A 57671-nucleotide genomic window follows, 5' to 3' on the forward strand; every position below is an offset into this window, starting at 1 on the left:
CCAGAGCCAGAGCCAGAGCCAGAGCCAGAGCCAGAGCCAGAGCCAGAGCCAGAGCCAGAGCCAGAGCCAGAGCCAGAGCCAGAGCCAGAGCCAGCAAAGAAAGTTGGATTTTTTGCTCGATTAAAACAAGGGCTAAGTAAAACACGACAAAACATCGGTGGAGGTTTGTTTGACCTTTTCCGCGGCAAAAAAATTGACGATGAATTATTTGAAGAACTCGAAACACATTTGTTAATGGCAGATGTTGGTGTTGAAACCACCATGAAGATCATTCAATCACTCACTGAATCAGCGTCAAGACGTCAGTTAAAAGATGCAGAAGCCCTGTATGATTTACTTAAAGTTGAATTAAATAAAGTTATTGAACCGGTGAATAAACCGTTAGAGATTGAGAAGAGTGATACGCCCTATGTTATTTTGATGGTGGGGGTGAACGGTGTAGGTAAAACGACAACCATCGGCAAACTGGCAAAACAATTTCAAGCACAAGGCAAGTCAGTTATGTTAGCAGCAGGTGATACTTTCCGTGCTGCTGCGGTAGAACAGTTACAAGTGTGGGGTGAACGCAACGATATACCCGTAATTGCACAACACACAGGTGCTGATAGTGCATCCGTAATTTTTGATGCGATTAGCGCAGCGAAATCACGTGGTGCTGATATATTAATTGCTGATACGGCAGGTCGATTACAAAATAAAGCACATTTAATGGAAGAACTTAAAAAAGTTGTTCGTGTCATGAAAAAACTTGATGAAAATGCTCCCCATGAAGTGATGTTAACGATTGATGCAGGTACAGGGCAAAATGCACTGAGTCAAACACAGTTGTTTGATGAAGCGGTAGGTTTAACAGGCCTGACGTTGACTAAATTAGACGGTACGGCTAAAGGTGGTGTTGTCTTTGCCGTTGCCGATAAATTTGATATTCCAATTCGTTACTTAGGAGTAGGTGAAGGTATTGATGATTTACGGCCATTTGATGGTGAAGATTTTATTAATGCTTTATTTAGCCAAGAACCAGAATAAATAAGAGCCACTATGATTCGCTTTAATCAGGTTAACAAAACTTACCCAGGCGGCTTTGTCGCACTTAATAATGTTAATTTTAGCTTAGCCGCTGGAGAAATGGCATTTCTAACTGGCCATTCAGGTGCCGGAAAAAGTACTTTGTTAAAGCTGATGTCGTTAATGGAAACACCTACAAGCGGCAGTGTTCATATCAATGGGGTTAATCTTTCCTCTGTATCGTATTCACAAGTACCCTTTGTGCGCCGTGGTATAGGCATGATTTTTCAAAATCACAATTTACTGATGGATCGCACTGTCTTTGATAATGTCGCTTTACCTTTAGTTATTGAAGGCTTTGGTCATAAAGAAACAAAAAAACGTGTTGAAGCTGCGCTAGAGAAAGTTCAATTAACCAGTAAAATACGTTGTTATCCTCATATGTTGTCGGGAGGGGAGCAACAGCGTGTCGGTATTGCTCGGGCTATTGTGAATAAGCCGCCAATTTTATTAGCGGATGAACCCACCGGAAATTTAGACCCCAAACTCTCATTAGAAATCATTAAATTATTTGAAGAGTTTAATGATTTAGGCGTTGCTGTGCTAATTGCCACTCATGATCTTGGCCTTATTGCACGATTAAAATATCGCACGTTAACGTTAAAACAAGGTGCAATGATTAACGATGGCCTTGTTGAAGGGTTGCAAGGTGGAAGTGATGAATAAACAACGCGACACAGCAAAGAACCATTCTAGTCAGCCACATACAAATGTTGCTGCCAAACTGTTGGCATATTTTATCCGTCATTTACAGCAAGGTATTGGTAGTTTAGGCGATTTATGGCGCACGCCTTTTACCTCAGTAATGACAATTCTTGTACTTGGCATTAGCTTAACTTTACCTGCAACGTTACATGTTTTTGTTAAAAACGCACAATCGATTTCACAGCAATGGGAATCAGCATCAGAAATAAGCTTATTTTTGAAACTCTCTACCAGCGAAAAAGCAGCAGAAAACTTAGTGAAGCGATTGTCGCTTTACCCTGAAGTGGCTAGCGTTAACTATATTTCTGCAAAAACTGCGATGGAAGAATTTAAATCGACATCTGGTTTTGGACAGGCACTAGATTACTTATCAACAAATCCATTACCGGCAACGGTACTTGTGATCCCAACAAAGCATTCAAGCCAGCCTCAAGCGGCTGAAGAATTACTGCAAAAATTAACCAATGAACGAGAAGTTGAACAAGGTAAACTTGATTTAGAATGGTTAACGCGATTAGCTGCGATCACTACTTTAATTGAAGATATTGTTGTTGGTATTGCAATATTATTATGTGCCTCAGTAGTACTTATTATTGGTAATACCATACGTTTAGCGATTTTAAATCAACGAGACGCTATTGCTGTAATGAAACTCGTTGGCGCAACAGATAGTTTTATTCAACGGCCATTTTTATATGCCGGTGCATGGTATGGTGTTTTAGGTGGTATGGTAGCGATACTTTGTGTCACTGCCCTGGTGCATTATTTTTCTTATTCATTGGTGGCGTTAACTGATCTTTACCAAAGCAACTTTAGCTTAATAGGGCTAAGTGGTGGAGAAATGCTATGGCTATTACTCTTTGCGATCGTGTTAGGGTTGTCTGGCAGTTATATCTCAGTAAGAAAACATATTCGCGCAATTGAACCAACAGCAGAATAAGTTGTCGTAAGTTATCTCAGATAGCTTAAAGCGTGTATGTTTTACGTCATAAAAAATTCATCGCATATTGTTTGAAAGATGCTAGTCTTATCTTCGGTCTTATTAATATAAATGACGATTTGTTTTAGCTATCGATCTATTAGATGCTTCGTGTTAACATCGCGAGCAAGGTTTTAAAAAAGGTGACTTTAAATGAGTGATACAATGCAATCGATGGCGCTAACTGTGCCACAAAGCGGCAGCATTGAAGCCTATGTGCAATCGGCCTATAGCATCCCTATGCTTACCGCTGAGCGGGAGCATGAGCTAGCGACTCGTTTACACAATGACAACGATTTACAGTCGGCACAAGAATTAATCATGTCGCACTTACGGTTCGTTATTCATGTTGCGAAGGGATATGCAGGATACGGTTTACCACAGGCTGATTTGATCCAAGAAGGTAATGTGGGCTTAATGAAAGCTGTTAAGCGTTTTAACCCAGAAGTAGGTGTACGCTTAGTATCATTTGCTGTTCATTGGATTAAAGCTGAAATTCACGAATTTGTATTACGCAACTGGCGTATCGTGAAAGTGGCAACAACAAAAGCACAACGTAAATTATTTTTTAATTTACGTAAAAATAAAAAGCGTTTGGGTTGGTTTAGCAATGACGAAGTAAGTCATGTGGCTGAATCACTTGGTGTGACTAAAAAAGACGTGTTAGAAATGGAATCACGTATGACAAGCCAAGATCAAACCTTTGAAATGTCGAATGACGACGATGACAATGCTGCCGGCAGTAATTTTTCACCTGCTCAATATTTAGAAGACGCTGCTTCAGATATTGCACAGCAAGTTGAAGAAAATAACTGGGAGCAACATGCGAATAAGCGTTTAGCAAATGCGTTAGTTGCACTTGATGATCGTAGTCAAGATATCATCAAAACTCGTTGGTTAGATGAAGATAAATCTACCTTGCAAGAGTTAGCTGATAAATATGAAATATCAGCAGAGCGTGTTCGTCAGTTAGAGAAAAACGCGTTAAATAAACTGAAAAATGGCATGGCTGCATAGTCATTAGCCATTGCGATAAAAACCGGCATTTGCCGGTTTTTTTGTGCTTAAAAAGATAATTATAGTTCGAAAGTTGGTTAAGATAATGGTTTTCGTTTACGTCATGTGAAAATAATGCTCATTTTTTGTGCTTTTGTACTAGTCAAAAGGCTAAATTTTGGTAGACTAGGTCGCAAAATAATAATACTAATAAAAAGATGGGTTAGCCTTAGATGGAAGTAAAGGCAAGTACAGATATTCAAGCAGCGCGCCAATTGCCTAAACTTAAGTCGCTGTTAAAGAAATATCGACAAGTAAAAACGATGCAATCAGGATTACTGCGTTTGTCTGAATTGGCAAGTACGGTAAATGATATGCCGTCGTTTTATAGTGCGCTTGAGTCAGTGATAAAATCATTATTAATTGCTGATAGTTTCCATATACTTCTTGTAAACAAATCTCGTCGTTTATCCCTCGCACATGCGCATAATGCCAAAGAAAAGCGTCTACTTGAATACTTAGAAAAAAATCATTGGCAACAAAGCTTAAGCAGTTTAGTTTTTGATGATTGTGAGGCTATTCATTGTAGTTCGGCAGAGCGTATGGCGTTAGCAAAAGCTGAGAAAATTTCCTTATACGGTTCTTCCTGCGTAGACTGGTTAGGTGTTCCTCTTAAACGTGGTCATCAAATTATTGGTGTTATTGCGTTACAAAGCTACGACAATAAGCTTTATTTTGATGACCGGGATTGTCAACTATTAGAATTTATCGCTGAGCATCTTGTTACCGCAATTGATCGTGTAAAAAGCAGGGAGTTGCTTGAGCAGAATATTCGTCAGCGTACGCAGAAACTAACAGATACCAATAGAAAACTACAGCAAGAAATAGGCGAACGGCAAAAAGCAGTAAAGCTTTATAAAGCGATGCTGTCCATTTCAGAGCTCACAGCAGCTAATCAAGATATTCAAGTATTTTATCAATCGTTACACCAAGAGATTAATGCACTTTTACCTGCGGAAAACTTTTATATTGCTTTAGTTAATGGTGAAGACAAGAAGCTGAGCTTTCCTTATTACATTGATGAAAAAGTTGCACAACCCCAACCAAGAAAAATGGGCAGTGGCTTAACGGAATTAGCCATTACAAGACGTTTACCGTTGCTTATCACAAATGGTAGTGTTTACGCGTTAACTGAACAGGGTGATATAGAACAGAAAGCCTTTACCTTGCAATATCCGGTTGAAAAATTGCCTAAGGCCTGGTTAGGTGCTCCATTAATCGATCAAGGCAATATTATCGGTGTGTTGGCGATTCAGCATTATCACCATCATCATGCCTATGGTCATCAAGACTTGGAACTTATTCGCTTTGTCAGTCAACATGTTGCCTCTGCAATTATGCGTAAAGAATCGCAAGAGGCGGCACAACGAAGCCGTGACGAACTTGAACGAATGGTGAATCAACGCACACAAGAGTTACAAGCAACTAATTTAAATTTGCGGATGCAAATAGAAGAACGTCGCAAAGCAGAGCAGCAGCTTTATTTTGAAGCACATCATGACGCGTTAACTAAATTACCTAATCGGGCAATGTTTTCTGATCGATTAAACTACGCGTTAAGTCATGTTAAACGTCATCCAAAACATAGGTTCGCGGTATTATTTATCGATTTAGATCGTTTTAAATTAATTAACGATACCTTAGGCCATCATGCAGGCGATGAGTTTTTAAAAGAAATCGCAAAACGTTTAACCATTTGTGTTCGCGATAATGATATTTTAGCGCGTTTAGGCGGCGATGAATTTGTTATTTTACTTGATTCATTGCAATCACAAGACGATGTTGAAGAAGTCGCTACTCGTATTATTTCAGCGATTGAGAAACCGTTTGATATCAATGGTCATACTTTATATTCGAATGCGAGTATTGGTATTGCTTTATGCAACCACCACTATAACGATGCTAATGAAATATTGCGCGATGCAGATGCTGCAATGTATCAAGCAAAAAGTATGGGACGTGGCCGGTACGTATTCTTTGATGACAGCATGCGTGAGCAATTAATTGCCAGTCTAACGCTAGAACAAGAACTACGTATTGCCATAAAGCAACAGCAGTTTGAATTACATTACCAACAAATTAGTGAGCTACAAAGTACTGATACCCTTGGGTTTGAAGTGTTACTTCGCTGGAAGCATCCAAGCAAAGGTTTATTAACACCAAGCGAGTTTTTATTTATGGCGGAAGAAACCGGCATGATCCTAGAAATTGAAACCTGGGTAATTGAACAAGTTTCTTTACGCTTGCGTCAATGGGAATCTCATGAAGAATATGCCAATGCGTTTATTGGCGTGAACCTTTCAGGGCGTCACTTAACACAAGCAAATCAGTTAAATTTACTCATAGAATTAATTAAACAAAATACCGTTCAGCCGGAGCGTTTAATTTTAGAATTTAATGAGTCTGCATTTACTCAACATACAGAGCTAGCATTGAAAGGGTTGCGTAAATTAAAAGACTTTGGCGTTAAGTTGGCGCTGGATGATTACGGGGCAGGCTTATCGTCGTTCAATTTCTTACATAGCTATCCTTTTGAATTTATTAAACTAGATCGTAGTTTAATTCGCTCTATTAGTTGTAATGAAGAAAATATTTCGCTTGTTAAAGCATTGCGTGACTTAGGAAGTAAGTTTGGCTACAGATTGGTGGCAGAAGGCATTGAGTCGCAAGATATGCTCGACAAGCTTAACAATGCTGGTTGTGATTTTGGCCAAGGTTACCATATTGCTAAACCAAAAAGGTTTGCTGATAACTGTGAGATCGAGGAAAGTACCTCCAAAGCGAGTGCATAGTAATATTAATCTCTAGAAAAATATCCTTCTACTCTCAAGGCAATACCAGGCGTTGTTGTGTAATGCTGTTCCTCAGGCCATTCTAAAAAAGGCTCAATTTCAAAAAACAACCAGCTTCGTAATGCGTTAAAGCGATAGCGGTGACTTAGTCGGTAGTTATCAATCATAAAGCCATTCTCGCCATTGCGCTCTCCTTCAACTTGTAATGCAGTGATAGAGGCTGAACTATGATCAATTTGTCGCAAGTAGTAGGCTCCGTGTTTCCAACGTAAACCGCTAAAGGCAGCCGAACCACGTACGCTATAATTGATTCGAAGTTGTGTTTTCGCATTAACTTGATAATCATATTCAAGCAATAACTTTGCACCTAAACCGTCACCAAGAAAGTAATACACAGAAGGATCTATTTTTATACTATTACGCTCATTCCATGTAATTCTGCGGTCATGCTTGATGCGAAAAAAAATATCCCCGCCCGAAATACCAATGCGTGATTCAAAAATACGACTTTTAGATTTTCGATGAGTATATCGTAAAGCAGCTGAGAAGCTTTCTTCATCAGTATGTGGTTTAGTGTTGATCGATTCTAACGGTAAGTGGCTTTGATCATTATCATCATCATCTGAAAAAATTAAATCAGCTTTATTTTTAAAATGAGGCAGTTTCACTTTAACACGAAATCGTGTATCAAATTTAGCCCAATCTCTTGCCTCTGGTTCCCATCCTAAACGAATACGGGCTGTTGTTTTAGGAGACTCTTGCTCCATTCCTTCTTCGAGAAAAAAATCATCAAACCAAAGCGCTGAATGATAGACGCTATCTGAAACCGCTTGATGTAAGCTTTCCATCCAATGTTGTTGCTTTTTATCCGAATACGATAGCTTTTTGCAGTCTTTTTGGGTTATATGTTGTTGTTTGCTTTGCTCTTCTTGAGTACATTTTTCTTGAACAACATTTGCCCTTACAGGACTGGTAAGCATGAATAAAACTGTGACTTTAGTGACGATGAATAGCTGCAATTTAGACAACGTTTTATTTTCTCCTTAAATTTAAAACAGTGAACAGATGCTTTTTTGAAATATAACTTTATAATGGCTGTAACTGAATTATAGGAGTTTTTTTAATGGGTGGAATAAGTATTTGGCAATTATTGATAATTGCCGCCATTGTTATTTTATTGTTTGGCACCAAAAAGTTACGTAATTTAGGCTCAGATCTAGGCTCTGCGGTTAAAGGTTTTAAAAAAGCCGTGACTGATGAAGAGAAAGAAGAGCAGTCTGCGGAAGCACTTGCAAATAAAAAGGCGACGGAAGAAAACACTGAAGCTAATAAAGAAAAAGATAAAGCGTAGCACATGTTTGATATCGGTTTTTGGGAACTATTAGTTATCTCGGTAATCGGGCTTGTCGTATTGGGGCCAGAGCGGCTACCTGTAGCTATTAGAACGGTAAGTGACTGGATTAAAGGCGTAAAGAGCTTTAGTCGAAATGTACAAAATGAAATTTCTCAGGAATTACGTATACAAGAATTACATGCGGATTTAAAAAAAGCTGAGCAAAGTAAATTTGAAGATATATCGCCTGAAGTCGCAAAATCACTTAAGTCGCTAAAAGAAGCTGCTGAGTCTGTGCAGCACCCGTACCCAAGCCAGAGTGATAATGCCCGAGTAACTGATACCACCTCAGGTGAAAATACATCAGATAAAACTACGGATAAAAAAGAAGTTGATCGTTAATGGATAATACACCGCAATATACCTTATTTGATCATTTGCTTGAGCTACGTGATCGACTGCTACGTATGGTATTGGCTGTTCTCATTGTTTTCTGTTCAATGGTGTACTTTGCAAATGATATTTATGAGTATGTTTCTAAGCCTTTACTTGCTGTAATGCCTGAAGGCGGTCAAATGATAGCAACAGATGTGGCATCATCCTTCTTTGCTCCGTTTAAATTGACTATTGTACTCGCGATATTCATTGCAATGCCTTACATTTTGTATCAAGTATGGGCGTTTATCGCACCGGGATTGTACCGTAAAGAAAAGCGATTAGTTGCGCCGTTACTGTTTGGTAGCAGCTTTTTATTTTATGCAGGCATTGTTTTTGTCTATTTCGTCGTTTTTCCAATTGTCTTTGCCTTTTTTACCTCAGTAGCGCCAGAAGGTGTCAATATTGCCACTGACATCAGCAGCTATTTAGACTTTGTATTAAAACTGTTCTTTGCTTTTGGTCTAACCTTTGAAATACCTGTGGTGATCTTGTTGTTATGTTGGACTGGATTTACTACACCAGAAAAGTTGAAAACGAAGCGCCCTTATATCGTCGTTGGTGCTTTTGTGCTTGGTATGTTGTTAACGCCTCCTGACGTTATATCGCAAACACTTCTAGCGATACCTATGCTATTGTTATTTGAAGCGGGGGTTTTTATTGCTGGTTTTTACCATGCAAATGATGATGAAGATGAGCAACAGCAAGCTGATGTAAATAGTGATAACACATAATAAATAAGCGGCGAATATATTGATCGATATTGGTGTTAACTTAACAAACGCTCGGTTTGATAAAGATCGAGCTGACATTATTTTACGGGCGAAGGCTAACAATGTTAGTGCAATGTTGGTGACCGGTACGAATGTGGCTGAAAGTCAACAAGCGTTAACCTTGTGTCAGCAATATCCTGAGTATTTATCTTGTACCGCGGGCGTTCATCCACATGATGCGGATCACGTGATAGACAATTATTTAGAACAACTACGTGAACTATCTACGCATGAATCAGTTAAAGCGATAGGAGAATGTGGATTAGATTTTAACCGTAATTTCTCTACACCTGAAAACCAACAAAGAGTGTTTAGTCAACAGTTAGCCCTAGCCGCTGATGTGCAATTACCGGTATTTTTACATCAGCGAGATGCTTTTGACAGTTGGCTGGCGATTATTAAGCCATTTATCAATAAAATTCCAGCATTCGTTACGCATTGTTTTACTGGTAATGAAACGGAAGTGAAACAGTGTTTAGCACATGATATGTATATAGGGATCACTGGCTGGCTATGTGATGAGCGAAGGGGCAGTGAGTTAAGAGCAGCTGTTAAGCATATTCCATTAGAGCGGCTAATGATTGAAACAGACGCTCCTTATTTAACACCTCGTACGATTCGGCCAAAGCCTAAAAGTAGCCGAAATGAACCGTCATATTTGCCATATGTAGTGAAAGCATTAGCAGAGATAACGGGTTACTCTGAGCAGACTATCATCGAATACAGTGTTGAAAATAGTCGTTATGTATTTAACTTGGAGCTCTAAATGAGATTACACATTATCTTATTGATTTTGTGCAGTCTATTACTCGTCAGTAATGCTAGTAATGCGGTTACTATGTCATCGTTTTCTTCGATGCCCGTTAATGATAGTGCGACAAAGCTAACACTCTATCTACCGCAGGAAGCCAACAAAGGCTTATCTATTAAACAAGTTAAAAATTTAGCGCCTGATCAATGGCAAAAAGTTTCGAGCCAAGATATAGCGATTAATGCTGGTAACAATTGGCTTAAAGTCGAATTATATAATGCATTAGATCAAACCGTTGATAATCACTTGGTGATTGATGGACGTCAATTTTTGTATCAACATATTATTTATCAAGATGAAGAAAGTCAGCAGTTAACGGATAAAAACCGATTAATATCGAGTACAAAACAAATCAATAATGTGGTGACCAGCCAAATAACCTTATCAGCCAATGAAACCGTTACTTTACTGGTAAAGCTTTCATCCCATGCAAATCGTGTCGTGCAAATCAGAACGTTAAATCAATATCGATTTACCCACTACATTGGCCAAGATAGTTTTATTTCTGGTTTGGCAATTGGGGGCTTAATTGCAATGGTCTTCATATTGTTATTTATTTTCTTATCAACAATAAATTATGCAATTTTATTATTGGCGAGTTATTTAGCGGCATTAACAGGGAGTTTAGCCGCAATGTACGGGGTAAATTTTTCTATTTTGCTACCACAATATACCAGTATTCATGGCCAAGAATTTCCTCTTTTTACTGCACTAAGTGCCATTTTGATTCTATGGTTTTGCAGTGAATTATTTAAACTGGCGGATAATCGCCGATATTTATATTGGGCCTATCATCTTATCGGGTGGAGTTTGTTGGTTTTCATTGGCGTTAGTTTCTTTTTGAGCTTTAATGATAATATTTTGATCAGTAATGTGATAAAAATTGTATCTACGCTATTTTTAGCGGCTTTAGCACTTCACTTAGCTCAACGAAAACACCAGTTGGCAGCACTTTTTAGTGCCTTTGTCATTGTGCAAGGCTTTATCGTTTTCACGAATGTTGGCTTATATGATTGGTACCATTTAAATACCGAGTTATATACCGTTGGTTACTGGATAACTGGCTTGCTTATCGTCTTTATTTTAGGACGTCAATCTCACCATGAAAAATACGAAAAATATGCCGCACGACAACAAGCATTAGCCAGTGCTGTAGAATCAAAAAAAGCCCAAGAAGAATTGTTGGTACTGCAAAATGAAAATCAAGAACAATTAGAATTAGCTGTGCAAGAACGAACATTAGAATTAAACATTGCGTTGCAAGAGTTGGAAGATGCCAACAGAGAGTTAGAACAAAAAAATACCCAAGATGAGCTTACGGGTCTATTTAATCGTCGACATTACGATCAAAAGTTATTGGCAGAATTTCGTCGTAGTCGTCGAAATTTAACGCCATTGAGTCTTGTTGTTATTGACATCGATCACTTTAAAGCAATCAATGACAAATATGGACATACCGCAGGTGATGTTTGTTTAGTTACGCTTGCACAGTTAATGAAAAACATATTACGTCGTAGTAGTGACCTTGGCTTTCGTTATGGTGGTGAAGAGTTTTGTTTGATCTTACCTGAAACAGACTCTGATGGGGCTATTGCTTTAGCAGAAGCGTTAAGAAGTAAAGTATTAGAAACGGCTTTTTCAATTGAAAGTGAGCAATTATCTTTAACGATTTCTTGTGGCGTAGCCACTTATCAACAACAAGCAGATGTTACACCTGTTGAGATCTTTAACATTGCAGACCAAGCGCTTTATCTCGCTAAAACACAAGGTCGTAACCGAGTCATTGCAAAAACAATAGAATCTGATACGAACAATACGTAGAGAGGAATATGATATGAATGGCCAATTTGGCAAATTTCCAGCCCGTCGCATGCGAAGAATGCGTAGAAATTCGTTTTCTCGACAATTGATGGCAGAGCATCAATTAACGGTGAATGATCTTATTTATCCGGTGTTCGTACTTGAGGGTGAGCAGCAGCGTGAAGCGGTCGCTTCGATGCCTGGCGTAGAACGTAAAAGCATTGATTTATTACTAGAAGAAGCGGCTGAGTTAGTTGAATTAGGGGTTCCCGCTATTGCCTTATTTCCGGTAACACCGGAAGATAAAAAATCATTAATGGCCGAAGAAGCTTATAATCCAGACGGCTTGGCTCAACGAGCAGTACGTGCGCTGAAAGCGAAATTTCCTTCACTTGGTGTTATCACCGATGTGGCGCTTGATCCATTCACTGTGCATGGTCAAGATGGCATTTTAGGTGAATCTGGCCTTGACGAAGGTTATGTATTAAATGATGTTACAACAGATATTCTAGTTAAGCAGGCATTATCGCACGCAGCGGCAGGTGCCGACGTGGTTGCTCCATCAGATATGATGGATGGAAGAGTTGGCGCAATTCGTGAGGCATTAGAATCTGAAGGTCATGTAAATACTCGTATTCTCGCTTATTCCGCTAAATATGCCTCGAATTATTATGGCCCCTTTAGAGATGCTGTCGGCTCAGCAGCTAATATTAAAGGAGGTAATAAGCACTCTTATCAAATGGACCCCGCTAATAGCGATGAAGCAATGCATGAAATTGCGCAAGACCTCGAAGAAGGAGCGGATATGGTGATGGTTAAGCCAGGTATGCCCTATCTTGATATAGTTCGTCGAGTGAAAGATGAATTTAAAGTGCCTACTTATGCCTATCAAGTGAGTGGTGAATATGCAATGCATATGGCGGCGATTCAAAACGGTTGGTTAGCTGAGAAACCATGTGTCATGGAAGGCTTACTAGCCTTCAAACGTGCCGGAGCAGATGGCATATTAACTTATTTTGCCAAACAAGTGGCTCTTTGGCTTAAAGAACAGGCATAGAAAAAGTGGTGCATTACCGACAAGCATTTATGGCGCTACACAGTGCAGTGCTATTATTTGCTTTGTCGGGACTGTTTGCGAAGTGGTTAACCTTATCGCCGATTGATATTGTTTTTGGACGTGCATTTTTTGCCTGTATTGCTTTGGGTTGCTTACTTGTTGTCTATCAAAAACATGAGTTATTTACTACAAAATCCAGGCTCTTTGGGCTTTTCATCACTGGCTCTATACTCGCTTTCCATTGGGTCAGCTTTTTTAGCGCTATTCAGGTATCTAGCGTAGCGATAGGATTACTCACGTTTGCTGCGTTTCCAGTATTTGTTGCAATGCTTGAGCCGTGGGTGTTCGCTGAACGGTATAAATTAGCGACCTTAATACAAGCAGCTATCACGGTAATAGGCATCTATCTATTATTGCCAAATGAAGCATATGCTAATAATGCGCTGTTAGGTATTTATTGGGGTTTAGCTTCGGCACTTTCTTTTGCGATCCTAACGCTATTAAACCGAAAATTTGTCGCTGAAGTGAAAGCTAAACAGGTAGCTTTTTATCAAAACGGTTTTGCGGCATTGGTGTTATTGCCGTTTATCGACCTTTTCACCGTATCTATGAATTTGTCTCAGTGGCAATTGCTCATGTTATTGGGGGTTGTATTTACGGCGTTGTCTCATTCCTTATTTAACTTCTCGTTAAAAAGATTAAGTGGTCAAACGGCAAGTATTGCTGTAAGTCTAGAGCCGCTATATGGCATTATTGCCGCGTATTTCTTACTAGGTGAACTTGTTAGTATTCAAATGATGGTGGGCGGGGGTTTTATTTTATTTGCTAATATTTGGGCTATGTACCTTAAGGGATAAACCAATAGCTTTTAAATGATCATTTTCCTGAATGAGTTCATCAGCAATTAAAGGGTGTAAAGTTAACCAAGCTTTAGGTAAGCATAAAGTGATTTCATTATTAGTAGCGCTGCTTTGATAAACCGGTAATACATCATCTTTTCTGCGGCGGCACAAAATAACCGCTATTCTTATAATCGCCAATAAATAACATGCTGTTTGGAAGTCGCAGGCTGATTGAAGTGTTAATAATTGTGGATCAATATCAGCGTTGTACATGGTTACAAGGGCGCAAAGTAATTGTTTATCAGCCTGATCAAATCCGGGAAGTTGGCTATGTTCGATAATATAGGCGCTGTGTTGTTGATGGTGTTTAAACGCTAACAAAAGCCCGATTTCATGTAATTGACATGCGGCAGTTAATAAAGCTAATCCGTTGTCATCGGTTAATGCCCATGACGAGGAAAAGCTCGCATAAAGCTGTTGTGCTTGTGCCAAGATATTATTCGCATGAGGTTGATCAACATGACACTTTTCCATCAAAGAATTGATTGTTCGTTGTCGTAAATCAACTTTCTGGTTGTCGGGTAGCATTTCATATAACAATCCTTCTCGTAACGCGCCACTTGAAAGTTGTAACTGAGTGATATTAAAGCATTCAAATAAGGCAATTAAAATGGCAACTCCGCTAGCAAAAACCGGTTTACGTTCGCTAGTTAGGCCGTCAATATCAATAGCATCGAATCGCTGGTATGTGATTAATTTTTGCTTTATATCGTGTAAAAAACTCGTGGTAATCAATGCAGGCTTACGTTGAAACATAAGCACCTCTGAAAGCGCTTGCATCGTACCTGAACCACCTAATACTTTTTGCCAACCGATTGACTTAAATTCTGAAACAAATGGTGTGATAAGTTGCTTAGCAGCATCAACGGCCTGTTGAAAGTTTTTATCGTTAAGTTGTTGATCTGAAAAATAGCGTTTATTAAAAATTACACAACCAATATTCAGACTAATGACTTTATTAGCGTTGGTATTTTGCCCGACGATTATTTCGGTGCTAGCACCTCCAATATCGAACACTAAGCGGTTTGATTCACCGTAGCTAGTATAGGCAACACCCTGATAAATATAACTAGCTTCTTCTATACCAGTGAGTACACGAATATTTTGGCCGAGTACTTTATTTGCTTGTTTGAGAAATTCGGCTTGATTTGTCGCAATGCGAACTGTAGCGGTTGCCACAATTCTGACGTTTTGTATTGGAATATCTTGTAAGCGCTCAGCAAAAAAACGTAAGCATTCTAAACCTCGCGCGATGGCATCTTCGCTCAAATGGTTATGTTTATCTAAGCCAGAAGCTAAGCGTACCTTGCGCTTTACCTTGTCAACAATTTGCACACTGTTTGCTAATTGGCGCGTAATTAACATATGGAAACTGTTAGATCCTAAATCAATTACGGCGTATAACGGTGAGTGAATTGTTGACATGGTTTTATGCACTTACAATAAGTTATCTTCTGTGGTTGCCCGCCCTGCCTCGGTTTTGACCACCTTGATGAGGCTTTTGACGTCTTTGCCGTGGCTTAGGTTTCGGGAAATCAGTGATAAGTGCTTCGTGATCGTATTTACTAACAGGCAATGAATGATCAATGTAAGTTTCTATGGCGGGTAAATTAAATACGTACTCTTCACACGCTAGGCTTATTGCATGACCTGTAGCACCTGCACGGCCAGTACGGCCAATACGGTGTACATAATCTTCACAATCATCTGGGAGATCATAATTGAACACGTGTGTTACCTGCGGAATATGTAACCCTCGTGCGGCAACATCTGTTGCAACTAATATATCTAAGTGCCCTTCAGTGAAATGTTCAAGAATTTTTAAACGTTTCTTTTGTGGAACATCACCCGTAAGTAAGCCAACACGTATATCATCTGCAATTAAATGATTGTAAATGTTTTCGCAGCTATGTTTAGTGTTTGCAAAAACAATGGCTTTATCAGGCCACTCTTCTTCAAGCAATGTTTGTAATAAGCGCATCTTATCTTCGTTTGAAGGATAAAATAATTCTTCAGAAATACGCGTATTGGTTTTTTGTTCGGGCGCTACTTCAACACTGACTGGGTCGTTCATATGCTCAAAAGCAAGTTCTTTAACGCGGAAAGACAAGGTTGCAGAAAACAGCATGCTTAATCGTTCTGTTGCTGGTGGCATACGCCTAAACATATAGCGAATGTCTTTAATAAAGCCTAAATCAAACATGCGATCGGCTTCATCTAACACGATTACGTCAAGGTTGTTTAAATGATAAGTACCTTGTTTAAAGTAATCGATAAGTCTACCGCAGGTGCCGATTAAAATATCAACACCTTGTTCTAAGGTTTGACGTTGGCTGTCATAGCCTTCACCGCCATAAACAACGCCTAAACGTAGCCCTGTAGATTTAGCCATTTCAATGGCATCACGATGAATTTGAATGGCTAATTCACGTGTCGGCGCCATAATCAAAGCACGAGGTTGATTATGCTCTGTTTTGCCCTTTGAAAGTATGTGGTGGAAAGTGGCAGCCAGAAAAGCGATAGTTTTACCTTCACCTGTTTGTGCTTGCCCTGCAATATCTTTACCTTCAAGTAATACGGGTAATGATTTTGCCTGAATATTTGTGCATTGCTCGAACCCCATCGCAGATAAACCTGCGGTAACTTTAGGGTCAAGGCCTAATTCGATAAATTTTTTATCTGATAAATGTGTTTTGTTCATAGCCGATAAGCTTAACAGGTAAATGTAGTAATAAATACAACCAAGGGTAATAAATCATCACAAAACTGTTAATTATTTCAAGCATTTTACATCCAAATTATGAAAATGACGGTGATTGAGTGTTTAAAATGAATATATGCTATTAATTTTTAGCTATGGTAATTACACTATATACGCGTATAATCTCGATCAATTTGGCGAAGGGCCAGCACAAACGGAGAAAATAATGAGCGATAAAATTGTTCAACTATCAGATGACAGTTTTGAAGCTGACGTCATCAATGCATCAGGTCTAGTATTAGTTGATTTCTGGGCTGAGTGGTGTGGACCTTGTAAAATGATTGCACCATTACTTAATGATATTGCAGATGAATATGCAGACAAAGTAACGGTTGCTAAATTAAATATTGATCAAAATGATGCGACACCGCCTAAGTATGGTATTCGTGGTATTCCAACACTATTGTTATTTAAAGATGGTGCGGTAGCAGACACGAAAGTAGGTGCATTATCAAAAACTCAACTTAAAGAGTTTATTGACGCAAACCTATAGAAGGTTAAGTTGATTTTAGGCTCGCCAATTGCGAGCCTTTTAATTTCTATCATTTGTAACTTTACGCTTTCAATATTTAATGCTAACTTTATAACTCGAAAGAAAATAACATTTCTTCAAATCAAACTCTATTCAAACAACAAGCCAGCAGGCCAACATAAACCGTTAAACAGCCTAAGAACTTCAATATGAATCTTACCGAACTTAAAGAAAAATCCGTCAATGAATTGGTTAAACTAGCTGAATCAATGCAGTTAGAAGACCTTGCTAGAACACGTAAACAAGATATTATTTTTGCAATACTCAAAAAGCATGCTGAAAATGACAATGACATTTTTGGTGGTGGTGTTTTAGAAATACTACAAGATGGCTTTGGCTTTTTACGTTCAGCTGATTCATCATATTTAGCTGGCCCAGATGATATTTACGTTTCTCCGAGCCAAATTCGACGCTTTAGTATGCGTACCGGTGATACCATTGCAGGTAAAATACGCGCACCTAAAAAAGGTGAACGTTACTTTGCATTATTAAAGGTCACAGAAGTCAACTTTGACCGCCCAGAGAATTCACGTAATAAAATCTTATTTGAAAATTTAACGCCGATTCATCCAAATCAGCGCATCACCATGGAACGTGGTAATGGCTCAACTGAAGATATTACGGCGCGAGTGCTTGATTTAGCCTCACCTATTGGTAAAGGCCAACGTGGTTTGATTGTTGCGCCGCCAAAAGCGGGTAAAACGCTATTACTGCAAAACATAGCGCAAAGTATTGCTTATAATCACCCAGAAGCTGAGCTTATGGTGCTATTGATTGACGAGCGCCCGGAAGAAGTAACAGAAATGCAACGCCTTGTGAAAGGCGAAGTTGTTGCATCAACCTTTGACGAGCCAGCCAACCGCCATGTACAAGTGGCAGAAATGGTGATTGAAAAAGCTAAGCGTTTAGTTGAACACAAAAAAGACGTGGTCATTCTGCTTGATTCCATTACCCGTTTAGCGCGTGCTTATAACACTGTTATCCCTTCATCAGGTAAAATTTTAACTGGTGGTGTTGATGCTAATGCCCTACACCGTCCGAAACGTTTCTTTGGTGCAGCACGAAATATCGAAGAAGGTGGTAGCTTAACCATTATCGCTACAGCGTTAATTGAAACAGGCTCTAAAATGGATGAAGTGATTTACGAGGAGTTTAAAGGTACGGGTAATATGGAATTACACCTTTCTCGTAAAATTGCGGAGAAGCGTGTATTCCCTGCTATTCATTTTAATCGTAGTGGTACACGTCGTGAAGAGTTACTGACTAAGCCTGATGAACTGCAAAAAATGTGGATATTACGCAAAATAGTGCATGAAATGGGTGAAATTGATGCCATGGAGTTTATGATAGATAAGCTGGCCATGACAAAAACGAATGACGAGTTTTTTGACTCGATGAAACGTAAATAAAACATTTCCTGTTTACATAAAAAACGCCAGTATTACTGGCGTTTTTTATGCCTAATAGTTTTACTATTGAATAATTTGTTGTGGTTTAAAACGACAAATAGCCAACAATAGTGTAGTATTCGCGCTTTCAAATATTAAACGTGCAACGAAAAAGTAGCCAATGAAATATAGCGACTTACGAGACTTTATTAACCAGCTTGAAAAATTAGGTCAGTTAAAACGGATCAGTATGCCGATTTCAACTGATTTGATGATGACAGAAATAAGTGACCGCACGCTAAGAGCAGGCGGCCCTGCATTGTTATTTGAAAATCCTGAAGGTTATGAAATTCCCGTACTTACCAATCTTTTTGGTACCCCAGAACGGGTTGCATTAGCAATGGGTCAACAAGATGTTGCTGCGTTGCGTGATGTAGGTAAACTACTTGCGATGTTAAAAGAGCCTGAACCACCAAAAGGCTTTAAAGATGCTTTAGCAAAAATACCTGTATATAAACAAGTTTTGAACATGCCGGCTAAGGTGGTGAAAAAAGCCCCCTGTCAAGAAATCGTAATAGCGGGTGATGATGTCGATTTAACTAAGCTACCTATTCAAAAATGCTGGCCAGGTGATGTTGCCCCTCTCATTACTTGGGGTTTAACCGTTACCAAAGGCCCGCATAAATCACGACAGAATTTAGGCATTTATCGTCAGCAATTACTGGGTAAAAATAAAGTGATCATGCGTTGGTTATCACACAGAGGCGGCGCATTAGATTTCCTAGAATGGAAACAAACAAATCCTGGGGAAAAATTTCCAGTATCTGTGGCTTTAGGTGCTGATCCTGCTACTATTTTAGGTGCTGTAACGCCAGTTCCAGATAGTTTGTCTGAGTATGCATTTGCCGGGCTATTACGTGGAAGTAAAACTGAAGTTGTTAGCTGTATTAGTAACGATTTAGAAGTGCCTGCTTCGGCAGAAATTGTCCTTGAAGGCTACATTGACCCAGAAGAAATGGCACCAGAAGGGCCATATGGCGATCATACTGGTTACTATAATGAAGTTGATGACTTCCCCTTATTTACCGTTACGCATATTACTCAGCGTAAATCACCCATTTATCACAGCACCTATACAGGTAGGCCACCAGATGAACCGGCAATTTTAGGTGTTGCTTTAAACGAAGTTTTTGTGCCGATATTACAAAAACAATTTCCAGAAATTGTTGACTTTTATTTGCCGCCTGAAGGTTGTTCGTATCGATTAGCCGTTGTTACGATGAAAAAGCAATACCCAGGTCATGCGAAACGCGTGATGATGGGGGTATGGTCATTCTTACGACAGTTTATGTACACCAAGTTTGTTATTGTCTGTGACGATGATGTAAATGCTCGAGATTGGAAGGATGTTATCTGGGCGATGACAACGCGTATGGATCCTGCTCGTGATACAACCTTGATAGAAAATACACCAATCGATTACTTAGATTTTGCCTCACCTGTTTCAGGCTTAGGCTCTAAGATGGGCATGGATGCAACGAACAAATGGCAAGGTGAAACAGACCGAGAATGGGGTGTACCCATCGTTATGGATGAAACGATTAAAACCGCAGTAGATGAAATTTGGTGTGAACTAGGCATCGAAGAAATAGACAAACAACGTAATGAACAGTAATAGTTACGTTCGATAAAGGTTAACAAATGAAGCAAGTACAGTGTAACGTTGAGTCAATTACCTCATTGACTGAGCATGTATATAAAGTGTTATTGCGACCTGAGCAAAAGGTCGACTTTCTGCCCGGGCAATATTTAAATTTCATCATGGATGAAAATGATAAGCGCCCGTTTTCAATTGCAAGTTCACCAAATAACGAACTAATCGAATTGCAAATAGGTGCCTTTGGTGCTGATAGTTATCCCATGCAAGTGATTGAGCGTATTAAAGCACATGACAATGTATTGGTTGAAATACCATTAGGCGGTGCAGAGCTGCGTCAAAGTAGTGATCGACCCATTATTTTGTTAGCGGGCGGCACAGGTTTTTCTTATATTAAATCTATGTTTGAATATCTTGCTGATACTGACAGCCAACGTGAAGTTTTAGTATATTGGGGCCTTAGAGAACCAAGCGCTTGTTATGAGCTTGAGCAAACAGCAAATACTGTTGAAGGCTTAGCACGCGGTAAATTTATACCTGTTATAGAAACGCCGCATGATGATTGGTCGGGGAGAACAGGTATGGTGCATAAAGTTGTCATGAGTGATATTAAAAATTTAGCAGATTATGACATTTATGTTGCCGGACGATTTGATATGGTGGGTGTGGTGCGAACTGATTTCGTCGCCAATGGTGCTAATATCAATCATATGTTTGCCGATGCATTTGCGTATATATAAATTTTTGTTAGTGACAGATAAAGCCCTTTAGCGGGCTTTTTTTATGTAATGTTCACTGCTTGTTTTACAGTCTCTGAGTAATGCTGCAAATTCGGTGAGTGAGCGATCAATATTACCATCAGTAATGAATAAATGTGCCCCAAGGGCTTGTTTTAATGTCTGACATTGATGTAAAAAGCCAGCAATTGGCCCTTTTATTTGTTCGCCATTATTACATTTGTAGGGTTCGAAGTTAATCACAGCCTGTTCAGGTTTAATTAACTCATTAGCGACACAGTAAGTGACTAACGGTCGTTGTTCATGGATCAAATGATTAGCAAGTCTAACTGATATTCTGTCTTTAAAAGTATCGATGTTATCAATTGCTAAGCCGATATAATTCAATTCATCTAGTACTATGCCACGATCATTAGTTAGCGGCCGTATTGCCAATATTTGCTGCCATTCAAGCTGCCAGTAGCCCTTTCTATGTTGAAATTTCAAGTATTGTGGCGACAAATAAAAGCTGGTTTTAGGCTCTAATAACTTTAATACACCTAAAGTAACGCCTGCGATACTAGCCAGTATCAAGAACATTAAGACAAACCTAGCTTGCTGCCAATAAAACTGGCTGATTAGAGTAATAATGAGCAGTGCAAGTAAGCTTGTTAAGGTGATAAATAACCCATGGCATTTAGCTTTCGGTTTAATGGTGATGATTGGTGATGTCATGTATTAAAAAAATGTATCTTTTTTATGCTTGATATTTTTATAATAGCCATCATTAACCAAAGAGGAAAACTGATGAGTAAAAAAGATAATAAAAATCATACCACTGAGCATGGTCGAGGTGAAATTAAGCATAATTATTTAGCGGCGCTGGTAACTTCAAAAGCGTTTAAAATACAAGTAGTCAAAGCTAAAAAAGGTAAAGGATCTTTTAGCCGTAAAGTTAAGTACCAAGGCCGAGAGTCTTATTTAATGGCAGCATAATTGCTGTTATTAAATAAGGCTCTCTTTTACTGTTGTCATGCTCATGTCATAGAACAAAAGTATAATAAAACGTTTATGTTTTTGGGGTGTTTAAACATTGTGGCAAATATTTAACTCTTTTCTAATACTTGGTTGTATGTCTTTTGGTGGGCCAATTGCTCATATTGGTTACTTTCATCGCACATTTGTTGATGAAAAAAAATGGTTAACTGAACAAGCCTATAGCAATATCGTTGCCTTATCACAAATATTACCTGGGCCAGGTTCAAGCCAAGTGTGTTTTGCTATTGGTTATCAGCGAGGAGGTATTATTGGCGCTATTTTGGCGTTTCTTGCTTTTACCTTGCCTTCTTTCTTACTGATGTGGTTATTTGCAACGACCTATTCTAACTATAGTGAGCATCCTTATTTAGTCACCTTAATTACTGCCTTTAAATTACTTGCTGTGGTGGTGGTGACTGATGCTGTGTACACCATGTTTACTCAGTTTTGTAAATCCAAAGCAACCCAGACTATTTGTTTGATCACAGCGATAAGTTTACTGCTTTTTCCTATTCCGATGAATCATTTACTGATTTTGACGCTATTTGCATTGATTGGGGCGCGATACTTATCATCAGAATCGTTGAGTAAAGCAGAGTTAATCGATAACAGCCGACCAAAAAATTATTACTGGTTGATAGTATTTATTGCGGTATTTTTACTGAGCTTGTTGACATACACACAACCCATATTGTCATTGTTTACTCGCTACTTTCAAGTGGGAAGTTTAGTTTTTGGTGGTGGTCATGTGGTTTTGCCGTTATTACAAACGGCGACTAATGACGTGGTACAAAATGATATTTTTATGGCTGGTTATGCTGCCGCTCAAGGTGTGCCTGGGCCAATGTTTACCTTTGCAAGTTTCTTAGGTGCTATAGAAATTTCATCTGCACCCATGCTCGGAGCATTAACAGCCACTCTTGCTATTTTTTTACCAGGCTTTTTATTAATGGCTGCTTTTTTACCTAATTGGCAACGTCTTGCGACACATAAAAAAGTTGCAGGCGCTATTATCGCGATTAATGCGGCAGTGGTTGGATTGCTCATCAGTGCGCTTTATCAACCACTCTTTGTTAGTGCAGTGAATTCGGCAACTGACTTTGCTTGGGTTGTTGCGGGAATATTGCTGTTAAAAGTATTGAAGTGGTCAATATTACGTTTGTTGTTCCTTGCTGTGGTTAGTGCGATATTAGGATCTGTTGATCTTTCGCGTGTATTTTTGCAGCCGTTTATTGGTATTTAGACAAGGCATTGCGATGAATATGTGGTTTTTCCACATGAAAAAACAATAACGACGTATAAATGACAAAAAACGCTGCTCTCTGGGTTCAGCTAAACGCTCTTTCTTCATCGTTGTTCGCACTTTACATGGAGTAACCATGCGTCATTGCTCACGCCTTGAACAAAAAGCGTTTAGTTCGAACAAAACTTAATCTCGAAAGAACAACAGACCCTAACCACTTATTTTTAAAGTGTTATCAACATCAGAAATAGAAATTGCTTTTTTTAATGCTGATATCGCTTGTTCAGGTCTATTAAGCTGTTCTAATACGTGAGCGAAAGTCGTGAGATCGAGTGTATCTACTGGTTGTTCAAGGTGTAGGCGGGCATTAAAGGCTTTTTCAGCCATTTCCCACTGTTGATCCATTGCTGATAAATGAGCGAGTGCTGTTAACCATTTTGCGTTTTTCGCATCATGGTGTAAATGTTTTTGCACCGCTTGAATTAATGCATCTACTTGCGTTAGCGGTAACTGCCTTATCGCATAAATGAACTTATCATTCGCGCCCTTTTTAACGGTTGGTAATAATATGTCGGTCAGTGGTTTATTGATGCGATTTGCAGCTAATACTTGGCAATAGGCAAGTAAAACAGTTTCTTCTTGTTTAACCTTACGAGGTAAGTTATTCCAATAATTATTTAATGCCTGCTGGTTTTCTTTGGTAATTTTTTGATGAAAAGCCCCTGAAAATGCAGCTTGTTGCCAACTGTTTATTTGCTGCTGTGTAAAGTGTTTACTTTTTTGTGCTTTATTTAATTGTTCAACCACGTAAAAAAAGCGTTGTTCGATCAAGCTTAAATCGAGTTCCAATGCCAATAAACGGTCATCGTGACCAATAAATTTATGATATTTGTCGATAAGTGTTCTTGCGCTGGAAAATTCTTGATGGTTTAACAATAATTTTATCGTGATTAAGACTGACTCTAATCCTGTTTCTTTAACGTCGAGTTGATCGCCATTTATTTGCTGTAAATAATGTTTTGTGTTGTCCGGTAATCCTTGTAAGTTAGCTGCATTTGCAGCCATTAAGTAGGCAGTTTCGGTAAAAGGGATGCTATCAGCAGATTTAACTAATAAATGTTCAGCCTGTTTATTATCGCCTAATACGTAAGCGGCAATGCCTTTTTGAAAGTTGCGTAACGCCCGTCGTTGACCAGAAAATCTAATTTTATGCCAAGCAGAAAAGCTTAATGATAAGCCGCCGCGCAATAACTTCAGAGTAATCAATAAGCTAATAAATAAAATTATGATAGCAATTAGGGCGGTAACAACCGTTGATTCAATAGTGTAGTCGCCCATGGCAACTAAAATGTACCCTTTTTCACCTATAAGAACAGGGCTGAGTGCAACTGCAGCAAAAAATAAAATAAGCGCTAAAATAAGGCGTTTCATATAACGTCTCCGTGTTGTTCGCTAATATCGTTTTGCTGTTCCTTTTGTTGTGTAGGTGAGTTTAGAGGTGTTTGTGGCTGAGGAAGCGTTTCAAGCTCAGGTTCACTCATGTGTTGCTTAATTGCTTCTAGTGATTGCAAACTACTTGGCAGCTCAAATTCGATGGTTTCATTTTTAAGCACCTGTAACGCTTGATTAAATTTTATTGTTTTTGATTCATTGGTGTCAAAGTATGTGAGTAACCACGATTGTGCTTTATTTAACGATGCCAAATATAGCGTGTTATTTTCTTTACTTGCTGCCCATTGAGCTTGTTGTAAAGTCAGCGATAAATTTTCTTTCAAGTTTTGTTGATGAGCAGGTGACATTAGCGGCTCTACTTGGCCACTACGTCGTCTAATAGTGATAAAATCTTGTTTAAAACGTTGCCAAGTTTTGGCTAGATTTTCACGCCAATCAGCAGTGTTGTTTGAAAGCGTTAAGTCTTCTTCGCTTTCAATTGGCTCCGGAATGTCAGCCATTGCTAAGGGTAATTGTGCAATTTGCTCCTCTAAGGCCATTAACGTTAATGTTACTTCTTCTGTGGTTAATTCAGGCACCAGTTTTAACGCTTCAATATCGGCTCTGATTAATTGTCTAATCGATAAGAACTCAGCAGAATCTAACGCTTTTAGGCGTTCATCGGCGTCTTTTAGTAAGTTAATTGCTGCTTGCGTATCTCGCTCAAACCAGATAGTTCTACTCGCAATACGAATTAAATAGTTTGCTTCATGTAAAAGCCAATCTTCTGGTGATGATTGTTCTAATCGAGAGATCTGAGCATTTAATTGTGCAATACGGGCGTCGTGTTGTGCCGTTATTTCTGCTAATGCGCTGGTAAGCTGCTGCTGAGAATCAACCTGCTGTTGACGCAGAAGCTGTGTGACTTGTTGGCCAAACTGCTCGTTGTTTTGTTGTATTTGCGTGTTTATTGCCGTTTTTTGCTCAGATGCATGTTGTTGATGCCAATAAAATAAGGCTGCTACACCTGCAATGGTGAATAAAGACAATAAAAGTGAGACAAGTGCTGTTTTTGAAATAGGCTGCTTAGGGGAAGCCAAGGAAGTACGTGCACTAGTTCTAACGGGATTGCTTGGCGAATCCGTAGGTTTATTAACGTGAGCGTTTTTTTTAGTAGGTTGCTCAGTGCTTTTAAGTGTGCTGTCAGGCGTATTTTTATCAGAAGATGATGAGTCAGTCATAGGGTTATTCCATGCCTTTTAATGTTGTCACAATGGCGTTATCACTGGCGCCGTTACTGATCAATATATTGCGTAAGCCTAATGCACTAGCTGTATTTGCTACGCGTTTACTGGGCACAATATACGTGCAATGCTGCGTCCAATAATCATCCATTGGTTTGAGAACATCAACCATGCGTATTAATTGTGATTCACTAGTGATGACCATAGCGTTAATTTGCTTATTTTTCCAGACTTTGTCTTGTTCTGCGGCAATATTAAGCCAATTTCGTTGATAACTTTCAAAATAATCTACGTTAGCCCCACGCTTAATTAATGATTGTGCTAAATGTTCTCTACCGCCGTCCCCGCGTATAATTAATACATGTTGATTCACAACCTTTTCTGCTGCAAGTTCAGGTAATGCTAGCATACCTTCACTGTTGTGTTGTGTTGGACATATTGCTTGGTAACCGAGGTTTTTCAGACATTGTTGAGTTTTTTCACCTACGGCAATAATAGAGGTAACTTGCATCAGCCAATGAGATAACGCATAGCTATTATGTGCAGACTCAACCGCTGCTTGGCTAATAAAAATAACAATATTGGGTTGAAACGTGTTGATTAACGACTCAAGCTGCGTGCCATCACCTTTATCTTGATATTCAAGTAATGGCTGACATAAATTATTGATACCCGCTGAATTAAGCGCCTGTTGTAATTGCCAACAGGCGGGTTCAGGGCGGGTATTTAGCACATACAGGTTACTGTTCATATACCTGTTTTAAAATGTTGTCAGCACCTTGCGCGAGTAATTTCTCGGCTAAAGTATTGCCTAATGATTCGGCTTGGTCGGCTTGTCCGGTAACTTCATCACTGATGATTTTACTGCCGTCTACCGCGCCGACCAATCCGCGTAAATAAATTGTTGAACCTTCAAGTGTCGCGTAGCTCCCAATAGGGACCTGACAACCACCCTCTAATTTAGCATTCATTGCACGTTCGGCTAACACTCTAGTACGTGTTTCTGCGCATTCTAAAGGCGCCAATAATGCCTTAACGTGTTCATCGTCTGTTCTACATTCAATGCCTACAGCACCTTGACCATTGGCGGGTAACATGACTTCTGGCGCAATGTATTGACGAATGCGGTCTAACATTTTTAATCGAATTAGACCTGCTGAGGCTAATACGATAGCGTCAAACTCTCCAGCATCGAGTTTAGCAAGACGGGTGTTAACATTGCCACGTAAGCTTCGAATAACGAGATCAGGACGCATCGCTCGTAATTGGCTTTCACGGCGTAAACTTGACGTACCTACAACAGCACCTTGTGGTAATTCTTCAACGCTATTGACAGTATTTGAAACGAACGCATCGCGAGGATCTTCACGCGGACAAATAACTTCCAGACCTAGCCCCTCAGGAAACTCAACGGGCACGTCTTTCATTGAGTGAACGGCAATATCCGCTTTGTTTTCTAAAATTGCCACTTCTAACTCTTTGATAAATAATCCTTTACCGCCAACTTTCGCTAAGGGCGTATCTAAAATAATATCACCTTTTGTCGTCATAGGTACAAGTTCAACAGTAATGTTTTGATGAAAATGTTCAAGTTGAGCTTTTACATACTCTGCTTGCCAAAGTGCTAAAGCACTTTTTCGTGTGGCGATACGAATGATAGGTTGTGTCATGCGGGATCCTAATTATTGTGCGCTTAAAGTCACGTGTGCGTCTGCTTGTTTAGTTACAGCGTCTGAGATAAATTGCCAAAATTCACCACCACCGCGTTTGTCGATCCATTGTTCATTGTCATAGTGAAAATGATGACCGTTAAATTTGGTAGCAACCCAAATTTCATGCAATGGCGCTTGCTTATTAATGATGATTTTACTGGCATTTTTGAAGGTTAACGTTAGCATACCACCAACACCTTCATAATCGATATCAATACCGCAGTCTTCTATCGCTTCTTCAAGTGTCAGTAATAGGTCGTCTGCCATTAAATTGTACTGTGTATCGTTCATTGAGTGGTCCTTTTATTGAATCGAAAAAATTAGTCTTCGATTCGTTGGTAATTGATGGTCATGAGATTATAAAACGTCTATCATGGGAAAAAAATCGAATTAATCAAAAATGCGTAAACAAAATTCAATTATTTTCGGTGGCTTACTCTCAATAGTGTTGTTTTCCGGCTGTGGAATGCCTGGTCCTTTATACCAAGAATCAAACGAGAAAAAAACACAGTCTAATACTGTTATTGAGCAACCGGTAGAAAAACAGGAACAACAATAGTGGATTTTTTTAATCGTCGCTCGGCGCAGTTATATGCCGAAGATTGTGCCGTTGCTGAATTAGCGAAAAACTACGGCACACCTTTATTTGTCTATTCTAGGGCAACCATTGAACGTCATTGGCATGCCTTTGATAACGCTGCGGCGGGTCGAAAGCATTTGGTCTGCTATGCGGTAAAAGCCAATAGTAATATCGCGGTGCTGAATATTTTAGCGCGATTAGGATCAGGCTTTGATATTGTTTCAAAAGGCGAGTTAGCACGCGTGTTAGAAGCCGGCGGTGATCCTGCTAAAGTGGTTTTTTCGGGTGTTGGTAAAAAAGCGGATGAAATAGCCTACGCTTTAGAAAAAGGCATTTATTGTTTTAATGTTGAATCAGAAGCTGAGCTTGCGCGTATACAGCAAGTCGCACAATCAATGAATAAAATCGCACCTATTTCTTTGCGGGTGAATCCTGACGTTGATGCCGGCACGCATCCCTATATTTCTACAGGGTTGAAAGAGAATAAATTTGGCGTAAGTATTGATGATGCCTACCGTATTTATGCACACGCAGCTACTTTGTCTCACATCAATGTGAAAGGTATAGATAGTCATATTGGTTCTCAGCTTACCGAAATAGCCCCGTTTTTAGATGCCCTTGATCGCGTGTTGGTTTTAGTTGATAGCTTGGCTGAGCAGGGTATAACACTTTCTCATATTGATGTCGGTGGTGGCCTAGGTGTGTGCTACCAAGATGAGCAACCGCCTCATCCTCAACAATATGCAGAAGCTATTGCAGAAAAACTTTCTAACAGAGATATTACACTTATTTATGAGCCCGGCCGTGCAATTATGGCCAATGCTGGCATTTTAGTGACTGAAGTTGAGTTTTTAAAAACCAATCAAGATAGACATTTTGCGATTGTTGATGGTGCAATGAATGACCTTATTCGTCCTGCGTTATATCAAGCTTGGCAAGCAATCATACCCGTGATAAAGCACAATAACGTTCCGAAAAAAAATTATGATGTAGTTGGCCCAGTGTGTGAAACGGGGGATTTTCTCGGTAAAGATAGAGCATTGGCTATTGAAGCGGGTGATTTACTTGCCGTTCGATCGTCAGGTGCCTATGGCTTTACCATGAGTTCAAATTATAATAGTCGACCAAGAGCCGCGGAAGTGATGGTAGATGGTGACAAAGCATTTGTTATCAGGCAGCGCGAGTCATTAGCAAGTTTATGGCAGGGAGAAGCCTTGCTTCCTTAAGAGAGCTAGATGTTAGTAAATTTTTCAAAAATGCATGGGTTGGGTAATGATTTTTTAGTGCTCGATAACGTGACACAAAATGTGTATTTACCTAATGAGCAAATCAAAATGCTCGCTGATCGAAACTTTGGTATTGGCTTTGACCAACTACTGATTGTCGAGCCGCCATACGATCCTGATTTAGATTTTCATTATCGCATTTTTAATGCTGATGGTAGTGAGGTTAGCCAATGTGGGAATGGAGCCAGATGCTTTGCCCGTTTTGTTAAAATGAAAGGGCTAACCGGGCGTAATAAAATTCGTGTATCTACGCACTCAGGTAAAATGACGCTTTTTATAGAACGTGATGGTAACGTGACTGTCAATATGCCAGTTCCGCAATTAGAGCCGAGTAAAATACCTTTTACTGCTCAAAAAGCAGAAGGTACTTACATCTTACGAAGTGACGAAGAAACGGTGCTTTGTGGTGCTGCGTCAATGGGTAACCCGCATTGCGTGCTAACTGTTGACGATGTTTCGAAAGCGCCAGTTGAGTACTTAGGCGCGCGCTTGGCAACTCATGATCGCTTCCCTCAAGGAGCAAATGTAGGGTTTATGGAGATTGTTTCTCCTGAATTCATTAAATTACGCGTTTTTGAGCGAGGATCCGCAGAAACATTAGCTTGCGGCAGTGGCGCATGTGCTGCTGTTGTTGTTGGGCAAATTCAGAAAAAACTCGCCAAACAAGTCACCGTGCAATTACCTGGTGGCAAATTAAAAATATACTGGAAAGGCCCCGGTAGTCCTGTAAAAATGACAGGACCAGCGGTGCATGTTTTCGATGGACAAATTCATATATGAGTAAACATGAAACCTCAATTACTGCTGAAAACTCAACAGAAAACTTAGTGGTACCAGATGTCGATATACAATTAACCGATGAGTTAATTGTGACCTATTTACAAGATAACCCAGACTTTTTTAATCGACAGCCAGATTTAGTCGCTCAACTACGTTTATCAGATCCTCACCGAGGCGCTATTTCACTCGTTGAACGTCAACAGTTGGCATTACGCACAAAAGTACAAACGTTAGAAGAAGAAATTACTCATTTGATGTCAGTAGCGAATCAAAATGAACAACTATTTTCTTTATACAGTGATTTATATCTACGCTTACTCGATTGTGAAACCGCAGCAGAGTTATTAAATTGTTTGCGCCAAGCAACGACTGAATTATTATCTTTAAAGTCATTAAAGGTATGGCTTGTAGCACCTTATAGTTTTGAGCATGATTGTCTTATAGAGCAAGATTGTCAGGAAATTTTGGATAATAGATTACAGGCAGAAGATTATTATTTTGGTCGTATTCAACAGCGTGAACAGCAAATGGTTTTTGATCAAGCCTGTGAAGGCTCGGTTGTCATGATTAAATTAGAGCATCACGAAAAAGTGATAGGCTTCATTGCCATCAGTTCTCAAGATGCGGATCACTTTGAGCCAAGAATGGATACCTTACTATTGAACCAATTTAGGAAGTTAGTGGCTAAATTATTGGTGCAACTCCAGGCAAGTTAATGCGTTATAACCGTCGTTTATTGCCTTTTAAGGCCATTAGTTTTGACCTTGATGATACGTTGTATCATAACGCTCCAGTGATGTTAGCGACTGATGAAAAAATGCAGCAATACTTCGCTGAATTGCTACCTGATGGCCAGTATGGCTATCAGTATTGGTTTCGCTTTCGTCAGCAAGCGTTATTAGATAATGCCGAGCTAATACATGATGTTGGCGAGTTAAGGCTAGTGAGTTATCGTTTAGGCTTAATGGCGCTAGGTTTTGATAAAGCGCAGGCAGAAACGATGGCGCAGCAGGCGCTTCAATACTTTGTTGAACAACGTAGCAACTTTGTTGTGCCTGACGCTGTACATGAACTATTATCAAAACTAGGAAAGAAATGGCCTTTAATCGCGATTTCTAATGGAAATGTAGATACAAGGGCGATTAATCTGGCACAATATTTTTCCTATATTTATCATGCAGGCCAAGGTAATAAACAAAAGCCTTCTGCCGATATGTTTGCAAAAACTTGTCAGCAATTATTAATTAAGCCTATTGAACTTTTACATGTTGGTGACTGTGGCATTAACGATATTATTGGCGCTGCCCAATTTGGCTGTCAAACCGCATGGGTATCGACTTATGATGTTGGTCAGCCAATTAAGCAACTAGCAACGCTAGAGTTGCGACATATCACCGAATTAAGCCGTTTAATTAATTAACACCTTTACAACGAGAGACACCCTATGGATGTATCTGAACTATTAGATTCACTTAATGATAAACAACGTGAAGCGGTAGGCGCTCCGTTACGAAATATGCTGGTGTTAGCAGGCGCAGGTAGCGGGAAAACACGAGTATTGGTACAGAGAATTGCATGGCTTATGCAAGTTGAGAAAGTATCGCCGCACAGCATTCTTGCTGTTACATTTACCAATAAAGCGGCGGCTGAAATGCGAGCACGAGTTGAACAAATGGTAGGTGGCAATATCCATGGTATGTGGATCGGTACCTTTCATGGGCTAGCACATCGATTATTGCGTATGCACTTTCAAGAGGCTAACTTACCGCAAAGCTTTCAAGTGTTGGACTCTGACGATCAGCTGCGCTTAATAAAACGTATTTTACGCGCGTTAAATCTTGACGAAAAACGTTGGCCAGCAAAACAAATGCAATGGTATATCAACGGCAAAAAAGATGAAGGGCTACGTGCTAAACATATTGAAACCCATTACGATCAAACAGAAGAAACCTTTGTTAAAGTTTACCAAGCGTATCAAGACGCCTGTGATCGTGCTGGGTTGGTAGATTTTGCTGAATTATTACTACGTGCACATGAACTTTGGTTGCACCATCCGATTCTGTTACGGCACTATCAACAGCGATTTTCTCAAATTTTAGTGGATGAATTTCAAGATACCAATGCGATTCAATACGCCTGGTTAAACTTGCTTGGCCGAGAGCAAAGCAATGTGATGATCGTGGGGGACGACGACCAATCAATCTACGGTTGGCGTGGTGCGAAAATAGAGAATATACAACGATTTTTAGATGATTTTACCGGCGCTGAAACCATACGTTTAGAGCAAAACTATCGCTCAACTGCCAATATTTTAACGGCTGCAAATAAGTTAATTGATAACAATAACAATCGCTTGGGGAAAGACCTTTGGACACAAGGTGAACAAGGGGAAAAAATTGCTATTTATACTGCCTTTAATGAAATAGATGAAGCACGTTTCATTGCTGGCAGAATAGAGCAATGGCGAAGTGATAACGGTGATTTAAACAATGTAGCTATCTTATATCGTAGTAATGCGCAGTCGCGTATTTTGGAAGAAGCATTACTTCAAGCGAATTTACCCTACCGTATTTATGGTGGTTTACGCTTTTTTGAACGCCAAGAAATTAAGGATGCATTAGCTTATTTACGGATAATTAATAATCGAGATGATGATGCAGCGTTTGAGCGTATTATCAATACCCCAACACGAGGTATTGGTAATCAAACGTTATCGTTAGTACGCGATGCTGCACGTAGTTTGCAAATGACCATGTGGCAAGCATGTCAAACTATGTTGGCAAGCGATCAGTTAAAAGGCCGTAGTGCAAAGGTCATTAACGTGTTTGTCGAACTGATCGATCAACTTGAAGATGAATCACAACATTTAGATTTAGATCAACAAGCAAACTTTGTTATTCAACACAGTGGCTTAAAAGCGATGTATCAAGCTGAAAAAGGCGAACGAGCAGAAGCGCGTATTGAAAACTTAAATGAATTAGTTACTGCTTGCCAAACCTTTGAAGTAGATCCTGAACTTGAACAAGAGCAAAGTGAACTGACGAGTTTTTTAACCCATGCCGCGCTAGAATCTGGTGAAGGACAAGCCGATGAATTTGAACATGCAGTACAGCTAATGACAATGCATTCTGCTAAAGGGTTAGAGTTTCCTTTAGTGTTTATTGCTGGCTTGGAAGAAGGCATGTTTCCTTCGCAACAGTCATTAGAAGAAATTGGTCGTTTAGAAGAAGAGCGACGTTTATGTTATGTTGGTATGACACGGGCAATGGAAAAGTTATATTTATGTCATGCAGAAAGCCGTCGCTTATACGGACAAGAAAAAATTCATCCGGCAAGTCGGTTTTTACGTGAATTGCCAAGTGATTGTGTAGAAGAAATACGAATGCAAAACCAAGTTACTCGCCCTAAATCTTCTGGCCGGTTTGCTAATACCATTTCGTTAGAAACATTCGAGGGAACTGGCTTTAAGTTAGGACAATCTGTTGTCCATCAAAAATTTGGTGAAGGTGTTGTGTTAAATTATGAAGGTAATGGCGCTCAAAGTCGTGTTCAGGTAAATTTTGCAGAAGTCGGTAGCAAATGGCTGGTAATTGCCTATGCTAATTTAAAAGCATTATAAATTTAGGTAAGTTGATGTCAGATAAGTTGTTAGTAGTAGAAGACAGTAATTCGATAGCAGCTGTGATCAAAAAAATTGGTCAAACTTTAGGCTATCAAGTCACTGTGGCTAAGAGTCACGAAGATGTAGTTGCTATTTTAAAAGAAGATGCTTCTTTTTTTGCGGCTACATTAGATTATAACTTACCTGATGCTCAGCAAGGCGAAGTGATTAATACCGTGTTGTCACATGATATTCCAAGTGTGGTGATCACTGGTAAAATGGATGAAGAAACCCGGGCAAAAATTCTAGCACAACCGGTGATTGATTATATTCCGAAAGAAAACAGTCAAGCTTATATGTACCTAAAGCGGATACTATATTGGCAAAAAGCTAATAGAGGAACAGGGGTGTTAGTTGTCGATGATTCGCGTTCTGCGCGTAATTACATAGTTCAATTATTAAAGCGACGAAATTTTGAAGTGTTTGTTGCCGATACAGGCCCTTCTGCCTTAAAAACAATGAAAGAACAACCCCATATAAAGCTGGTTCACCGATTTAGAAATGCCGATTATGGATGGCATTGAATTAACCAATGAGCTTCGCAAGCATTACAATAAAGAACAACTTGCTATTGTTGGTATATCTGGAGCTGCTAATCCCATGTTGTCTGCGCGATTTATCAAAAATGGTGCTGATGATTTTCTACGTAAGCCGTTTTGTACTGAAGAATTTTATTGCCGAATGATGCAGAATATTGAAAATTTGCATAATATTGAGATGATTCAAAAAGCGGCAAACACCGATTACTTAACTGAATTACCTAATCGCCGCGCTTTTTTTAGTGATGCTGAAAAATATTTAAAAGAATACATTGCTGCAGGTAATTGCTTTGGTTTAGTGATGATTGACATTGATTACTTTAAACGTATTAATGATCAATATGGCCATGATGCCGGCGATCATATTTTAAAGTATTTAGCGCTTTATATGAGAAAACATATACCAAATAGTTTATTAGCAAGGTTAGGTGGTGAAGAGTTTGCTGTGTTAATTTCAGGAGAAAACCAAGAAGGTTTATATCAAGTGCTTGATAATTTCCGACAAAAGTTGTCTACTTCGACGGTAAAATACGCCCAGCAAGATATTCATTTTTCAGTCAGTATGGGCGTAGTGTTTAATAGTCATTTATCGCTTGCTGAACAAATGAATATTGCTGATCAAGGACTATATCAATCAAAAGAAAATGGTCGTAATCAGATCACCATCATGGAGTGAATACAACATCGAGGTGTTAAAAGCTCACTGATAACTGCGCGTTAAACCATCGGCCTTTTTGCGGATATGGATGTACTGTTGTTCCCCCTTGTTGATACTGTTTATTCAACAGGTTATCAACACGCAATGCTAATGAAATGTGCTTACTGATTTGGTAACGTAAGTTGGAGTTTACTAATAAACTCGCATTAATTTTCTTTTCTGGTTGATAAAAGTTTACCCCACGCTCTGGATAATGATCCGTTAATGACATGCCTTCCTGTTGAAGGTTGATAGGAGAAAACTGTTTGCCAATATAGCGTAAGCCAAGGTGTAGGCTAAGTTTATTATTAACGGGAAAATCAAAGGTGATATTAGCCGTGAGCTTGGGAATGTTATTAATGTAACTGCCAGTAACGGGTATTTTTTCGCTATTACTTACCGCCCGGTACGTTGCATTTGCCCGAATATTGAGGGCTGGTGTTAAGTATTGAACTTCTTGCTCGACCCCCCAAGAAGATAACTCACCTGCATTACTGTAATTGACGTTTTCGGTACTATTATCGCGAAAGATCACATCTTTTGACTGATCGTAAAAAAAGTTACTCGTAAGCTGCAAGTGATATTGAGGGATATTTATCGTTGGCGACATTTGCAAAGAGCGTAGTATTTCAGGCTTTAATTGCGTAGCACCGATAAAGGATGAAAGGTTGGAAAATCGATTCCAATAAGTGGCGTCTACAAAGGCCTCTGAATAACTCAATTTAAAGCTGATGTCTTTATGTTGATATAATAAGCCAAGTCTCGGGCTTAGTTGATCGATGTTATTGGTCATCTTACGGTTCTTGTAGTCGTAACGTAAACCGATGTTACTTTGCCATTTATCAGTGATCGGATATTTATACTGTAAAAATCCTGAATAGTTACTTTCTGAACCATCGGGTAGTAATGGTTCGCTATTCGAGTTAATTGTGAAGCTATTTGTGGCAGAAAGTACGGTACCGGCGTAAACTTTGTAGCTTTCAAGTTGTATGCCTAATAATAAGTCGCCGCCTTTGGCTTTAAATTCAACGGTGCTCGACACACCACCGGATAACTCTTTCCATGTGGGTGCTAAATAAACAGGTGTTATAGGATCAACAACGACTGCGGTTTCTGCAATATGTTGATCAAAGTATAGACGATTTTTATTTACCCAAGCATCACCAGTTACGGTATTTGTAAAACCGAAATGCGTTGTTAAATAACCAAACCCTGGTCCCGTTCCGTTTACTTTTTCAAAACTGTCGTATTGATATGGTTCACCACTTAAGCCACCAGCAGTAAAGGGTTCAATATAGTGGCTACGTCGACGGTTGAGCAACCATTCACCTGTTGGCGTAGTGATAGAAATGCCAATATCATAAGGATGCTTATCTTTAATGCCATAAATTATCGCTTCGCTATTGGGTTGAGGTTTTTCACTGTAAATATTTTCAGGCGCAAGCGGGATTACTTCGCCATCTGCTTGATACATATCTGCCCACATCACAATATCGGCATGTGAAAAAGTTTTTGCTAAAAGAATGTTAGCAGATTTTTGACCGTGATTACCTACAGATAGATTTGCTTGCTGTTGTTCAATATCAGCAGCGGTTTTGAGGATGATATTAATGGTTGCCGTCAAAGAAACATTGCCGTATAGCGAAGAGGCTGGTCCTCTTAGCACTTCGATCTGTTTAATTTTATTTAACGAAATACTGTGATCTGGCGTTGCCATAGAATAACTTCTACTGTTGAAGCGATGACCATTAACCATAATGAGTATCTTTTGTTGGGCTGAGGTAAAAATACCGCGAGCTGAAATATTGATTTCATTTTGATCTTCTACGTGGGTAAATCCAGGCACATATGTGAGTAACAATTCTTTTAACGTTTGTGCGCCACTTTGTTTAATCATTGAATCAGTAATTAAGCTTACTGGTACAGGAGCTTGGGCAACAGTTTCTTCAGATAGTGAGGCAACGGTAACTTTAGTGTCAATTAATTGTTGAAGGGAAAAATGGAGAAAATCATCATGATTAGCAGGTTGTGCTGCCGTAGGGTAATTTGCATTAGCCTGATGAGCTAGGCCTACTAACAACAATAACGCAATATGGATAATAGACTTGCTAAGCATTTAATTCTTATTGTTATTTTTTATATTGTTAGATTAACCTACGAAGAACTTAGCGGTCAAATTTAGCAGGTGATTTATGATGAAAAAGTCAGTACAGTATTCATAATAATAATAAAAGGTATGGTATTTATGTCCAGCTGGTGGCGTAAAAAACGGGGTATAGTGGCAATGATTCTATCTTGCCAATTGCTGATTGTGTGTACACTTCATGCTCAGCAACTCAGCAGTGATAAAATCAAAACAGCTTATCTTTATAATTTTATTAAGCATGTAGCTTGGCCATCGGAAGATAAAAAAAACGCTTTTACTATTGCCGTATATCAAGACACAGATTTTTATCATAAAGTACAAAAAGAGTTAGCGAGAAAACAGGTTAAGAAAAAGCCAATCGTGGTAACGTTAGCGAATTCAACACAACAAGCGGCAAAGGCAGATCTCGTATTTGTTAATGTCATCGATAAGTTTGATTTGAGTGTTGTTGCGTCAGATCTCAGAAAAACCGATACTTTGCTTGTTACCTTCAATAGCTTGGATAAGCATCATGTGATGTTAAATTTATTTTTTAACTCTAGGACTTCTGCGATCGAATTTGAGGTCAATAAGTCCAATATTGTCTATGAAGGGTTAACTATCTCCAAAGAATTGTTATTGCTTGGTGGTACTGAAATTGATATTGCTGAGCTGTATCGAGAAACGGAACTGGCGATGCAAGAAATGCGTAAAAGAGAAACGCAATTACATAACGATTTACAACACCAAAGTGAAGCGCTAGCGGTAACGGCAAAAAGGTTGCATGTATTAGATCAACAACTGAATGAACGACAACAAATAGCAGAGCAGCGGCAAATACAATTAATCGCGTTAAAAAAAGACATTGAACGACAAAAACAAGCGGTAGCGATAAAAGAAAAGCAATTAAGTGATATGGTCGGCCAGTTAACGACAATTAGAAAAAAATTAAAAACTCAGCAGAAGTCTGTTATTGAAAAAGAGCAAGAAAGCAGCGATATGGAGAGTCGTATTGCGTTTAATCGCGAAGTGATCGCCAAACAAAAATCACAAATTGACCAACAAGGTCAGCAACTAAATCAAAAGAATGTTGAACTAGCCGCGCGTACAGAAATGATTGAGCAGCAGCAGTTTTACCTTATGGTACTTGCTGTTGTTATTTGTATTGCCGTTTTTGTTAGTATTTTATTGGTGTGGTTTATCGTCAAAAATATGCGCACTACGCGGAAATTGAGCTTAACATTAAATAATTTAAAAGAAATGCAAAACCAGTTAGTGCAATCAGAAAAGCTTGCATCTTTAGGCAAGCTCACTGCAGGTGTTGCTCACGAAATCAATACACCACTAGGTATTGCGTTAACCTCAACCAGTTCTGCATTAGAAAACACGCATGAAATTCAACAATATTTTGAATTAAACAATTTAACAAAGTCGCAGATGCGCAAATATTTTGATTCGATTGATCAGGCCTCAAGACTTAATATGTCGTCACTTAACAGAGTCATTGAATTATTAAATAACTTTAAGCAAGTAGCAGCAGATCAGGTAGTTGGCGAAGCGAGAGAAATTAATTTGGTCGACTATAGCCATGAAATAATGCAAACGCTATCAGCAGAAATGAAGCGAAATCATGTCACCTATGAAATCAATGGCCCTGAAAACATTGATATAAAAACAATCCCTGGAGCCCTAGCTCAAGTGTTCACTAATTTAGTCACCAATTCAATTAAGCATGGGTTTGAAAATAGAGCCTCAGGGAAAATAACCTTAAACCTAAGCGTGCAAGGAAGTTGGGTTACGATAGTATATAAAGATAATGGCGAGGGTATGGAACCCGAGGTGTTACTTAATATTTTTGAACCATTTTATACCACAAAAAGAAATAGTGGCGGCACCGGTCTAGGTATGAATATTGTTTATAATATCATTAAACAGCAATTACACGGTGATATTACGATTGAAAGCACCCCAAGTGAAGGTGCACTGTTCAATATAACCATACCAACATCAATTGACCGTTAGCAAACGTTATGTCGATATTTGTATGTGTCGATGCAATAAATAATCAGTGCTAACCAAATAAAACCAAACGTGAGTAATTTCTCATGGCTCACTTGTTCTTGATAGAAAAAGACCGCTAATAAAAACATGATACTTGGCCCAATATATTGGAAAAAGCCAATAGTAGATAGCGTTAGCCGTTTTGCCGCCGCGGTGAAGCATAGCAGTGGCGCGGTAGTTACAATGCCTGTTACGATCAGAAAAGTGTTTAGTGTTATGGTGTTGTTAATCATGTTGCTGGTGCTGGTTTCAACAAAAAATAACCAATAACAAATAGCTATAGGCATCATGATGAATGATTCGATAAGCAGACCGACAATAGAGTCAACGTGTATCTTTTTTCGTAATAAACCATAAATGGCGAATGAAATTGCTAAAGTGAGTGAAATAATCGGTAACGTGCCTAGCGTAAACAATTGAATTAACACGCCTAAAATAGCTAAAGCAACAGCAAATATTTGCCATTTTCGTAACCTTTCACCTAAAAATAGCATGCCAAAAGCAACATTAATTAGTGGGTTGATATAGTAACCTAGGCTTGCATCAAGAATGTGATTGTTGTTTATGGCCCAAATGAACACAAACCAATTGAAGGCTAAAAAGCATGCGCTTAGTGCAAGTTTCCCTATAGTGCTTGGTGATTTAAATAAAGTAGAAGCTATACGTCGTTTTGGAGTGAGCAGTACAAAGCTTAGTAAAAGTAAGCATGACCACAGAATACGATGCACCATAATTTCATCAGCAGGCACATGCTCAATGAGTTTAAAATAGATAGGGGCTAAACCCCATAACACATAGGCAGCTACGGCATTAATAACGCCTAATTTTTGTTCTTGCTGAGTCATGGTATATGCGCTGATTAAATATATATTTTATCATGACTTATGCTAAGTTAATTAATTATTTAATTAGGCGCTTCACTTATTTATCGGGAACAATCCCATCAAAAAGTGTAGTTTTGTACAATTACCAAATATAATGTTGAAAAGGTGTACAGCAAAGTTCAATACGGCCTAGCCAACCATATAGGTACCCGTGCCGAATGCGATATGCACTCCCTCTTCGTTATGTAGCTCCATTCTTGCTACTGCTACCTTACTGCCGCTGCGAATAATACGAGCGGTCGCTACAAACGCTTGACCACGGCCTGGGCGCAAAAAGTCAGTGCGTAAATCAATAGTGCCTAATTTAGATAAACTTCGTGCAATATTGGCTTCCGACGTATCATCAAGATGCTCAATGATGTTAGCTGCTGCAACAATACCGCCAGCGAGATCTAAGGCAGAAGCTGTTACGCCGCCGTGTAATATTTTCTGCATTGGATTACCAATAAGTTTATCTTGCCATTGAAAGCGTATTTCTGAGGTTTGAGTATCGAAAGTTATGATCTCTAACCCTAGCAATTGATTAAAAGGCATGCCACTGTTCCAAAAGTGGGCAATTTGTTTAAAAACGTCGGCTTGATTCATAATGTCTGGTCGGATGAGAGTGATAAGGTAAAGTGTGCACCGTTTTTAGTGAAAAAGAAAGTTTTCTTCTTGAGGTGATAATCGGGTAAAATATGCCTTTCATTTATTTCAGAAGATTTTCCATTGAGTGATCTATCAGTAGCTGAACCGTTAAATACTTTGCAACAAAATTTGCAAGAAATTTTTGGTTATTCTGAATTTAGAGCAGGTCAGCAGCACGTTATAGAGCAAATTATTTCAGGCAGAGATTGTTTGGTGTTAATGCCTACTGGTGGTGGTAAGTCTTTGTGTTATCAATTACCCGCAACCTTGCTAAAGGGTATAACGATTGTTGTTTCTCCGCTGATTGCCTTGATGAAAGATCAGGTTGATAGCTTGAATAGGCAAGGTATTCCTGCTGCCTATGTTAATTCGTCATTGTCGAATGAACAAATACAAGACACTTTTAGTCGGCTCGCGAGTGGGAAATTAACCCTGCTATATGTTGCGCCAGAGCGATTAACACAGCATTATTTTTTACAAGGATTGCATAACTTACCGATTCGTTTATTTGCCATTGATGAAGCACATTGCATTTCACAATGGGGTCATGACTTTAGACCTGCATATACGCGACTATCGATATTAAAAGCGCAATTTCCTGCGATTCCTGTGGTGGCATTAACCGCAACCGCTGACGTGACAACTAGGAAAGATATTTTACAACAGCTAAATTTGCATGATCCTTATATTCAATTAGACAGCTTTGATCGGCCGAATATACGACTAACCATGGCAGAGAAATATCGAGGCGCCACGCAAGTGATAAGTTACATCAAAAAGCGTGGACAAGATGCGGGCATTATTTATTGTAGCAGTCGTTGGCAAGTAGAAAAATTAAGCGAAACCTTGGCAAAAGCAGGTATAAATTGTGCCGCTTATCATGCAGGAATGGAGCATAGTATTCGTGCAGTAGTACAAGATGGTTTCGCTAAAGATAATATTCAAGTGGTGGTGGCAACCGTTGCTTTTGGTTTAGGTATTAACAAGCCGAATATCCGCTTTGTTATTCATTTTGAACCACCAAGAACCCTAGAAGCCTACTATCAAGAAATTGGTCGGGCAGGACGAGACGGCCTTAATGCAGAGGCGCTATATTTACACGATGAAAAAGATGTTTCGCGTATCCAAAAGCGCATACAAGAAACGGAAAACGAACATAAGCGTAACGTAGAGTTATTAAGATTTGCCTCGGTAAATGATTTTGTTGAATCTCAAACGTGTCGTCGGCAGTTAGTACTGAATTATTTTGCGGAATTTACCACATCAGGTTGTGGCAATTGTGACATTTGCTTAGACCCACCAAGTCAATTTGATGGCTTGAAGGTTGCTCAAATGGTGTTATCGTGCGTATATCGTAGTAATCAACAACATAATGCAAATTATGTTATTGATGTATTACGTGGCCAGTTAACAGAAGTCATTGCTCAGGCACAGCATCAACAATTATCAACGTTTGGTATTGGTCGAGATAAAACACCAGGGTATTGGTACGCGATTATTCGTCAATTGATACATTTAGGCTACTTACAACAAGATATAGCGAACCATTCAGCGCTGATGTTAACGCAAGCCTCTCGTTCGATTTTAACCGGTGAGCAAGCCTTGAGTTTAGCAACGCCTAGATTACAAAAAGCCAGTTATTGGCGGCAGGATAAACAATCTGGGCAATATGACCGTGTATTATTTGCCAAGCTGCGAGAGTTGCGAAAAACCTTGGCAGACAGCGAAGACATACCGCCTTATATTGTGTTTAATGATGCGACGTTGTCGGAATTAGCGCGCTTTAAACCGAAAACACCGACAGAAATGCTCAATATCTCAGGGATAGGTCAAACAAAGTTAGCACGTTATGGTGCGCCGTTTTTAAGTGTAATAAATGAAGTAATCGATAAGTAAGGTAAGAAAAAGCGCTCATGGAGCGCTTTTAAAGAGAAATTATTTTAAACTCGCGTAATAAGCCGCTAAGTTTTTCATATCTTCATCAGTTAAAGGCATTGCCATACCTGTCATCATCGGATCTTTACGGGCACCTGATTTAAAGTCTTTTAATTGCTTATAAAGGTACTGTTCTTGTTGCCCTGCTAAATTAGGGTACATTGGCGTTGTAGATATGCCCGTTGCACCATGGCAAACGCCACAGGTTGCTGCTTTTTCTTTACCTTTGGCGATATCGCCTGCGAAAACCGGAGATGCCATCATCACAGTAGCAGCAATTGCTAACGTAAATATTTTCATGCCTATATCTCTCTATCTTTGATTAGAAAATTTAATTGCCTAGCCAGATTATATGAAAAAACAGCATAGCTGTCTCAGATTTTTTTTGTATTATATGCAATAGATCAATATTTCCTAGAGGTAAATCAATTGTCTTGGTTTTTTAATAAAATAAAGTGGCAGCAACAAAATGATGTTATAAGCATTGATACTGAAAAAGTTGAGTCGTTATCACCTTTTACTTGGGAACAAGAAGACATTCCCGAAATATTTTCAGAAATATCGAGCTGCAATGAACAATTATCCCTTAAAAGTACACACTTAGGCGCTGATCGTGTTAGTTATGAAGTCTGTTGGTTTGATTCGGTGTATTGGTTGCATTTTGAATGTTACAGTCAATCTATTTGGTTCGAGGCACTTGATTCAACAGCGATGAAAAATATTAACCCCTTATATGATTATTTAACAGGTAATGCATAATGGAAAAAATTCTTGTCAGTGCATGTTTAATGGGAGATCTGGTTAGATACGATGGTGGACATCAGCAGTTAGTCAATAAAACGTTCGAACAATGGCAGCATGAAGGTAGGCTAGTGAAGGTGTGCCCTGAAGTGGTGGGCGGGTTATCAACACCTAGAGCGCCGGCTGAAAGAGTGTTAAAGGACAATTTAGTAATAGATGTATCAGGAAAAGATGTGACTCACGCTTTTACCCGAGGGGCAAATATCGCGCTGTCGATTTGTCTTGAGCAACAGATTAAATACGCCTTATTAAAAGATTCTAGCCCTTCTTGCGGAAGCAATACCATTTATGACGGGCGGTTTACTGGTAGCAAAATATCAGGGGTGGGTTTAACGACCGAGCTACTACGACAACATGACATTGAAGTTTATAGTGAAAATACGGTGTTATTATTAGCTGAAAAGCTAACACATAATGAAAAAAAGTTTAGCTAGCAACAGTAATTTTGTTACTGCTATGGCGCTGCATATCGACTACTAAAGTACGTGTATAATTAAGTACCGTATCGATATTCTGCGATAAGGTAAAATCATTTACTCCCATTGAGATCGTCATATGGGGCAACCTGACACCAGATTTGCTACTTACGAAGCGAAGCTTTTCAACACCTTGGCGTATTTTTTCGGCAATTTCACTGGCAATATTACGTTCTACTTCGGGTAATAAAATTAAAAACTCATCATGACCGGAACGTACAGGCAAACCGCTATCACCTACATAACTTCCAATTTTGTTGGCTATTTTTGACAATAATACATCGCTTATTAAACCGCCAAACTTTTCGCTTACTAAAGATAGCTTATCAACATTAACAACAATAGCCGCCACTTGCTTGTTAGGGTCTTCAAGTGTCCATTGTTCTAAGTTTTTATTTAATGCCTTGCGATTATATAAACCCGTTAACGGATCGAGGTAAATATCTTTTTTTATCTCGGCCAGTTCAGCTTTTAATAACTGTGATTGCTTTTTAGATATTATCAGTTGGTTAGAAAGTTGCTGTTGCTTCTGACGAAAACTTTTTGACGCTTGTTCGATTTGTTGAATAGCGCCAGTAATGGCTTTTTGATTATTAGATTTCAGATTAACGATATTGTGATCAAGCTTTTTCAACAGAGTATTCGCGCAATTCATCGACTGTTGATTATTATTCGCTAAACTATCTACTAATTCATCGATGTCTGTAACAATTTCTTCCCTAAACGTACTTTGGCCTAAAATATATTGTTTATATAGCTCTTGAATAACATATTCGTCTAGCTTTTTGCCTAAGGATAAATGTTGTTTTATTTGTTGGTTTAACGTTGGGTTTTTACCAATAATATATTCATAACAGATGGCGTAATTTATTGGAGATGCAGGAAGATGCCATTGCTGCAACTGCTTTATAGTCAGTGTTGATGTTTGCTCTGCTTTTTTGATGGAATCATGGTATTGCAAAATTACCCATCCCCTCAGTAAATACGAAAAATAAATTGTTATTGTTATAAGTTCATTCTCTAGTAATTTATAAAAAAGTGCTAGCGTTAATCGCAAATAAATGGAAATAAATAATACCATTTTCACCCAAAGGAGTGACTGCTTAGCGCTACATGGACGATAGTAGAATAAACAAATTTATGTTGCCGATGAAGTTCTAAGTTGATCAAATCTTAAATTCAATTGGTATAAATTCTCGCTAAGCGATCACTTTCTTAGACGGAATGGTATTAATGTTGTTCATTGAGACTTCGGTGAATAAAAAATTTAAGCGTAAACGGTGTAGTAGGTTTAAGGGGACAAGGGAGCACGCAAAGCTAGTGCTAAAAAGAAAGATATAACATAGGAAAAGCCTCAATAGACAAGCCCCCACTATGTCTAAATTCGGTAGTTCCGCTGCCATAGGTTTCCCCGTAGACCGGTAACTTTGCGTCTCTAGCTTTCGCTAGATTTGCCCTTATCGAGCTTTAGTAGCTCAAGAGACATTATATTCATAGATTTTTTCTTGTAAACCATAAATATTGTTTATATGGTAATCTTTATTTGTTTTTTAAATTAAACCCTTGAAATAAAGGGAATTGAAAACTCATCCGATGATTTATAAATTGTTTTTCTACAGTGTATTTTTGTATGTTTTTAGCGCGTCTCTTCTGGCGGAAGATACAGCCAGTACAGATATATTACAGAATATTGCTGACGTTGATCGTTTCTACGAGGGCGATAGAGAGTCAATGCCTTATCAACGTGTATTAACACTTTCTCAACGTGTGATTAAGCAACGCCATTTGTATCATAATAACACGCTAGCAAAAGTGTTTACTTTACTTGCAGATGCAGCGACAAATACTGGCGATCTCGCAAAGTCATTACAATTTGCTCAAGATGGGGTCACGTTATTGGGCGTTGACCAACAAATAAATTTAAGGCTTTTACTAAAAGTTGCAGCAGGATATTACTACAAAGGTCAGTTTAATAGCGCCAAAGAAGTTGCTGAACGAGCGGTGTCACAGGCACAAGCACTTAACCATGTTGAGTTATTAATCAATGCGTTAAGTTATCGGGCGATGGCCAACGCGTTATTAGCTGAACATGATAATGCATTAACTGATATTGAACGCATTGAGCTGTTACTTGCTGAGCAACCTAGGTTGTCAGATCGTATTTCTTTAATTAATTTATTGGCTAACGCGCATTATTATTTGGGAGACGATAATACCGCTATTTCTTTATATAATAAGGTGTTAAAACTTAGGTTTGAGTTGAATAAAGTGGCTAACATTGATCAAACCTATTATCACTTAGCGCGTTCTTATTTATCATTGGGCATGTTAGACGATGCTTACAATGCCTTTTGGGAAGCCTTAACCTACGCCCAAAAGAAACAAGCCCCTATTCGTATTGCTTATGCTCAGTCGGGCTTAGGGAAAGTACATTTTTTACAAACAGATTATCAACAAGCGTTAAACTTATTTAATAAAGCTGAATTGGGTTTTCGTGGTTACAATTTAACGCAACCGTATTTAACGGTTTTATTAGATTTAGCAAGAGTGCATGAAACATTAAATAACAAGTCAGAAAGTTATAGGTATTTAACGAAAGCTCAACGTATTTCTGCTTCAACTGAACTGACGGAAAAGCAAATTGTGTTACATTTAATGGCGGCAAAAATGTACCGTGATCTTGGTCAATTCGATAAAGCCTTAGCTGCTTATTTTCAATATACTGAGCAGGAAAAAGTGTTTAAACATTACGGCGAAAAAAATGTACTTCAAGAGGAAAAAAATCACGCTACAAGCCAAAAAAGTCGAAATTTTTCATTACAATTTGCCAACCAATCAACCTTAACGCAAGAATATCAATTCAAATATCAACAACAACAAAAACTGATTAGTTTATTGATATTTTTTGTTATTATTTTGTTTGTTTTTTGTCTTTGGTTAGGAGTAAAGCTAAGAGCACTTAAATTAAAATACGTGTATGAAGAAGCGGAAAAGCCTATCGACTATATCGCTGGACCTAGCTACAGTAAAAAACTGTACCAATATCATTATAAAATGGCGCGAAAATTCGAGTACCCGTTAACTATAGGTTACTTCACGATTGAAAATTGGAATGAACTGACGTTTCAGTTTAATAAAAAAACCGTCGCAGAAGTCACATTGGCGTTATTTGAATTAATTTACAACGCTAAGGAAGAGTTTGTTCAAGTAGGGGTGATAAACGATGGCGAGTATTTATTTTTGGCACCACATCAACGGCCAGAAGAGTTACAGCAAAATTTAGAAAAGCTTGCCCAAGCAGTTAAACTACAATTCTTTGCAAACCTAGGTGAGTTTTCATTAAAAGTTCGGTACGATTGCCAGTCTCCCAGTGTGCAAGATATCGACCCATATATCTTTTTATCGCGAATAAGTGATGCAACTGTTCCTGATAGTCGTTTTAATGTGTAGGTTTTATGATGATGTTTTTATTGGCTGTCTTAGCCATATTTATAGCGGTAAGTGTGTATTTTTATTTTAAAGCTGAAGGTCTTCAACAGCAGTTGATTGCTGCAAAACGGGAGAGGAATAACGCTAAGAAAGAAGCCAAAGTGTTATTTGAGTCTATAGCGGTTATCGCACGTAAAAATGAAGAGGTAGTGAAAAATCGAGCTCGGCAATTACAAGAAAAAGATACACAAATTGATGCAGAATTTCTTGATTTATTACATCCCTTTATCAACAATTATGCAGTAATTTATACTGAAGCCCTGCGTGAAAAAGGAAAATTACATAAAATTACGAAAAAATGTTTCGAAAGCTATCAAAAAGACAGTTACCGTAGATTCACAGGCCAAATTGGGGCAATGAAACCCCATATTAATAGGGCATGGTCAGAAAATAATATTGCTGCATTAATCACATTTACCGAAGCAATTTTTTATTATTTAGAAAACCCTGAAAGCGAAGAGTAATAAACCCTTTTGAATAAATTGCTTGATGCTACTTAACCTCAGGTTACTTACTTTGATTGGCCTTTGTTTTTTAATAACTCGCGTAAATTTGCTACACCCGCTTTAGCAGTATGTTGCTTTTGTTCTTGCGTTTTTGTTGCCTTTTTTAATTCCCAGTTAAGATCGTCTTGTGGCAATTCATGTAAAAACCGGCTAGATTCTGTGCGTGAAACCTCGCCAAACTGTCTACGTTCTCTGGCATAAGTAAAAGTGAGCTCTCGTTGAGCGCGGGTAACGCCTACGTAAGCTAAGCGTCTTTCTTCTTCGACATTCCCTTCATCAATACTAGTTTGATGCGGCAAAAGCCCTTCTTCCATACCGATTAGGTAGACATATGGAAATTCTAGACCTTTCGAGGCGTGTAAGGTCATTAATTGTACTTGATCGGCAAACTCTTCTTCTTCGTTACGTTCCATCATGTCGCGAAGTGTTAAACGTGTGACAATTTGAGGCAAAGTCATTGGCTCTTCATCGTCTGTTCCTTCAAGCATTTGCGTAACCCAACTGAATAATTCAGTTATGTTTTTCATGCGCATTTCTGCTGCTTTTGCGCTAGGGGAAGTATCGTATAACCAATCTTCATAGTTAATTTCGCGGATCATGCTTCTCAGCACCGCAGCGGTATCGCCTCTTTCTGCATTATCGGCAGTTTCAACCAGCCAACGTGTAAAAGCTTGCATTTTAGCTAAGCCTCGACCCGTTAAATGCTGTTCTAAGCCAAATTCAAAACTGGCAGCGAACATACTAATTTGGCGCTTATTTGCGTAACTGCCTAATTTTTCTAGTGTTGCTGGGCCGAGTTCTCGTTTTGGTACATTCACTATCCGCAAAAAGGCATTATCATCATCAGGATTTACTAATACACGTAGGTATGCCATGACGTCTTTTATTTCAGCGCGTGAGAAAAAAGAGGTTCCTCCACTAATCTTGTATGGAATACGGTTAGTCATTAATGCTTTTTCTAACAATCGTGACTGATGATTGCCACGATAAAGGATGGCGTAGTCTTTATAATGACTACGATTTAAAAAGCGATGACCGATCAAATCACCCACCACCCGTTCAATCTCATGTTCTTCATTCTTTGTCTGCAATACCCGCAACTCGACACCGTAATCAAGTTCACTAAATAATGATTTATCGTAAACATGCGGGTTATTAGCAATAAGAATATTCGCGCACTTTAAAATACGACCACTTGAGCGGTAATTTTGTTCGAGTTTAATCAATTTTAACGTAGGATAATCTTGCCCTAGTAATACTAAGTTCTGTGGTTTAGCACCTCGCCAAGAATAAATAGATTGGTCATCGTCGCCTACCACTGTTAAACGGCCGCGTTCTCCAGTAATTAATTTTACCAGTTCGTATTGGCTGGTATTGGTATCTTGATATTCATCGACCAGCATATAGCGAATTTTATTGCGCCATCGTTCTCTCACTTCAGGATAATTTTTTAGCAGTAGCGTTGGGATCAAAATTAAATCATCGAAATCTAACGCATTATACGCTTTCATATGCTGATGGTATTGTTGATAAAACTCTGCATATTGCAACGTATCTGCATCGCTTGATTGCTTAATGGCTGCATCAGGAAGGAGTAAATCATTCTTCCAATTAGAAATCATGCTTTGTAATTTATTGAGTAAGTCTTTATCGCCACCGAACTGTTCATCGGTTAACTCTTTAAGTAAAGCGAGTGTGTCTTGATCATCAAATAAGGTAAAGCCGGGTTTGTAACCTAAGGTTTTTATTTCTCTTTTAACAATATCAAGACCTAACGAGTGAAAGGTTGAAACCGTTAATCCACGGGTTAAATCACGGCCAAGCATTTTTATCACACGTTCTTTCATTTCACGTGCCGCTTTATTGGTAAAGGTTACCGCAGCAATATTACGGGCTTTGTAATCACATTTATTAATTAGATACGCAATTTTTTGACAGATCACCCCAGTTTTTCCACTGCCGGCACCTGCTAAAACTAGGCAGGGTCCGCTGACATAATTAACCGCTTCTTGTTGTCCGGGGTTGAGTTTCATGAGTTAACGCAATTGACGATAAAGGGCGGTGATTTTACCTTGTTTTTTACGTTGGCAAAATAGCTAAATCGATTACAATAGTAATATATATTGTGATGAGGCTTAGCCATGATTAACGCGAAAAAAATTGAAGATATAGCTAAACAAGTAACAGAGGCTATTCCGCCTGGCTTGAAAAATTTAGCGACTGATTTTGAAGATAAAACCAAAACGGTGCTACAACGAAAATTATCAGAACTTGATGTAGTGACTCGGGAAGAGTTTGATATACAAACTCAAGTATTGATCAAAACGCGAGAGAAATTAGCAATACTTGAACAAAAAGTAAATGAGCTCGAAGCTAAAGTTAATGACGTAACATAAGGCTTGGACTCCCGTTAATCAAGCAAGACATTTTGTTTTTTGGTCAACATTTTTATTATTTTTACTCATTGAAAGGGATGACGTATGTTTAACATTCTAAAAAAAATACCAGTATTTATTACGATAGCTTTAGGTGTATTGTTATCACATCAAGTAGTCGCACAAGACACGTTTGTAAAAGATAAAATTGAAAGCTTTTCAATAATGGGCATATCCCTGACGACCAAGCCTGCAGAACTAGACCGTTTGTTAGATCAGCACCCTTTGCAATTTAAATGTAGCGTTGAACAAAGTGGTATTAGCGTCAATCGACAGAATTATCCTGTAGAGTATCGAAAGTGCAAAGCAAGTGGCGTTAAAATTGAACTCACTATCACGCATACTGACGAACAAATTTCACAGATTCATTTCAGAGGTCAAAGCAAAAAAAATTATCATGCAGAGCTGCTGAGTGACATCAAAATACTTAGTCAAGATTTGATTAAAGCAGGTAAAGTGCTACAAAAGAGTCATCCTAAGAGCTCAGATAAAGAGGGCTTCTTTTATCGAAGCGATGAAATGGCTCCTGGGATGAGCGATACAAATTTGGCTTTAATAACGTCGGCAACATGTACTCACCAAGTGCCTCCTACAGTCGTTGGTCTTTCAGCACGAATTATGGAAATGCCAGGTTTAAATGACGTTGCGGTTACGGTGAGTAACGGTAACGCCCATCTCTGTTAATTGTACTTGAGTGAAAAGCCTATTGAGTCACCAATAGGCTTGGAGGCTTCATGAATTTATGTCTACTTTTCTTTCATGTTCCAAAGTATGCCTTGGTCGCTACCCATAACCGTTGTTGGTAGTTTTCCATCCCACTGTTGGGCTTTAACATATTCAACAAGCACTTTACTGGTTTTTATCGCTTCAGCTTTTTTCTTTATTGCTTCCGCTTCCGCTAAACCTTTTAATTTAATCGCTTCTGCTTCAGCTTTTGCTTCAGTTGTGATGGCATATGCTGAACCGTCAGCTCGTGCTTTTTCTGCATCTCGTTTGGCTTCTGCAGTATTTACTTCACGTTGTGCTTCAAGCTTTTGACGCTCTAAACGATGTTCTTCTGCTGCAGCGAGGTTTTTCTCTGTTTGTTTCGTTTCAATACTCTGTAAATATTTAGGTGGTAGCACCAGGTTTTCAATTTGAACACTATCTAGTTTTACCGGGAATTCAGTCATTTCTGATAATAGTGTTTCTTCAATTTTTTGAATCACTTGGCCACGATTTTGAACAATCTGCTCTGCTTTAAATCTTGCTAACGCGTCTTTTGTTGCTGAACGTAATCTTGGGTCAAGAATACGGTTTTCAAATTGATCTAAACCGCCGTAATTTTTATAAAGCTCGAATGCTTCCGAGCGTATTACTGTCCAGTTCACTGAAACTTCAGCAGTCACTGGCATTTGTTCGTAGGTAGAAGCTTTTAAAGATTCTGCATTTTTTCGAGTACGTATTTCTAACTCTTCTATAGTATCTGCCAGTGGTACTTTAGTGTGCAGCCCTGGATTAACCTGTGTGGTTGCTTCCCCAAAGCGTTTTACTATCCCTACATGGCCTTCATCTATGGTATAAAATGTCATCCATGCACTAATGATAACCACTACAGCAATAATGACTTTAATCAAGTGTTTAGTCACTTGAGGAGAGTCGATATCTGGTGTTTTCGATGCTAGGTTATTTTTCAACATATAAGCTCCTACTAAAGTATGTTTACTTGACATAATATGTCATCGGAGCTGTATGCTGTCAAGTTGTTAATGACTTAGTGGTGATATTAACTTCGCACTATGTTGATGTTTTAACTCAAAAAATTTTGATAAGCAGGGTTGCTTGTTTCTTCTTGCCACGCATAATTTAATGCTTTTACATGATTGAAAAAATCAAGCTGATCATCGTTCGTTACTTCAAAACCAGCTAACACCTGTCCGAATGCTGCACCGTGGTTTCGATAATGAAATAAACTAATATTCCAACGTTCGCCTAAAGTGTTTAGAAAGTTTTCTAATGCGCCTGGATATTCCGGAAATTGGAACCTGAATATACGCTCTTGCGTTGTTGATATATTATGGCCACCTATCATGTAACGCACGTGTAGCTTTGCAAGTTCATTGTTGGTAAAGTCATTCACCAAATAACCCTGTTGTTGCAATAAAGTGATTAACGCTTCTCTTTCTTGCTGACCAGATAGTTTGATACCAACAAAAATATGGGCTTGTTCATCGGCGCTATTTGATTGTGCCTGACGATAGTTAAACTCAGTGATCACACGCCCTTCAAGCGTCTGACAAAAGCGTCTGAAGCTGCCTTTTTTCTCTGGAATTGTGACCGATAGTACGGCCTCTTTTTGCTCGCCTAATTCACAGCGCTCAGAAACATAGCGAAGTGTGTGAAAATTCATATTGGCGCCAGATAATATGGCGACAAGAGTTTCATTGCCTGCGCTCGTTTGGCAATATTTTTGTAACCCTGCTAACGATAATGCACCTGCGGGCTCTGCTATAACACGAGTATGTTCAAAAATGTCTTTTATTGATGCGCATATTTCATCTGTTGATACGGTGATCACCTGATCACAATATTTTTTGATTAAATCGAATGTGTTTTCGCCGATACGTTTTACCGCAACGCCATCGGCAAAAAGCCCCACTTGGTTAAGATCAGTAGGGCTACCATGTTCCATTGCAGCTTTAAGGCATGCAGAATCTTCCGCTTCAACACCAATGACTTTGATATTCGGCTGTAATTGTTTTAAATAAACAGCCATGCCGGCTAATAATCCACCACCGCCAACAGGCACGAAAATAACATCACAAGAAGATTGTTGCTGCAATATTTCTTTTGCAACAGTACCTTGCCCAGCAATAACATCAATATCGTCAAACGGGTGTATAATGGTTTTGCTTTCATCTTTCGCAAATTGTAAACACGCGGTAGCTGCTTCATTAAAACTTTTACCCACTAGGCGTACATCAGCACCAAAGCGGCGAACATTATCTACCTTAATATCAGGGGTTGTGATCGGCATAACAATTGTCGCGTTAATGCCTAACTTATTCGCGGCTAAGGCTAATCCTTGTGCATGATTACCTGCTGAGGCAGCAATAACACCATGAATACATTGTGTTTCAGATAAATTCGCGAGCTTGTTATACGCACCACGTAATTTAAACGAATGAACAGGCTGCTGGTCTTCTCGTTTAAGAAAGATTTGATTGCCTAACCGTGTTGAAAGTTTATTTAGTGGTGTTAATTCGGTTTCAACAGCAACGTCATAAATAGGCGCAAGTAAAATACGTCTCAGGTAATCTAACGCTTGTTCTTGATCTTCATTAAGTTGACTTAACGCTTGTTGCTCTTCATCCGTCACTGCTTTGTACTCCGTCTAGCAATTCTCGATTACGTACTGCACCTTTATCAGCACTGGTTGCTAACATCGCATAGTTTTTTAGCGCATAACTGATTGGACGAACACGATCTTCTGGCTTCCATGCATTGTTTCCTTTAGCATTCATAGCATCACGTCGTTGTGTGAGCTCTTCCTCACTAACGTTTAATTGAATACTTCTGCTAGGAATATCAATATGAATAATGTCACCTTGCTCAACTAAGGCAATCGTGCCGCCACTTGCCGCTTCAGGTGAAACATGACCGATAGAAAGCCCTGAAGTACCACCAGAAAAGCGGCCGTCGGTTAATAGTGCGCATGCCTTACCTAAGCCCATTGATTTCAAGTATGTAGTAGGATAAAGCATTTCTTGCATACCAGGGCCTCCCTTCGGGCCTTCATAGCGAATAACTACAACTTCACCGGCAACGACACTCCCGTTTAAAATACCTTCAACAGCTGCATCTTGGCTTTCAAAAATATGTGCAGGTCCGGTAAACGTTAAGTTATCCTCAGATACGCCTGCGGTTTTAACTACACAGCCATCAGCGGCTATGTTACCTGATAAGACGGCTAGGCCACCTTCTGTAGAGAACGCATTGTCAATGCTTCGGATACAGCCATTTTCTCGATCGTCATCTAAAGTGTCCCATCGGCAATCTTGACTAAAAGCTTTGGTGGTACGAATACCTGCAGGGCCAGCACGATAGAATTTTTTAACTTCTTCGTCTTCAGTCACTTTGATATCGTATTTAGCGATAACGTCTGCCAATGTGGTACCTAATACATTAGGTACATCAGTATTCAATAAACCAGCACGGGCTAACTCGCCTAAAATAGCGATAACGCCGCCAGCACGATGTACATCTTCCATATGGTATTTAGGCGTGGAAGGTGCAACTTTACATAGTTGTGGCACTACTCGTGATAACTTGTCCATATCTTCCATGGTATAGTCAACTTCTGCTTCTTGCGCCGTGGCTAATAAGTGCAATATGGTATTCGTTGAGCCACCCATCGCAATGTCTAAACACATCGCATTATGCAATGCTTCTTTACTGGCGATATTGCGTGGTAACGCTGACTCATCATTGTCTTGGTAATATCGCTTAGTTAAGTTAACAATTTCTTTACCAGCATCTAAGAATAACTGTTTTCGATCTGCATGTGTTGCTAACATCGAACCATTACCCGGCAACGCTAACCCCAAAGCTTCTGCTAAACAGTTCATTGAATTTGCGGTAAACATGCCTGAACAAGAGCCACATGTTGGACAAGCAGAACGTTCTACTTGATCACTTTGTTCATTCGAAACGGTTGGATCAGCGCCTTGGATCATGGCATCTACTAAATCAAGCTTGATAATTTGGTCAGAAAGCTTGGTTTTTCCTGCTTCCATTGGTCCGCCAGAAACGAAAATTACTGGAATATTTAAACGCATTGCTGCCATTAACATGCCCGGAGTAATTTTGTCGCAGTTTGAGATACAGACCATGGCATCAGCACAATGTGCATTGACCATATATTCAACAGAGTCAGCAATAAGATCACGAGAAGGCAAGCTATATAACATACCACTGTGCCCCATCGCGATACCATCGTCGACGGCTATGGTATTGAATTCTTTGGCAACACCACCTGCTTCTTCAATGGCGCCAGCGACTAATTGTCCCATGTCTTTTAAATGGACATGGCCTGGCACAAACTGAGTGAATGAATTAACCACGGCAACAATAGGTTTACCAAAATCATTATCTGTCATTCCTGTTGCACGCCATAATGCGCGAGCGCCCGCCATATTGCGGCCTTGAGTTGAAGTGGCTGATCTTAATTTAGGCATAATGTAATTCCATGAAGATAATAAATTTACTTGTGAAAACGAACTAAATCGCGAGTTTTAACAAGCAAACTTAGGGGGAATATTTACCCCCTAGATTGCTATCAAATTGTTATTTTACTGGCGCTAACCAAGCATCATCAATTGGTGTTGTGCCATCAAAAATACCGAAAAATGCCGCTTGAATAGCTTGGGTTATCGGGCCTCTTGTGCCGCTGCCAACAGGTAAACCGTCAACAGATTTAACCGGTACAACCTCTGTTGCAGTACCTGTCATGAAAAACTCATCAGCTAAATAAAGTGACTCTCGTGAAACAGGTTCTTCGCGCACTTCATAGCCTAATTTACGAGCAAGTTGAATAACGGTATCTCGCGTTAAGCCAGGTAAAATAGATGCGGTACTAAATGGAGTGTAAATAACGCCATTACGCACTAAAAATAAGTTTTGTCCTGCACCTTCGCTCACCATGTTGTTTACATCAAGGGCAATTCCTTCTGTATAACCGTGACGGCCTGCTTCCATTGAAATAAGCTGAGAAGACAGGTAGTTACCACCAGCTTTTGCAGCAGTTGGCATAGTATTTGGTGCTAAGCGATTCCAGCTTGATACCCCAACTTCAACACCATCTTCAATGGCATCTGCGCCTAAATAGGCTTCCCATGCAAATGCTGCAACCATCAAATCTGCTTTTGCATCAACAGGTGGACGTAAGCCCATACCAACATCACCTAAGAACGCCAATGGGCGTAAATATGCAGAATCTAAGTTATTTTTAGCAACGGCATCTTTACACGCCTGCATAACTTCTTCACGAGTAAAAGGAATATTCATGCGATACACTTTTGCAGAATCAAAAAGTCTATCGATATGTTCTTCTAATCGAAATATACATGTGCCTTTGTGTGTTTGATAGGCACGAATACCTTCAAATACAGATGAACCGTAATGTAAAGCGTGACTCATCACATGTACGGTTGCGTCTTTCCATGGGATAAGACCACCATTAAACCAGATGAGTTCTGCACTAACTTTTGCCATTTTCTTTTCCTAATTTTGATCATGTTCAGCGAATATACCGCTGATTATTTGTATTGGGTGCTTAGTAAGTAATCTTGCACGCTGCTTTGGCGCGAGCTTCTATTGTCTACTTTGACACCCTTGATGTCGATCAGTTTATTGATTTGGTCGACCAATAATTCAATAGGACGTTCACTACTAACTTGTAGTTCTATGGTGCCGATTTGTGTGCCAGTATTGACAACCGCGCTCATGCCATTAATTAAAAAGCCGCGATAACGCGTCACTTGTAAAATGCGTTCTAATACCACTTGTTTATCGTCAACTGTGATGAGTAATTGATAATGGTTCATCTTAGCTGCTCTCCATCATTTTATCGTTTGCTGTTTCTGGCGGTACAAGCGGCCAAACATTTTCTTGCGCATCTATTTTCACTTGTAGAAGGTATGGGCCATCATGGTCTAACATTTCATCAACGGCTTCACTAACTTGATCTTTTTCGGTGATCATTTTTGATTGGATATCAAAAGCGTTTGCTAGCATTAAGAAATCTGGATTATCAGATAGATCGGTTTCGCTCAGTCGACCATCAAAAAATAGGTCTTGCCATTGTCTTACCATGCCTAGCTTAGCGTTATCAATCAGAACGATTTTTACCGGTAGCTGAAAACGTTTTATCGTCGATAGTTCTTGTACATTCATCATGAATGAACCGTCACCTGTAACTGCGATAATCGTATCGTGTGGTCTACTCACCTGCGCACCGATTGCTGCTGGCAAACCAAAGCCCATGGTTCCCATGCCACCACTGGTTAAGAAGTTACAAGGTTCATTAAACGACATGTGCTGCGCAGCCCACATTTGGTGTTGACCAACATCGGTGGTTACACAGGCATTTTCAGACATTTTCTCACTGATTTCATTCAATACTGCTGGCGCATAAATACCTTTGCCGGGGTGATCATATTGCCAGGCAAAATCTTTCTTCATCGTTACGATTTTATCTTGCCAATCAGTAATATTCAAAGGCATAGAAAGCAAAGGTACGTTGACTTTTAAATCGCCAAGGATAGCGGCATCAGCGGCTCTTCGTTTATTAATTTCAGCTGTATCAATGTCAAAATGAAT

Annotated in this window: 55 protein-coding genes and 1 riboswitch (1 of these 56 running past the window's edge); of the genes, 34 read left to right on the forward strand and 21 right to left on the reverse strand. The window is 39.2% G+C overall.

Annotated features, from left to right (window positions below):
• From ftsY to BI291_RS05300, 5 genes are all read left to right on the forward strand, one after another.
• The coding region (ftsY, locus tag BI291_RS05280) for a signal recognition particle-docking protein FtsY (RefSeq protein ID WP_074496737.1) at nt 1–1026 on the forward strand (1026 nt) is incomplete at its 5' end.
• A 12-nt stretch (nt 1027–1038) separates the two neighbouring features.
• Nucleotides 1039–1731, forward strand: coding sequence for a cell division ATP-binding protein FtsE (gene ftsE / locus BI291_RS05285; protein WP_074496739.1), 693 nt, complete (start codon nt 1039–1041; stop codon nt 1729–1731).
• Entirely contained in the window at nt 1724–2710 is a 987-nt protein-coding gene (ftsX, locus tag BI291_RS05290) for a permease-like cell division protein FtsX (RefSeq protein WP_074496742.1), read from the forward strand. The genes ftsE and ftsX overlap by 8 nt, the downstream gene beginning before the upstream one ends.
• 192 nt (nt 2711–2902) lie before the next feature.
• Nucleotides 2903–3766 (forward strand): RNA polymerase sigma factor RpoH, encoded by an 864-nt coding sequence (gene rpoH, locus BI291_RS05295; protein ID WP_074496744.1) that lies wholly within the window; start codon nt 2903–2905, stop codon nt 3764–3766.
• A 212-nt stretch (nt 3767–3978) separates the two neighbouring features.
• Entirely contained in the window at nt 3979–6597 is a 2619-nt protein-coding gene (locus BI291_RS05300; RefSeq protein WP_074496746.1) for an EAL domain-containing protein, read from the forward strand.
• 5 nt (nt 6598–6602) lie between these two features.
• Here BI291_RS05300 and BI291_RS05305 read toward each other — a convergent pair whose 3' ends face one another.
• Complete coding sequence (locus tag BI291_RS05305; RefSeq protein WP_074496749.1) at nt 6603–7625, reverse strand: hypothetical protein; 1023 nt, start codon at nt 7623–7625, stop codon at nt 6603–6605.
• Nucleotides 7626–7720: 95 nt separating this feature from the next.
• Here BI291_RS05305 and tatA point away from each other — a divergent pair, with 95 nt between their 5' ends.
• From tatA to BI291_RS05340, 7 genes are read left to right on the forward strand one after another with little or no spacing between them, the layout of a single operon-like run.
• Entirely contained in the window at nt 7721–7948 is a 228-nt protein-coding gene (gene tatA, locus BI291_RS05310; protein ID WP_074496751.1) for a Sec-independent protein translocase subunit TatA, read from the forward strand.
• 3 nt (nt 7949–7951) lie between these two features.
• On the forward strand, nt 7952–8332 hold the full coding sequence (gene tatB, locus BI291_RS05315) for a Sec-independent protein translocase protein TatB (protein ID WP_074496754.1): 381 nt from the start codon (nt 7952–7954) through the stop codon (nt 8330–8332).
• A complete protein-coding gene (gene tatC / locus BI291_RS05320; protein WP_074496756.1) occupies nt 8332–9099 on the forward strand; it encodes a twin-arginine translocase subunit TatC in 768 nt (255 codons plus the stop codon). Before tatB ends, tatC begins: the two co-directional genes overlap by 1 nt.
• Before the next feature lie 19 nt (nt 9100–9118).
• Nucleotides 9119–9904, forward strand: coding sequence for a TatD family hydrolase (locus BI291_RS05325; protein ID WP_074496759.1), 786 nt, complete (start codon nt 9119–9121; stop codon nt 9902–9904).
• Nucleotides 9905–11770: a GGDEF domain-containing protein gene (locus tag BI291_RS05330; RefSeq protein ID WP_074496761.1), complete on the forward strand. Its 1866-nt coding sequence runs from the start codon at nt 9905–9907 to the stop codon at nt 11768–11770.
• A gap of 13 nt (nt 11771–11783) precedes the next feature.
• Nucleotides 11784–12806 carry a porphobilinogen synthase gene (hemB, locus tag BI291_RS05335; RefSeq protein ID WP_074496764.1) on the forward strand — a complete coding sequence of 341 codons (1023 nt, stop codon included), beginning with the start codon at nt 11784–11786 and terminating at the stop codon, nt 12804–12806.
• Between the two features lie 8 nt (nt 12807–12814).
• Nucleotides 12815–13663 carry a DMT family transporter gene (locus tag BI291_RS05340; protein WP_139302565.1) on the forward strand — a complete coding sequence of 283 codons (849 nt, stop codon included), beginning with the start codon at nt 12815–12817 and terminating at the stop codon, nt 13661–13663.
• Here BI291_RS05340 and BI291_RS05345 read toward each other — a convergent pair.
• Both BI291_RS05345 and rhlB read right to left on the reverse strand, forming a co-directional pair.
• A complete protein-coding gene (locus tag BI291_RS05345; RefSeq protein ID WP_074496767.1) occupies nt 13625–15133 on the reverse strand; it encodes a hypothetical protein in 1509 nt (502 codons plus the stop codon). The two genes, BI291_RS05340 and BI291_RS05345, sit on opposite strands and share 39 nt — an antisense overlap.
• A 22-nt stretch (nt 15134–15155) precedes the next feature.
• Complete coding sequence (rhlB, locus tag BI291_RS05350) at nt 15156–16409, reverse strand: ATP-dependent RNA helicase RhlB (protein ID WP_074496770.1); 1254 nt, start codon at nt 16407–16409, stop codon at nt 15156–15158.
• Between the two features lie 226 nt (nt 16410–16635).
• Between rhlB and trxA the strand changes: the two genes are divergently transcribed.
• The 4 genes from trxA (at nt 16636) to fre (ending at nt 20786) form a co-directional block, all read left to right on the forward strand.
• A complete protein-coding gene (trxA, locus tag BI291_RS05355; RefSeq protein ID WP_074496918.1) occupies nt 16636–16962 on the forward strand; it encodes a thioredoxin TrxA in 327 nt (108 codons plus the stop codon).
• Between the two features lie 188 nt (nt 16963–17150).
• Entirely contained in the window at nt 17151–18410 is a 1260-nt protein-coding gene (gene rho / locus BI291_RS05360) for a transcription termination factor Rho (protein WP_074496772.1), read from the forward strand.
• A gap of 160 nt (nt 18411–18570) precedes the next feature.
• Complete coding sequence (gene ubiD / locus BI291_RS05365; protein ID WP_074496775.1) at nt 18571–20064, forward strand: 4-hydroxy-3-polyprenylbenzoate decarboxylase; 1494 nt, start codon at nt 18571–18573, stop codon at nt 20062–20064.
• 26 nt (nt 20065–20090) lie between these two features.
• A complete protein-coding gene (gene fre, locus BI291_RS05370; protein ID WP_074496777.1) occupies nt 20091–20786 on the forward strand; it encodes an NAD(P)H-flavin reductase in 696 nt (231 codons plus the stop codon).
• A gap of 27 nt (nt 20787–20813) precedes the next feature.
• On the opposite strand, the gene BI291_RS05375 is transcribed toward fre, so the two are convergent.
• Nucleotides 20814–21497 (reverse strand): DUF2982 domain-containing protein, encoded by a 684-nt coding sequence (locus BI291_RS05375; RefSeq protein WP_074496780.1) that lies wholly within the window; start codon nt 21495–21497, stop codon nt 20814–20816.
• A gap of 72 nt (nt 21498–21569) precedes the next feature.
• Here BI291_RS05375 and arfA point away from each other — a divergent pair, with 72 nt between their 5' ends.
• Both arfA and chrA read left to right on the forward strand, forming a co-directional pair.
• Nucleotides 21570–21758 (forward strand): alternative ribosome rescue factor ArfA, encoded by a 189-nt coding sequence (gene arfA / locus BI291_RS05380; protein WP_074496782.1) that lies wholly within the window; start codon nt 21570–21572, stop codon nt 21756–21758.
• Between the two features lie 97 nt (nt 21759–21855).
• On the forward strand, nt 21856–23043 hold the full coding sequence (gene chrA, locus BI291_RS05385; protein WP_074496785.1) for a chromate efflux transporter: 1188 nt from the start codon (nt 21856–21858) through the stop codon (nt 23041–23043).
• A 210-nt stretch (nt 23044–23253) separates the two neighbouring features.
• Here the strand turns inward: chrA and BI291_RS05390 are convergent, their stop codons facing one another.
• From BI291_RS05390 to cyaY, 5 genes are read right to left on the reverse strand one after another with little or no spacing between them, the layout of a single operon-like run.
• On the reverse strand, nt 23254–24474 hold the full coding sequence (locus BI291_RS05390; protein WP_074496787.1) for a heme biosynthesis HemY N-terminal domain-containing protein: 1221 nt from the start codon (nt 24472–24474) through the stop codon (nt 23254–23256).
• Nucleotides 24471–25715 carry a uroporphyrinogen-III C-methyltransferase gene (locus BI291_RS05395; protein ID WP_074496789.1) on the reverse strand — a complete coding sequence of 415 codons (1245 nt, stop codon included), beginning with the start codon at nt 25713–25715 and terminating at the stop codon, nt 24471–24473. Before BI291_RS05395 ends, BI291_RS05390 begins: the two co-directional genes overlap by 4 nt.
• Before the next feature lie 4 nt (nt 25716–25719).
• Nucleotides 25720–26469: a uroporphyrinogen-III synthase gene (locus BI291_RS05400; RefSeq protein WP_083601912.1), complete on the reverse strand. Its 750-nt coding sequence runs from the start codon at nt 26467–26469 to the stop codon at nt 25720–25722.
• Entirely contained in the window at nt 26459–27388 is a 930-nt protein-coding gene (gene hemC / locus BI291_RS05405; protein WP_074496791.1) for a hydroxymethylbilane synthase, read from the reverse strand. The genes BI291_RS05400 and hemC overlap by 11 nt, the downstream gene beginning before the upstream one ends.
• 12 nt (nt 27389–27400) lie before the next feature.
• Nucleotides 27401–27721, reverse strand: a complete 321-nt coding sequence (gene cyaY, locus BI291_RS05410; protein WP_074496794.1) for an iron donor protein CyaY — start codon at nt 27719–27721, stop codon at nt 27401–27403.
• A 109-nt stretch (nt 27722–27830) separates the two neighbouring features.
• Here cyaY and BI291_RS18410 point away from each other — a divergent pair, with 109 nt between their 5' ends.
• From BI291_RS18410 to BI291_RS18545, 8 genes are read left to right on the forward strand one after another with little or no spacing between them, the layout of a single operon-like run.
• Nucleotides 27831–27989 (forward strand): hypothetical protein, encoded by a 159-nt coding sequence (locus BI291_RS18410; RefSeq protein ID WP_175573077.1) that lies wholly within the window; start codon nt 27831–27833, stop codon nt 27987–27989.
• Entirely contained in the window at nt 27989–29236 is a 1248-nt protein-coding gene (gene lysA, locus BI291_RS05415; protein WP_074496797.1) for a diaminopimelate decarboxylase, read from the forward strand. Before BI291_RS18410 ends, lysA begins: the two co-directional genes overlap by 1 nt.
• A 9-nt stretch (nt 29237–29245) precedes the next feature.
• Nucleotides 29246–30076, forward strand: a complete 831-nt coding sequence (dapF, locus tag BI291_RS05420; RefSeq protein ID WP_074496800.1) for a diaminopimelate epimerase — start codon at nt 29246–29248, stop codon at nt 30074–30076.
• Nucleotides 30073–30792, forward strand: coding sequence for a DUF484 family protein (locus BI291_RS05425; RefSeq protein ID WP_083601913.1), 720 nt, complete (start codon nt 30073–30075; stop codon nt 30790–30792). Before dapF ends, BI291_RS05425 begins: the two co-directional genes overlap by 4 nt.
• The gene (locus tag BI291_RS05430; protein WP_074496802.1) at nt 30792–31496 is read left to right on the forward strand and encodes an HAD-IA family hydrolase; all 705 of its coding nucleotides are present in this window, start codon (nt 30792–30794) and stop codon (nt 31494–31496) included. The genes BI291_RS05425 and BI291_RS05430 overlap by 1 nt, the downstream gene beginning before the upstream one ends.
• 24 nt (nt 31497–31520) lie before the next feature.
• Nucleotides 31521–33695 carry a DNA helicase II gene (gene uvrD / locus BI291_RS05435; RefSeq protein WP_074496804.1) on the forward strand — a complete coding sequence of 725 codons (2175 nt, stop codon included), beginning with the start codon at nt 31521–31523 and terminating at the stop codon, nt 33693–33695.
• Nucleotides 33696–33709: 14 nt separating this feature from the next.
• Nucleotides 33710–34261 carry a response regulator gene (locus BI291_RS18540; protein WP_254849525.1) on the forward strand — a complete coding sequence of 184 codons (552 nt, stop codon included), beginning with the start codon at nt 33710–33712 and terminating at the stop codon, nt 34259–34261.
• Nucleotides 34248–34952: a diguanylate cyclase gene (locus BI291_RS18545; RefSeq protein WP_254849526.1), complete on the forward strand. Its 705-nt coding sequence runs from the start codon at nt 34248–34250 to the stop codon at nt 34950–34952. The genes BI291_RS18540 and BI291_RS18545 overlap by 14 nt, the downstream gene beginning before the upstream one ends.
• A gap of 16 nt (nt 34953–34968) precedes the next feature.
• Here the strand turns inward: BI291_RS18545 and BI291_RS05445 are convergent, their stop codons facing one another.
• Nucleotides 34969–37089: a TonB-dependent receptor gene (locus tag BI291_RS05445; protein WP_074496807.1), complete on the reverse strand. Its 2121-nt coding sequence runs from the start codon at nt 37087–37089 to the stop codon at nt 34969–34971.
• A gap of 129 nt (nt 37090–37218) precedes the next feature.
• On the opposite strand from BI291_RS05445, the gene BI291_RS05450 reads away from it, so the two are divergent.
• The gene (locus BI291_RS05450) at nt 37219–39120 is read left to right on the forward strand and encodes a YfiR/HmsC family protein (protein ID WP_074496809.1); all 1902 of its coding nucleotides are present in this window, start codon (nt 37219–37221) and stop codon (nt 39118–39120) included.
• Here BI291_RS05450 and rarD read toward each other — a convergent pair.
• Both rarD and BI291_RS05460 read right to left on the reverse strand, forming a co-directional pair.
• Nucleotides 39117–40004, reverse strand: coding sequence for an EamA family transporter RarD (rarD, locus tag BI291_RS05455; RefSeq protein WP_074496811.1), 888 nt, complete (start codon nt 40002–40004; stop codon nt 39117–39119). The two genes, BI291_RS05450 and rarD, sit on opposite strands and share 4 nt — an antisense overlap.
• Before the next feature lie 168 nt (nt 40005–40172).
• Entirely contained in the window at nt 40173–40628 is a 456-nt protein-coding gene (locus tag BI291_RS05460; RefSeq protein ID WP_074496814.1) for a thioesterase family protein, read from the reverse strand.
• A 123-nt stretch (nt 40629–40751) separates the two neighbouring features.
• Between BI291_RS05460 and recQ the strand changes: the two genes are divergently transcribed.
• On the forward strand, nt 40752–42566 hold the full coding sequence (gene recQ / locus BI291_RS05465) for a DNA helicase RecQ (protein WP_074496817.1): 1815 nt from the start codon (nt 40752–40754) through the stop codon (nt 42564–42566).
• A gap of 39 nt (nt 42567–42605) precedes the next feature.
• Here the strand turns inward: recQ and BI291_RS05470 are convergent, their stop codons facing one another.
• The gene (locus BI291_RS05470) at nt 42606–42905 is read right to left on the reverse strand and encodes a cytochrome c (RefSeq protein ID WP_074496819.1); all 300 of its coding nucleotides are present in this window, start codon (nt 42903–42905) and stop codon (nt 42606–42608) included.
• Between the two features lie 129 nt (nt 42906–43034).
• On the opposite strand from BI291_RS05470, the gene BI291_RS05475 reads away from it, so the two are divergent.
• Both BI291_RS05475 and BI291_RS05480 read left to right on the forward strand, forming a co-directional pair.
• Nucleotides 43035–43364 (forward strand): DUF3630 family protein, encoded by a 330-nt coding sequence (locus BI291_RS05475; protein ID WP_074496822.1) that lies wholly within the window; start codon nt 43035–43037, stop codon nt 43362–43364.
• Nucleotides 43364–43840, forward strand: coding sequence for a DUF523 domain-containing protein (locus BI291_RS05480; RefSeq protein WP_074496824.1), 477 nt, complete (start codon nt 43364–43366; stop codon nt 43838–43840). The genes BI291_RS05475 and BI291_RS05480 overlap by 1 nt, the downstream gene beginning before the upstream one ends.
• On the opposite strand, the gene BI291_RS05485 is transcribed toward BI291_RS05480, so the two are convergent.
• Nucleotides 43833–44843 carry a diguanylate cyclase gene (locus BI291_RS05485; RefSeq protein ID WP_175573078.1) on the reverse strand — a complete coding sequence of 337 codons (1011 nt, stop codon included), beginning with the start codon at nt 44841–44843 and terminating at the stop codon, nt 43833–43835. The genes BI291_RS05480 and BI291_RS05485 overlap by 8 nt on opposite strands.
• 422 nt (nt 44844–45265) lie before the next feature.
• Nucleotides 45266–45348: riboswitch (cyclic di-GMP riboswitch) on the reverse strand.
• 160 nt (nt 45349–45508) lie between these two features.
• Between BI291_RS05485 and BI291_RS05490 the strand changes: the two genes are divergently transcribed.
• Both BI291_RS05490 and BI291_RS05495 read left to right on the forward strand, forming a co-directional pair.
• On the forward strand, nt 45509–47332 hold the full coding sequence (locus BI291_RS05490) for a lipopolysaccharide assembly protein LapB (RefSeq protein WP_175573079.1): 1824 nt from the start codon (nt 45509–45511) through the stop codon (nt 47330–47332).
• 5 nt (nt 47333–47337) lie between these two features.
• Nucleotides 47338–47835 carry a hypothetical protein gene (locus BI291_RS05495; protein ID WP_139302567.1) on the forward strand — a complete coding sequence of 166 codons (498 nt, stop codon included), beginning with the start codon at nt 47338–47340 and terminating at the stop codon, nt 47833–47835.
• Nucleotides 47836–47882: 47 nt separating this feature from the next.
• Here the strand turns inward: BI291_RS05495 and rep are convergent, their stop codons facing one another.
• The gene (gene rep, locus BI291_RS05500) at nt 47883–49910 is read right to left on the reverse strand and encodes a DNA helicase Rep (RefSeq protein ID WP_074496834.1); all 2028 of its coding nucleotides are present in this window, start codon (nt 49908–49910) and stop codon (nt 47883–47885) included.
• 108 nt (nt 49911–50018) lie between these two features.
• Here rep and BI291_RS05505 point away from each other — a divergent pair, with 108 nt between their 5' ends.
• Nucleotides 50019–50273, forward strand: a complete 255-nt coding sequence (locus tag BI291_RS05505) for an accessory factor UbiK family protein (RefSeq protein WP_074496837.1) — start codon at nt 50019–50021, stop codon at nt 50271–50273.
• 84 nt (nt 50274–50357) lie between these two features.
• Nucleotides 50358–50996 (forward strand): hypothetical protein, encoded by a 639-nt coding sequence (locus BI291_RS05510; RefSeq protein WP_074496839.1) that lies wholly within the window; start codon nt 50358–50360, stop codon nt 50994–50996.
• A 62-nt stretch (nt 50997–51058) separates the two neighbouring features.
• Here the strand turns inward: BI291_RS05510 and BI291_RS05515 are convergent, their stop codons facing one another.
• From BI291_RS05515 to ilvG, 6 genes are all read right to left on the reverse strand, one after another.
• Nucleotides 51059–51991, reverse strand: a complete 933-nt coding sequence (locus BI291_RS05515) for an SPFH domain-containing protein (protein WP_074496842.1) — start codon at nt 51989–51991, stop codon at nt 51059–51061.
• 110 nt (nt 51992–52101) lie between these two features.
• Complete coding sequence (gene ilvA / locus BI291_RS05520; RefSeq protein ID WP_074496844.1) at nt 52102–53670, reverse strand: threonine ammonia-lyase, biosynthetic; 1569 nt, start codon at nt 53668–53670, stop codon at nt 52102–52104.
• Nucleotides 53660–55528 carry a dihydroxy-acid dehydratase gene (gene ilvD / locus BI291_RS05525; RefSeq protein ID WP_074496847.1) on the reverse strand — a complete coding sequence of 623 codons (1869 nt, stop codon included), beginning with the start codon at nt 55526–55528 and terminating at the stop codon, nt 53660–53662. Before ilvD ends, ilvA begins: the two co-directional genes overlap by 11 nt.
• 109 nt (nt 55529–55637) lie before the next feature.
• Entirely contained in the window at nt 55638–56564 is a 927-nt protein-coding gene (locus BI291_RS05530) for a branched-chain amino acid transaminase (RefSeq protein WP_074496849.1), read from the reverse strand.
• Nucleotides 56565–56608: 44 nt separating this feature from the next.
• Nucleotides 56609–56896 carry an acetolactate synthase 2 small subunit gene (gene ilvM / locus BI291_RS05535; RefSeq protein WP_074496852.1) on the reverse strand — a complete coding sequence of 96 codons (288 nt, stop codon included), beginning with the start codon at nt 56894–56896 and terminating at the stop codon, nt 56609–56611.
• A gap of 1 nt (nt 56897) precedes the next feature.
• Nucleotides 56898–57671 carry the final stretch of an acetolactate synthase 2 catalytic subunit gene (gene ilvG / locus BI291_RS05540; RefSeq protein WP_074496855.1) on the reverse strand. The gene runs 891 nt beyond the window's last position, so only the last 774 of its 1665 coding nucleotides appear in the window; its start codon lies beyond the right edge, outside the window; the stop codon is at nt 56898–56900.

The sequence above is a fragment of the Thalassotalea sp. PP2-459 genome (assembly GCF_001913705.1).
GTDB lineage: Bacteria > Pseudomonadota > Gammaproteobacteria > Enterobacterales > Alteromonadaceae > Thalassotalea_C > Thalassotalea_C hakodatensis.

Excerpts from the sequence above, each read along its gene's own strand:
- ftsE (WP_074496739.1), top strand. The coding sequence starts at position 1,039 with ATGATTCGCTTTAATCAGGTTAACAAAACTTACCCAGGCGGCTTTGTC.
- ftsX (WP_074496742.1), top strand. The coding sequence starts at position 1,724 with ATGAATAAACAACGCGACACAGCAAAGAACCATTCTAGTCAGCCACAT.
- rpoH (WP_074496744.1), top strand. The coding sequence starts at position 2,903 with ATGAGTGATACAATGCAATCGATGGCGCTAACTGTGCCACAAAGCGGC.
- BI291_RS05300 (WP_074496746.1), top strand. The coding sequence starts at position 3,979 with ATGGAAGTAAAGGCAAGTACAGATATTCAAGCAGCGCGCCAATTGCCT.
- tatA (WP_074496751.1), top strand. The coding sequence starts at position 7,721 with ATGGGTGGAATAAGTATTTGGCAATTATTGATAATTGCCGCCATTGTT.
- tatB (WP_074496754.1), top strand. The coding sequence starts at position 7,952 with ATGTTTGATATCGGTTTTTGGGAACTATTAGTTATCTCGGTAATCGGG.
- tatC (WP_074496756.1), top strand. The coding sequence starts at position 8,332 with ATGGATAATACACCGCAATATACCTTATTTGATCATTTGCTTGAGCTA.
- BI291_RS05330 (WP_074496761.1), top strand. The coding sequence starts at position 9,905 with ATGAGATTACACATTATCTTATTGATTTTGTGCAGTCTATTACTCGTC.
- hemB (WP_074496764.1), top strand. The coding sequence starts at position 11,784 with ATGAATGGCCAATTTGGCAAATTTCCAGCCCGTCGCATGCGAAGAATG.
- BI291_RS05345 (WP_074496767.1), bottom strand. The coding sequence starts at position 15,133 with ATGTCAACAATTCACTCACCGTTATACGCCGTAATTGATTTAGGATCT.
- rhlB (WP_074496770.1), bottom strand. The coding sequence starts at position 16,409 with ATGAACAAAACACATTTATCAGATAAAAAATTTATCGAATTAGGCCTT.
- trxA (WP_074496918.1), top strand. The coding sequence starts at position 16,636 with ATGAGCGATAAAATTGTTCAACTATCAGATGACAGTTTTGAAGCTGAC.
- rho (WP_074496772.1), top strand. The coding sequence starts at position 17,151 with ATGAATCTTACCGAACTTAAAGAAAAATCCGTCAATGAATTGGTTAAA.
- ubiD (WP_074496775.1), top strand. The coding sequence starts at position 18,571 with ATGAAATATAGCGACTTACGAGACTTTATTAACCAGCTTGAAAAATTA.
- fre (WP_074496777.1), top strand. The coding sequence starts at position 20,091 with ATGAAGCAAGTACAGTGTAACGTTGAGTCAATTACCTCATTGACTGAG.
- BI291_RS05375 (WP_074496780.1), bottom strand. The coding sequence starts at position 21,497 with ATGACATCACCAATCATCACCATTAAACCGAAAGCTAAATGCCATGGG.
- arfA (WP_074496782.1), top strand. The coding sequence starts at position 21,570 with ATGAGTAAAAAAGATAATAAAAATCATACCACTGAGCATGGTCGAGGT.
- BI291_RS05390 (WP_074496787.1), bottom strand. The coding sequence starts at position 24,474 with ATGAAACGCCTTATTTTAGCGCTTATTTTATTTTTTGCTGCAGTTGCA.
- BI291_RS05395 (WP_074496789.1), bottom strand. The coding sequence starts at position 25,715 with ATGACTGACTCATCATCTTCTGATAAAAATACGCCTGACAGCACACTT.
- BI291_RS05400 (WP_083601912.1), bottom strand. The coding sequence starts at position 26,469 with ATGAACAGTAACCTGTATGTGCTAAATACCCGCCCTGAACCCGCCTGT.
- hemC (WP_074496791.1), bottom strand. The coding sequence starts at position 27,388 with ATGACACAACCTATCATTCGTATCGCCACACGAAAAAGTGCTTTAGCA.
- cyaY (WP_074496794.1), bottom strand. The coding sequence starts at position 27,721 with ATGAACGATACACAGTACAATTTAATGGCAGACGACCTATTACTGACA.
- BI291_RS18410 (WP_175573077.1), top strand. The coding sequence starts at position 27,831 with ATGCGTAAACAAAATTCAATTATTTTCGGTGGCTTACTCTCAATAGTG.
- dapF (WP_074496800.1), top strand. The coding sequence starts at position 29,246 with ATGTTAGTAAATTTTTCAAAAATGCATGGGTTGGGTAATGATTTTTTA.
- BI291_RS05425 (WP_083601913.1), top strand. The coding sequence starts at position 30,073 with ATGAGTAAACATGAAACCTCAATTACTGCTGAAAACTCAACAGAAAAC.
- BI291_RS05430 (WP_074496802.1), top strand. The coding sequence starts at position 30,792 with ATGCGTTATAACCGTCGTTTATTGCCTTTTAAGGCCATTAGTTTTGAC.
- uvrD (WP_074496804.1), top strand. The coding sequence starts at position 31,521 with ATGGATGTATCTGAACTATTAGATTCACTTAATGATAAACAACGTGAA.
- BI291_RS18540 (WP_254849525.1), top strand. The coding sequence starts at position 33,710 with ATGTCAGATAAGTTGTTAGTAGTAGAAGACAGTAATTCGATAGCAGCT.
- BI291_RS18545 (WP_254849526.1), top strand. The coding sequence starts at position 34,248 with ATGGATGGCATTGAATTAACCAATGAGCTTCGCAAGCATTACAATAAA.
- BI291_RS05445 (WP_074496807.1), bottom strand. The coding sequence starts at position 37,089 with ATGCTTAGCAAGTCTATTATCCATATTGCGTTATTGTTGTTAGTAGGC.
- BI291_RS05450 (WP_074496809.1), top strand. The coding sequence starts at position 37,219 with ATGTCCAGCTGGTGGCGTAAAAAACGGGGTATAGTGGCAATGATTCTA.
- rarD (WP_074496811.1), bottom strand. The coding sequence starts at position 40,004 with ATGACTCAGCAAGAACAAAAATTAGGCGTTATTAATGCCGTAGCTGCC.
- BI291_RS05460 (WP_074496814.1), bottom strand. The coding sequence starts at position 40,628 with ATGAATCAAGCCGACGTTTTTAAACAAATTGCCCACTTTTGGAACAGT.
- BI291_RS05470 (WP_074496819.1), bottom strand. The coding sequence starts at position 42,905 with ATGAAAATATTTACGTTAGCAATTGCTGCTACTGTGATGATGGCATCT.
- BI291_RS05480 (WP_074496824.1), top strand. The coding sequence starts at position 43,364 with ATGGAAAAAATTCTTGTCAGTGCATGTTTAATGGGAGATCTGGTTAGA.
- BI291_RS05495 (WP_139302567.1), top strand. The coding sequence starts at position 47,338 with ATGATGATGTTTTTATTGGCTGTCTTAGCCATATTTATAGCGGTAAGT.
- rep (WP_074496834.1), bottom strand. The coding sequence starts at position 49,910 with ATGAAACTCAACCCCGGACAACAAGAAGCGGTTAATTATGTCAGCGGA.
- BI291_RS05505 (WP_074496837.1), top strand. The coding sequence starts at position 50,019 with ATGATTAACGCGAAAAAAATTGAAGATATAGCTAAACAAGTAACAGAG.
- BI291_RS05510 (WP_074496839.1), top strand. The coding sequence starts at position 50,358 with ATGTTTAACATTCTAAAAAAAATACCAGTATTTATTACGATAGCTTTA.
- BI291_RS05515 (WP_074496842.1), bottom strand. The coding sequence starts at position 51,991 with ATGTTGAAAAATAACCTAGCATCGAAAACACCAGATATCGACTCTCCT.
- ilvD (WP_074496847.1), bottom strand. The coding sequence starts at position 55,528 with ATGCCTAAATTAAGATCAGCCACTTCAACTCAAGGCCGCAATATGGCG.
- BI291_RS05530 (WP_074496849.1), bottom strand. The coding sequence starts at position 56,564 with ATGGCAAAAGTTAGTGCAGAACTCATCTGGTTTAATGGTGGTCTTATC.
- ilvM (WP_074496852.1), bottom strand. The coding sequence starts at position 56,896 with ATGAACCATTATCAATTACTCATCACAGTTGACGATAAACAAGTGGTA.